Origin of the sequence: Actinomyces johnsonii, assembly GCF_006546835.1 — a bacterium.
GTDB lineage: Bacteria > Actinomycetota > Actinomycetes > Actinomycetales > Actinomycetaceae > Actinomyces > Actinomyces johnsonii.
This window is the reverse complement of record NZ_VICB01000024.1, coordinates 1-52855: the sequence shown is the minus strand read 5'-3', so window position 1 is coordinate 52855 and position 52855 is coordinate 1. Positions and strand designations below refer to the sequence as shown.

The following is a 52855-nucleotide window of genomic DNA, read 5'->3' as shown; positions in this document are numbered from 1 at the left end:
CATCCACCACCAGACCCCACCCTTCAAACCCGCGCAGGATGGCTCGGCCTCCGCCAAGGACTTCCCCGGCAATCCCATTGGGACCAAGAGACCGGAACGGACCTGTACCGGTAAGGACGGCAAGGACTATCGGGCGACTCGAAGAGCGACCGCGGCACCGGCCCTCAGCTGTGCGCCGGGACGGCCATCCACAGCGGACCGTTCCGGGAGGCTCCCGTAGAATCCCGCCCATGGTTGTCTCCTCGGCCGACGGTCCCGACTCTCTGACCCGGGTCTTCGACTCCCTGACTCCGCAGCAGATGCGCGAGCGGGGATCGCTTAAATGGTCCCAGTATCCCGGCGATGTCATCGGGGCGTGGGTCGCCGAGATGGACCTAGGGACAGCTCCCGCGGTCGAGAGGGCCATTTTCGGGGCGGTGCGCGACGGCCTGCTGGGTTACATGCCTCCCTCGGTCTCCCAGGCGGTCCGCGAGGAGACGGCCCGCTACCAGCATGAGACCTTCGGCTGGCGGGTGGAGGCCGAGCAGGTGAGTCTGCTGCCCGATGTGCTCTCGTCACTGAGCGCGGTCATCGCCTCTCACACTCGTGAGGACTCGCCTGTCATCGTCCCCACCCCGGCTTACATGCCCTTCCTCGAGATTCCCGGCCACAACGGTCGCGCCTGCATCGAGGTTCCCTCTCCGAGGCGGCGTTCCCAGAACGGTTTGCCGCACTGGGAACTGGACCTTGACGGCATCGAGTCCGCCATGGCCGCGGGGGCCGGACTGCTCGTCCTATGCAACCCGTGGAACCCGGTGGGGCAGGTGCTCAGCGCCACCCAGCTCGACGCCGTCGCAGCATTGTCATCCTCCTACGGGGTTGCGGTCTTCGCCGATGAGATCCACGCTCCCCTGGTGCTCGACGACGGACTGGTTCATATCCCCTACGCCTCCCGTCCGGGCGCAGACCCGGATCTGACGTTCACGGCGACGGCCGCGTCCAAGGGGTGGAACATCCCGGGCCTGAAGTGTGCGCAGCTCATCGCCTCCGGCCGGGCCCGCGCGCAGTGGCAGAGCGATGCGCGCAGTGCCCACCTCGAGGCCAAGGCCTCCGTCGTCGGCGCTCTGGCCACCGTTGCGGCGCTGCGCGACGGGCGGGACTGGTTAGGCGAGGTATGCGCCTACATCCGCGCCAACCGCGACATGGCGGGCGAGGCCCTGGCCGGCATCGAGGGGATGGAGCTGACCCTCCCACAGGCGACCTATTTGTCCTGGCTGGACTGCCGGGGCTTGGGCCTGGAGCAGCCAGCGCGCTTCTTCCGCAAGGAGGCCGGAGTCGCGATGAGCGAGGGCGCGACCTTCGGGAAGGCGTGGTCGGGGTTCTGCCGACTCAACCTGGCCACGGGCCGGCACATCGCGCAGGAGGCGATGCACCGCATCAGCGACGCGGTCCGCCGCCTGCCACGTACCGTCCCCTCCTGATCCCGAGGATTCCCCTTCGCGGCCGACGCCGTCGGCTCAGCGTCGCACTACCGGGTTGGAGAACGAGCCGATTCCCTCGACCTCGACCTCGACGCGCTGACCGGCCCGGATCTCGCCGACCCCCGCCGACGTGCCGGTGAGGATGACGTCACCGGGCAGGAGGGTGAAGATCGTCGAGATGTAGGAGACCAGCTCGGGGACCGCGCGGATCATGTCCGCCGTGCGCCCCTCCTGGACGAGACGACCGTCGACCCGAGCACGTACTACGGCATCGTCGGGAGAGAAGACGGGTGCGCGGCCGGGCTCGGGAACCTCGATCCAGGGCCCCAGGGGGCAGGAGGTGTCAAAGGCCTTGGCCCGCACCCACTGCGGCTCGGCGCGCTGGCGGTCGCGGGCCGAGACATCGTTGGCGACCGTGTAACCCAAGATGACGTCGTCGACGTGGTCGGCGGGGACGTCCTTGGCGAGGGTCTTGATGACAACGGCCAGTTCGGCCTCGTAGTGGACCTCGTCGCTCCAAGCAGGAAGGACGATCGGGGCATCCGGACCGATGACGGAGGTGTTGGGCTTGAGGAAGACGACCGGGGCCCGAGGCGGCTCGGCCTCCCCCATCTCGGCGATGTGGTCCGCGTAGTTCTTCCCGATGCCCACGACCTTGGAGCGGGGGATGACCGGGGACAGGAGGCGGGCGTCGCGCAGCTCGACGACCTCTCCGGTAGCCTCGGGCAGGGAGTAGAGGGGGTCGCCTCTGAGGACCAGAAGGTGCCCCTCGGACTCGCCCGAGGCGACCTCGTCGTCAGGCAGGCCCTGGACGATTCCGTAGCGGGGCTCGTCGCCGGTGGAGAATCGTGCGATCTTCATGGGTGCCAGCCTAGCCCGTCGAGATCAGTCGCCCGACGCCTCCTCCAGCGCGGCGCGACGCTCCAGGATGGCGGCGTGGGCGGGACCGTCGACGGCCCAGATCTCCCCAGGGAGATCGCCGGGCAGGTAGGGGTTGTCAGTGGCGATGAAGCGGATCTCCTCCTTCTGCCCGGCCTGGACGGCTCGGCGCTGCACCTCCCAGTCGCGCAGGGCTCCGAAGGCCCAGCCTCCCAGCGCGAGGATGGAGACCATGTTGATAACGGTCATCGCGCCCATGACCAGATCGGAGAGGTTCCACACGAAGGTGAGGGTGGACAAGGAGCCGACGGCGGTGGCCACGATGATCATGGCCCGCAGGGCGTAGTGCTTGTGCTGCCTGCCCTGGAGGAAGTCCATGTTGACCTGGGCGTAGGTGTAGTTGCCCAGGAGCGAGGAGTAGGCGAAGACGAAGATGATGATGGCCATGAGGTACTGCGCCCAGCCGCCGAGCACGTGGGTGACGGAGGCGGAGGTCAGGGTGTTGGCGGCAGCGTTCGCGGTGCCCGGATCGGCTTTGGCGGCCATCGGATCGTAGACGCCGGAGAGCAAGACGATGAGGGCGGTGACGGTGCACACCACGATCGTGTCGACGAAGACACCCAGGGACTGCACGAATCCCTGCTGCACGGGGTGGGGGACGGTCGCCGTGGCGGCGATGTTGGGGACCGATCCCTCACCGGCCTCGTTGGAGAACAGGCCTCGCTTGACCCCGTTGAGCGCGGCGGCGAAGAGTCCGCCGGCGGTGCCGGCGAAGGCCTGATTGAGTCCGAAGGCCCCCTCGAAGATGGAGACGATGGCTCTCGGGATCGCGCCGACGTGCAGCACCAGGATAGTCAGGGCGATGAGGGCGTAGACCACTGTCATGATCGGTACGAGCCACTCGGAGACGGCGGCCACCGACTTGATGCCCTTGAAGATGATCGGCGTGGTGATGACGACCAGGCCGACGGCGGTCATCCACGGCTCGATATGGAAGGTGCTCTTCATGGTGGCCGCGATGGTGTTGGCCTGAGTCGCCTCGTAGGCGAAGCCGAAGACAAAGGTGATGACCACGGCGAAGACCCGAGCGGCCGTCTTGGATCCCAGGCCGCGCTGGATGTAGTAGGCGGGGCCTCCGCGGAAGGAGCCGTCGGGATGGGTGACCTTGTACATCTGGGCCAAAGTGGCCTCGATGAATCCAGTCGCCATACCCACCAGGGCCACGATCCACATCCAGAAGATCGCGCCGGGGCCGCCCATGGTGATAGCGATGGCCACGCCCACGATGTTACCGGTACCGACCCGGGAGGCCAGGCCGACGGCGAAGGCCTGGAAGGAGGAGATACCTCCCTCGTTGCTACCTCGGGAGGAGGTGATGGCCCGCACCATGTGGGGGAAAAGTCGGAACTGCACCGCACCAGTTCGTACCGTGAAGTAGAGGCCTCCCAGAACAAGGAGCCAGGCGAGCAGGTAGAGGAACAAGTAGCCGGAGGCCTTGTCCAGAATGTCCGCACCAGCGGTGAAGAAGGACTCCAGAGAGTCGATCCAGCCGTTGCCTCCGCTGGATGCGGCACTGTTCAGGGGAGCCAGAACCGGTTGCACGTGAGAACCTCCATGGAGTGGGATGACGATGCAGGTAAGGCGGGCGATAGGCGCAGTCAGTGCGGCGACGCGCTTCATTGCCCGATCAGCCCCTCTTGTGAGGGGACGGATGGTGCACCGTAGTCCCGAAGGCTACGGACACAGTGTTTCGATTCGGTGACGCCTTTGGTCTACCGACTGACCGGACTCTCCCATGCTCCTGCCGGCAAGGCGGCCGGCAGGTGCTCGGAGTCTCCCCGGAAGACGGCCCGTTCCTCATTCGGCGTCGAGGAGCCTCGCAGCGCCTCCCAATCCTTCAGGGCGCCAGCGACCCATCGACTCAACGCCACGAGTGCGATGAGGTTGATAATGGCGCCGGCGCCCAAGAGCACATCCGCCAAGGTCCACACGGTGGTCAGCTGTTGCACGCTTCCCACCCCGGCGCAGACGACGGCGCCGATCTGGAGGGCTCGGGATACCCAGGGGCGGTCGGTGAGGTAATCCAGGCAGACCTGGGCGTAAGAGAAGGCCCCGATGATGGTGGTGTAGGCCAGCACCACGACGAGCAGGGCCATGGGCCAACGGCTCCACTCCCCCACGAGGTGAGCGATGGCGTCCTGGGTGAGGGTGCCCGCGGTCTCCTTGGCCGTCGTCCCGGGCCGGAAGACGCCGGCTCCGGCGACCAGGATCGCCAGCGCCGTCGCCGTGCACACGAACAGAGTGTCCACCACGACCCCGAAGGCCTGGATGAATCCCTGCTGGACCGGGTGCCTCACGGTGGCCGAGCCCGCGGCGCAGGCGGCGCCTCCCAACCCCGCCTCATTGGAGAACAGGCCGCGGCGCACGCCGTTGAGCAGCGCCGCCGTCACTCCCCCGGCCAAGCCACCCAATCCCTGGCGCATGCCGAAGGCGCCCTCGATGATGGAGCGCAGCGCCTCCCAGGCTTGAACCGGGTGGGTGACAAGGATGGCCAGGACCAGCACCAGGTAGGCCAGCGCCATGAGCGGGGCCAGGTACTCGGCCACCCGGGCCATGGCGCGCAGGCCCCCGAGGAGAACCGGAGCGGTGAGGGCCACGACGAGGACGGCCCCCAGACTCGGCGACAGGCCACCGGCGCCCTGCAGGGAGGCGGTGATGGCGTTGGCCTGCACCATGGGCATGACCAGGCCGTTGGCGATGAGGAAGAGGACGGCGAACACCGCGCCCAGAATCGGCAGCCGCAGTCCGCGGGAGATGTAGTAGGCGGGACCGCCGCGGAAGGTGTCGTCCGAACGGCGCACCTTGAACAGCTGGGCGAGCGTCGCCTCGCTGAAGGCGGTAGCGGTCCCCAGGATCGCCACGAGCCACATCCACAGCACGGCACCGGGCCCGCCCATGATGAGCGCCAGGGCGACTCCGACGATATTGCCGGTTCCCACCCGGCAGGCAAGTCCGACGGCGAAGGCCTGGAAGGAGGTGATCCCGCCGTGGCGCCCGTCGCGGGAGCCCGCCACCGAGGCCGCAATGGCTCCGGTGTGCCGCAGCTGGACGCCCCGGGTTCTGATGGTGAAGAAGATGCCGGCTCCCACCAGCAGCCACATGAGGACCCAGGAGTAGAGCAGGTCGGAGACAGTGGCCAGAGCGGAGTCGAGCTGGTCCAGCCACGAGGCGTGTGCCAATGCAGTCATCGTGATCAACCCCGCTTCGCCACGTCGTCGGGCTCCCAGACCCCGGGAACCACGTCTCCGGGCAGGAGGGAGTTGCCGTGACCGACGAAGGTCGGCTCGGTAAGGCCCTGGGCGCGCTGGTTCTCGAAGTCCCGCAGCGCCCCGTTGACCCAGGGTGCCAGACGGATGATGACGACGAGGTTGAGCACGCCCAGGAGCCCCAGGGCGATGTCGGACAGGGCCCACACGACGGGCAGGGTCAGGACGGTGCCACCGAAGGCCGCAGCGGTCAGGAGGATCCCGAAGACCTGCTCGGCCCGGCGCTCTCCGCCCAGGAAGTTGACGTTGACCTGCGCGTAGGAGTAGCAGCCTAGAACCGTGGAGAAGACCAGGACGAAGATGAGCACCACCATGGGCCAGGTGGTCCAGGACCCCAGATGCTCGACGACGGCCTGCTGGGTGAGGATCGCTCCCTCCAAGGAATCGTCCCCGGGACGGTAGGTGTCGGTGGTCAACAGGATGAGCAGGCCGGTGGCTGTGCACACGAGGATCGTGTCGACGAACACGCCGAAGGACTGGATGAGTCCCTGGCGCACAGGATGGGCGACGGTGGCGGTACCGGCGGCGTTGGGGACGGTTCCAAGACCGGCCTCGTTGGAGAACAAGCCACGGCGCACGCCGTTGAGCAGTGCCGCGAGGACTCCTCCGGCGGTGCCGAAGAAGGCCTGATCGAGACCGAAGGCCCCAATGAGGATGCTGCAGAAGACATCGTAGAGCCGGCTCACGTTGAGGAGGATGACCACCACCGCCATGAGCACGTAGGCCAGTGCCATGATCGGGGCCAACCACTCCGCGACACGGGCCACGAGGCGCACCCCGCCCAGGACCACGGGAGCGGTCAGCAGGACGAGGAAGACTCCGACCATCCAGCCCGAAAGGCTGGGGACGGTGGCCGTCATAACCTGGGCAAGTGAGTTCGTCTGCACCATGACCACGGTGACACCCACCGAGACAATGCACAGGGCGGCGAAGACCTTGCCCCACAGGGCCGATCCCAGACCGTTCTTGATGTAGTAGGCGGGGCCTCCACGGAAGGTGAAGTCTCGTCCTCGCTCTTTGAAGATCTGTGCGAGTGTGGACTCCACGAAGCTGGTGGCCATGCCGATGAGGGCGACGACCCACATCCAGAACAGGGCGCCGGGGCCACCGGCCACGACGGCCAGGGCGACTCCGGCGATGTTGCCGATGCCGACTCGGGCGGCCAGCCCCACGGCGAAGGCCTGGAAGGAGGAGATGCCTCCGTGCGCACCCGAGCGCGACCCGGATAGTGAGTTGACCATGGTGCCGAAGTGGCGCAGCTGCACCCCGAAGGTGCGCATTGTCAGGTAGATGCCGGCCAGGATGAGAAGAGCGGCGAGGAGGTAGGTGTAGAAGAAGTCGTCAACGGAGTTGAGCAGGTTCTCGATACTGGTGAGGTTCATGCGTCGGCTCCTGTCGAGGCGGCCGGCTGACTGCTGGCCGGGGTGGCTGCGGGAACGTCGGCGGCGGTTCCGTCCGCCTCGGCCAGGCTGGCTCTCTCACCGGTCCAGACGTCGCCGGGCAGGTCCCCGGGAAGGTGCGGGTTACCGATGCCGTTGAACAGGGGGGCGGTTCGTCCCGCCGCGCGCTGGGCGTCCCAGTCCCTGAGGGCTCCCACGCCCCAGCGGGCGAGCCAGATGAGGGCCACCAGGTTGGTCAGTGTCATGACGGCCATGGTGATGTCGACGGTGTTCCACACGACGGTCAGGGTGGCCAGCGCGCCCAGGCCGGTGGAGGCCACCGAGACCAGTCGGGGCAGCCATCGCCATGCGGGCCGCTCGGAGATGAAGGTCATGGAGACCTCGGAATAGGTGGCCGCTGCGATGATGGAGGAGAAGGCCAGGACGAAGATGACGATGGTCATGGGCACGGCGGTCCAGCCGCCGAGGGTGGCGGCGACGGCGTCGGAGGTCAAGGTTCCCGCGGCGTCGGGTGTCAGAGTGCCGGCCTCGACGAGGGCGGGGCTGTAGACGCCGGAGACCAGGATGATGAAGGCGGTTGCGGTGCACACGATGATGGTGTCAACGAACACGCCGAGGGACTGAATGAGCCCCTGCTGGACCGGGTGAGCGACGGTCGCGGTGGCGGCCGCGAAGGGCGCGGTACCCTGTCCGGCCTCATTGGAGAACAGGCCGCGGCGGGTTCCGTTGGTCAGGGCTGCGATAATGCCTCCGGTCACCCCTCCGGCGAAGGGGTAGGGGCCGAAGGCCGAGCCCACGATGGTGGCCAGGATGCCTGGGAGCCGGCTGATGTGGAGGCCGACGATGATGATGGCCATGACCACGTAGACCAGGGCCATGATCGGCGCCATCCACTCGGTGACGCGGGCGACCCGGCGCACCCCTCCGAGGATGACGAGGGCGGCCAGCCCCACCAGGACCGCGGCGGCGACGCTCGGGGGCAGGTTGAGCGGAGACCCCGGGCCGATGACACCGGCGACGGCGTTGGACTGGACCATGATGATGGAGAAGCCGCAGGTGAAGATCGTCAGCCCCGCGAAGACGACGCCCAGGGCCCGGCTGCGCATCCCCCTGGCCATGTAGTAGGCGGGGCCGCCGCGGAAGGAGCCGTCGGTGTGGCGGACCTTGAACATCTGGGCCAGGGTCGCCTCGAAGAAGGCGGTGGCCATGCCGACCAAGGCCACGATCCACATCCAGAAGATCGCACCAGGGCCGCCCAAGATGAGGGCCGCGGCCACGCCGAAGACGTTGCCGATACCCACGCGGGCGGCCAAGGAGATCGTGAAGGCTTGGAAGGAGGAGATGCCTCCCTGTGCACCGGAACGCGATCCGGCCACCTGGTGGAGCATGTCCGGCAGACGGCGCAGCTGGACGGCGCCGGTACGGATGGTCAGCAGGATCCCGGTACCGACAAGCACCCACATGGTGATGTGGAGCGTGATCCAGTCCGAGACCGCCTCAAGCTGAGCGGCGAGGGCTTCCATGGGAGATTCGGCCTTTCACGGTGTCGCAGCAGGAGGGGACGGCCCGCATGCTCTCACGAATCATCCCCTTCGTCATAGCGAATCCCTCGACCGTCGTCTTGCTGAGCCGCCCTCTGCTCGGCCCGGTCAGGGAAGGATATCCTCGTAATACGTGCCTCGCAGGAAGCGGTTCAGAACCTTCTCGCCGGGGAGCTTGCCATCGTTCATCGTTTTCGCAGCCGCCAGCAGCGCACGGACGTCGTACTGGGCAGGCCAGATCGGGGGAACGTCTCGGTCGAGGTCGAGCAGCCCGTAGACGGCCATCATCGCCGTGCGCGCCGATCCCTCGGTTGTGAAGACGCAGTCATCGGGCGTCTCAACAAACTGCCCGAGAAGGCCGAGATTGACGCAGCCATCCGGAATCACCTCAGGCCTGTCCCCGGCGCGTCGAGGCATGAAGAAGGAGGTGATGTAGGGCATCGTCGCCAGGCGAACCTTGGTGCGCTTTTTGATCTCCTCGAACTGACCGATAAGGCCGAAGTGGTAGCAGTATTCCTTCAGGACCTCCTCACCAGTGCACTCGATCATCGGCTTGCGCACACAGTTCCCCAGGGCGTGTGGATAGAGACCATAGGCCCAGGCCACGCCCCAGTCCTTCGGCTGAGCCCGGAACTGGGGCTGACGATTCATGGTCAGAGACAGGCACCAGCCTGAGTCCTCCGCGGTGATGATACCGCCGGTAACCGTGCGGCCCGACAGAGGGTCATTGCCGGTGAGCTCATAGATCTTCTTCAAGAAGGGATGGTCGGCCCCGATGAAGTTGAAAGAGGCGGATTCCCACACGGTCTTGTGGGGATCGGAGCAGAACACGTCAGGGCGGCCGAAGACCGCTGATTTCTTCGCAAGGTTGCGCCACAGTGTCCAGGCTCCTCCGGGCTGGTCAGTGAGGAAGGGAGGGACGGTGTCCATGTCGCCGTAGCCGGTAGACTCGGTACACGAACCGATGGTGGCCAGGACAAGGTCCTTTTCGGCGACGTCGATAGTTCCCTCCTGTCCATCAGCACGATGGAAACGAATACCGGTTACCACCTTGCGCCCGGAGGTGATGACCATCTTCAGGTCGTCGACACAGGTGTCGTACTGAAAGACCACGCCCTTGTCCTTCAGCCAACGGGTCAACGGCAGGATGAAGGACTCGAACTGGTTGTAGCGGGAGAAGCGCAAACAGGACAGATCGGAGAACCCGGGGAAGTACTGAAGGAAGCGGTGCATGTACCGCTTCATCTCGGTGAGGGACTCGTACTGCTGGAAGGCGAACATCGTCTTGAACAGCGTGTAGAAGTTCGAGGCGAGGAAATCGGAGTCGAACCAGTCCTCGATGGTTTTTCCGTAGGTCACTTCCTCCTTGGCCATCAGAAGCTTGATGACTGCGTGCTTCCCCTTCTTGTTCAGCCCCATCTTGTAGGTGTCCCGACAATGCCCACGGCGGTGGATCACCCGGCAGGGATCGATGTTGGGATCGTTCTCGTTAACAGTGCGGAACTCGTCAAGGACGGTGTAGGGCTCGGGCATCTCCAGCGCCGGGATCTCACGCATGATGTCCCAGAAGCACTCGAAGTGCTGGCCCATCTCCCTGCCCCCACGAGCAATGAAGCCCTTGTCGGTGTCCCCGGCGCCGTCAAATGAGCCGCCGGGGACGGCGAGCTGTTCCAGGACGGTGATGTTGCACCCCGGCATACGCCCATCGCGGATGAGGAAGGCCGCGGCCAGCAGAGCGCCGATGCCCGAACCCACGAGGTAGGCCCTGCGTTCGGCGATATCGGCCGGCGGCACGGGGTGGTTCTGGGTGTAGAGGCCAAGATTGTTGTGGACGAACGGGTTCCCGTCTGGTGAGACGGGGTAGGTCCGCTGGTAGGTGCGCTCGGTTCTTGTCATGGTCTCCTCCTGGGAGCAGCCGGATGTCATGTGTCGACGTGTCCGTGAACGCCAGCGCGGCGACGGTCGGCAGGTACGGGCACTCACACTGTAGGCCTGCCTCCTGGTTCTCGACCCGCCGCCGCAGCGCCTCCGTGAGACCATGTCGCCATGACGGCCCCCGCACTGAACGCGATGCTCGACGCCCTCATCCCGGCTGACGATCCCGAGCGCGTCCCCGAGCCCGAGGAGGTCTACCTGGCCTTCTCCCAGTGGGCGGAGACGACCGGCCGCCCCCTCTACCCGCACCAGGATGAGGCCCTGTCAGAGATCCTTCAGGACCGCCACGTCATTGCCGCCACCCCGACCGGTTCAGGCAAGTCGATGATCGCGCTGGCCGCCCATACCGCATCTCTGGCCCGCGGGGGCCGCTCCTACTACACGGCCCCCCTCAAGGCCCTGGTCAGTGAGAAGTTCTTTGAGCTGGTGCGCCTGTTCGGGGCGGACAACGTGGGCATGGTCACCGGGGACACCTCCATCAACGCCGCCGCCCCGATCATCTGCTGCACCGCGGAGATCCTGGCCAACCAGTCCCTGCGCGAGGGCGAGGACATGGATGTGGACTGCGTCGTCATGGACGAGTTCCACTACTACGCCGACCCTCAGCGCGGCTGGGCCTGGCAGGTGCCCCTCCTGGAGCTGCCCCAGGCGCAGATGGTGCTGCTGTCGGCCACGCTGGGCGACGTCTCCTTCTTCGTGCGGGACCTGCGCGAGCGCACGGGTCGCGAGGTGGCCGTCGTCGACGACGCCGTGAGGCCGGTTCCCCTGGAGATGGAGTACGTCGTCGAGCCGATCGGCGAGCTCCTTCAGCGCCTGGTGGGTCAGGACAAGGCTCCGGTCTACGTCGTCCACTTCTCCCAGAAGGAGGCGGTCGAGCGCGCCACCTCCCTGCTGAGCGTGGACCTGGTGTCCAAGTCCCGCAAGGCGGATGTGGCGCGGGCTCTGGGCGACTTCCGCTTCGGCGGCGGTTTCGGAGCCACGCTCTCGCGGCTGCTGCGCGCCGGTATCGGCGTGCACCACGCGGGCATGCTGCCGCGCTACCGGCGGCTGGTGGAGCGCCTGGCCCGCGAGGGCCTGCTGTCCGTCATCTGCGGCACGGACACGCTCGGGGTGGGGATCAATGTACCGATCCGCTCGGTGGTCATGACCTCGCTGGTGAAGTTCGACGGCTCCAAGGAGCGTCACCTCACCGCTCGTGAGTTCCACCAGATCGCCGGGCGGGCGGGTCGTGCCGGTTTCGACACCCGCGGCTACGTCATCGTCCAGGCCCCTGAGCACGTCATCGAGAACGCCAAGGCACTGGCCAAGGCCGGCGACGACGAGCGCAAGCGCCGCAAGATCGTGCGCAAGAAGGCCCCCGAGGGGCGCGTCAACTGGACGGACAAGACCTTCGAGCGACTGCGCGACGCGGCCCCGGAGACACTGACCAGCCAGTTCCAGGTCACCACCACGATGGTGCTGAACCTCATGGAGCGCGCCGGCGACCCGGTGGCGGCGATGGCGGGCCTCCTGGAGCGCGCGCACGAGCCCGAGGGCCAGCGGCGCCGGCACGTGCGCCGCGCCTTGGAGATCTACCTGTCCCTGCGCACGGCGGGCGTTGTCACGCACGTCTCCAGCGCCGAAGCCGCCGCCGACGGGCGCCCCCGGTTGCGCCTGGCCGTGGACCTGCCGGCCGACTTCGCCCTCAACCAGCCCCTGGCGCCCTTCGCCCTGGCGGCCATGGACCTGCTGAACGTGGAGGCCCCGGAGCACACGGTCGATGTCGTCAGCATCGTCGAAGCGACCCTGGACGACCCGCGCCCGCTGCTCTACGCCCAGCAGCGCGCCGCCCGAGGGGAGGCGATCGCCGCGATGAAGGCCGAGGGGATGGACTACGAGGAGCGCATGGCCGCTCTGGAGGAGGTGACTTGGCCCCAGCCCCTGGCCGAGCTGCTCACTCCCGCCCTGGAGATGTACAAGCAGGCCAACCCATGGATCGCCGAGCACGAGCTGGCGCCCAAGTCGGTGGTGCGCGAGATGGTGGAGAACGCAATGACCTTCTCCGACCTCATCTCCCGCTACGAGCTGGGGCGCAGCGAGGGCGTGGTGCTGCGCTACCTCACCGACGCCTACCGGGCACTGCGCCAGGTCGTGCCCGAGGAGCACCGCACGCCCGAGGTCGTCGAGCTCATCGATTGGCTGGGGGCCCTCGTGCGCGCCGTCGACTCCTCCCTGCTCGATGAGTGGGAGGCGCTCGGCCAGGCCCAGACGGGCAAGGCGGGCGAAGTCGCCGGCCTGCTGGAGGGAGACCGTCCCGGTTCGGACGACTCGACCGGGGTGGAGCGGGCCTTCGGCGCGGGCGAGGACGGGACGGTGGCCTTCACCCGCAACCGTCACGCCTTCCGGGTCGCGGTACGACGGGAGATGTTCCGGCGCGTGGAGCTCATGGCGCGCGACGACGTCGAGGCCCTGGGGCGCCTGGACGCCTCCTCCGGCTGGGGCGAGGACCGCTGGGACGAGGCGCTGGGGCGCTACTGGGACGAGTACGACTGGATCGGCACGGACACCTCGGCCCGGGCGATCTCGCTGGCACCGCTCGACGAGGCCCCCGATGAGACGGCTCTGGCCGCCGCCGGGGTCAGTGAGCGCCTGCGCGAGGCCCTGGCGACCTCCGGCAGGCAGGTGTGGCTGGCCACGCAGGTCCTGGAGGACCCCGACGGCGACCATGACTGGCGGCTGACCGCGCTAGTGGACCTGGCCGAGTGCGACCGGGACGAGCGCGCGGTCGTCCACCTGCTGTCCGTGGGCCCGCAGCAGGGCTAGCCCGCCTCCTCGGCGGCGGTTTCGGACCTGACCGGCTGACGCAGGACGGTCTTCATCTTCTCCGGCGCCACGCGCCTGGGGTCGCTGAGGTAGATCTCGTGGTGCGGGCCGTTCCAGGTGAGCCCGAGTCTCGGCATGACCTCGTCGTGCAGGCGCGCCAGAGTGGGGGCCTCATCGTCGTAGGTGCCCACGTGGAGGATCTGCAGCGACCTGCCCTCGGCAAACCGGAGTTCTCGGAGCTCACCGATCGGCAATTCGGGCTTCTTGCGCGAGGCCTGATAAAGGCCCTCGTCGACGTCCTGCGACAAGACCGCGTCAGGCAGCGGGATCATCATGGTCCAGTCCCATTCTCCCTTGTCGCGGGCGACGAAGGCGGAGTTGTCGGCGCTCGTCCACAACCCCTCGAGGGGCCCGACAACGAAGTCGTCACCGGTGCGCTTCTTGAGGGCGGAGCGGATCGCGTAGGCGCCCGCGTACAGTGCTTGGATCGCGGCGGCGTAGGCGGGCGAGGTGTTGGGGTCGCCGTGGCCGTCGATGGCCAGGTAGGTCATGGCCGGTACGTCCACCTCCGTGAAGTCGGCCGCTGCCGGCTGATATAGGTCCTTGCGGTCTTTCTTGATGTCAGTCCTCATCACTGTCTGCTTTCTTCAGAAGGGTGCGGGTCCAGGTGAGATCCGCTTCCTGACGCAGGATCTCGTAGTCGAAGATGGCCAGAGCGTGCTCCTCATCGACCTGAGAGCGCAGCCCGCGCAGCTCATCGAGCCTCTCGAGGAGTGCCTCGGCACGCTGGGCGAGGGCGGCCACGAGCTCGGGTTCATCGAGCCGGGCATAGGCATTGAGCGCCGGGAGCACACCGGCGGTGGGTGGAGCCGGGGCGAGAACACGCTCATCGGCAGCCTTGCTCAGCTCACTGTGCCCGGTGCCGGTCACACGGAAGACGGTGCGGCGCCCCGTGGACCCCTCGTCGGGCTCGACGAGCCCCCGTTCCGCCAGGCGTTTGAGGACGAAGTAGACGGATGAGAAGGCCAAGGAGGTCCACTGACGGTAACCGCGCTGCTCGATGACCCGGTCGAGGTCGTAGCCATGGCGCGGCTGCTCGGCAAGGAGCGAGAGGACAACGATGTCGGCGTTGGAGAGCATGCCGTTACTCTAGCACTAGAGTAACGGCATGCAAGACAGCCGCCGAGCTGATTCACCGGACCGGCGACGCCGGAGGGCTCGCGGCTACGTACAGACCGCGTGGGCGAGCTCGCGGATCTGAGCCGGACAGGTACGGCAGCAGCCGCCGACGAGCCGGGCTCCGGCGGCGATCCAGGAGGGTGCCAGCTCCACGAGCCCGCCCTCCTCGCCCGCTGACCGCCAGCTCTTGGTCACCGGGTCGTAGAGCTCACCGGCATTGGGGTAGGCCACCAGCGGTTTGTCCGTCGCCGCACGCAGCACCGGCAGCGCTCGGCCGACGACGTCGGGGGCCACGCAGTTGATGCCGATAGCGACAACCATCCCCTCCTGCGCCGCCCAGGCCGCCGCCTCGGCCAGCGGCATACCATCAGCCAGACGGGTGCCGTCGGACCGCACCTGGAAGGAGATCCAGCACTCGGCCTGCGGAGCGAGGCCCTTCACCATGGCGAGGAGCGCCTGCGCCTCATCCAGACGCGGAAGCGTCTCCAGGGCGAACAGGTCGACTCCCTCCCCCACCAGCACCTCGATACGGGGCAGGTGCACGTCCCGGAATACCGGGGCGTCAAGGGCTCCGACATCGTAGACGCCGGTGTACTCGCTGCCGTCGGCCAGGTAGGCGCCGTAGGGCCCGAGTCCCCCGGCGATGAGCACCTGCGCCTCGGGGTGCTCCGCCCCAAAGCGACGAGTGGCTTCCCCGGCGAGACGGGCCCCGGCCGCGATGACCTCCCGGGCGCGGTGAGCGTCATGCCCCGCCCGCAGCAGGGCCGGAAGCGTTGCCTGGTAGGTGTTGGTGGTGATGACGCGGGCACCGGCCTCCAGGTAGTCGGTATGAACCTGGCGCACGGCCTCGGGGGCAGTGGTGAGGGCAAGGGCAGACCACAGTGGGTCACGGGTGTCGACGCCGCGGGAGTCCAGCTCTGTGCCCATCGCCCCATCCAGGACGACTGGGCCGCGAGACAGAAGATCGGACAGCCGGACCGGACTGCGCCCCAAGGACGTGGTGGATGCCGAGGACGTTCGCATTGCGACACGGTATCGGATGGTTCCCGGAGGTACCGGTAGCGTCCCGATCATGGCTCCCGTAGAAGAATCTCGTGAGGCGGCCAGCACGTCGGCCGCCTCGCCAGCCGGCGCCCCCGACAGACAAGGCCATATCACGGCGTTGGAGCGCCGCATGAATCAGCGTCATCTCATGATGATCAGCTTTGGCGGAGTCATCGGTACGGGGCTGTTCCTGTCCACCGGTTACACGATCAATCAGGCCGGTCCGCTGGGAACTGTGCTGGCCTATTCCATCGGCGCCGTCATCGTTTACCTGGTCATGATGTGCCTGGGGGAATTGAGCGTGGCGATGCCCTTCACCGGAGCCTTTCACGTCTATGCCCGTCAGTACCTGGGGCCCGCCACCGGGTTCGTGACCGCCGTGCTGTACTGGCTCACGTGGACGGTGGCCCTGGGAAGCGAGTTCACCGGCGCCGCCATGATCATGTACGGCTGGTTCCCGGACGTTCCCGTATGGGTGTGGGCTGCCGCCTTCATCACCCTGGTCCTGGTGCTCAACATGGTCTCTGTCAAGGTCTTCGCTGAGGCGGAGACCCTGCTGTCGGGGATCAAGGTGGTTGCGATCATCCTGTTCATCGTTCTGGGCACGGCCGCGATCATCGGCCTGCTGCCCTACGAGGGCCATCGCGCAGCGCTGGGACTGACGAATCTGTACAGGGACGGACTCTTCCCCAACAGCTTCGGCACCGTTTTCACCACGATCCTGGCGGTCAACTTCGCCTTCTCCGGGACCGAGCTTATCGGCATCACGGCGGGAGAGGTGGAGGACCCGGGCACCACCATCCCCCGGGCGATCCGTGCGACGCTCGCCCGCCTGGTCATCTTCTTCATCGGCTCGATCGTCATCATCGCGGCGTTGATCCCCTGGAAGGAGGCCGGAGTTGAGGAGAGTCCCTTCGTGACGGTCCTATCCAGGATCGGCGTGCCCTACGCCGGGGACCTCATGAACGTCGTCATCCTGGCCGCCATCCTGTCCGCGGCGAACTCGGGTCTCTATGCCTCGACCCGCATGCTGTGGTCGCTGGCCAACGAGGGCACTCTGCCCGCGGTTCTGGCCCGTACCAACCGCTTCGGGGTGCCGGCACTGGCGATGGGGCTGTCCATGGTCGGCGGGCTCGCAGCCCTGCTGACCTCGACCTACGCGGCATCCACGGTCTATCTGGTCCTGGTGTCCGTCTCGGGGCTCGCCGTCGTCCTGGTGTGGGTGGTCATCGCCGCCTGCCACCTGTCCTTCCGACGGCGCTGGGTCGCCGGGGGCCGCAGCCTTGACGACCTGGCCTACCGGGCTCCCGGGTACCCTTGGGTGTCGATCGCGGCGCTCACGCTGTCGGCGGCATCCTGCCTTCTCATCGTCTTCGACTCCGAGCAACGGCCGGCCTTGGGAATCACCGCCGCATTCCTGGTGGTCTGCTACGTCGGTTACTGGGGGGCCAACCGTCGGATCGGCCTTTGAGGGCGGGGCCGGATGCGCCGCCGTTCTGGAAGGCCTTAGCTGGACTCGACGATCTGTTTGCCGAAGGGGAAGCAAGTGACCGGGATGAGCTTGATGTTGGCCACGGCTAGCGGTATCCCGATGATGGTGACGGCCTGTAAGGCTGCGGTGGTGACGTGGCCGATGGCCAGCCAGAGCCCGGCGACGAGGAACCAGATGACGTTGCTGATCGCGCTCATGGCGCCTGCCCCGGGCGCGGGCACCACCTCGCGCCCGAAGGGCCACAGCACGTAGGAGGCGATGCGGAAGGAGGCGACGCCCGCGGGGATCGTGACGATGAGCAGGCAGGCGATCAGGCCGAAGAGGAGGTAGCCGAGGAAGAGCCACAGCCCGCCGAAGACGACCCAGATGATGTTGAGCAGTGTGCGCATGATCCGGCTCCCTTCACCGTGCCCGGTCGCCGGGGCGGCGACCCGCCAGAAGGATACCCGGACCTGGCGAGCATGGTGCCGGGCGGCTCACCACAGGACGCGCTGGGCGATGGCATCGGCGAAGTTGTCCAGCGCCTCCGGGGCAGCCCCCAAATAGAGGCCCGCGTCGATCAGTGAGACCTCCATGAGGTAGAAGCCGCCCCTACCGTCTCCGACGACGTCGACGCGGTTGAACAGCAACTGTATGTCGCGCCCAGAGACCTCCTTGATAAGCGCATGGATGGCCTTGCGCACCCGCTCACCCCAGAGCCACTCCTGCTCGCTGGGCTCCCGCGCGGTGACGATCTCCTCATGGATCTCATCTGTCGACTTGAAGGACGGGTGGAGCATCGGAGCCTTCTCCACCGCATGGGAGAGCACCCCGTTGAAGTAGACCAGGGAAACCTCGCCCTTGCGGTCCACCTCCTCCAGGTACCGCTGGACCATAACGGTCCGCCCACGACGCAGGTGGTGCATGGCATCGTTGATCGCGGCGGACCGAGAGGAGGCGTCGGTGGCGGTGTAGCGCCCCGTTCCACGCCCGCCCGAGGAGATGGCCGGCTTGACGACGAAGTCGCCGTGAGCGGGGAAGCGCGTGTGGACCTGGTGCTTGGAGTAGCCCGCCTCCGGCTCCAGCCAGGTCGTCGGAATCATGGGTACCTCCCACTCGCCCAGGCGAGTGAGGTAGTGCTTGTCCGAGTTCCAGGCGACGACGTCGGGATGGTTGGTCAGCCTGGGCACCGAGCGAGCCCACTGGAGGAAGTTGGAGTAGTTGCCCTTGGCGGCGTAGTCGCGGACGCTGCGCAGCACGACCGTGCCGGACTGGCCCCAGTCGACGTCGGGATCATTCCATACAGCGATCCTCGGTTCGATGCCGCGCGCACGCAGAGCATCGGGCAGGCCGCGGTCGTCGTCGTCAAGCTCTGGGAAGTCGGCGCAAGTCGCCAGCGTCACGATCGGGTCGCTCATGTGGCCCACGCTACCGTGCAAGACGGCTCGGTGAGAGCCGCCGGCATGTGACGCCCAACCGCACCCGTGCCCACACGAAGCAGAGACCCTGATCGGGCCGATCGGGGGAACACACACGAGCGGGTGCCACAATGTTGGGATGACCGCCGCCCCCCGCAAGCCGCTCGGAACCGCCAACCAGCGCTACTGGGCGTCGATGGCCTCCATCGTCGTCGTGACCATCATCGTTGCGGGTCTGCTCGCGGGGACGGTCTCCAAGCTCACCGGCGCTGGTGCGGGTCGCAGCAGCGTTTGGGGCGGGATAGTGGTCGTTCTGGTGATGCTGGCGGGCTGGACCCTCGGCACTCGCGTGCGCGATCGCAAGAAACTCGATCTGCCCCTGTGGCGCCGCCTCGATGAGGAACAGACGGTCACCTTGAACCAGTACCGACAGTGGTCGCGTACCGGCCGTATCGAGGATACGACGGCGAACGGGAGCTCTATGAGCGGCAAGGACGAGCGAGCCGGGAAAGCGGGCCGAGGCCGGTCGGCCAAGGCGCCGCCGAAGACGCGCCCGCAATCCACGGCGTCGAAACGGGACCGCATCCGCGCCGCCGATGTCCGCCGTCGCCGACAGGATCGAGAGAACCGCCCGCCGAGCTGAACGAGGCAGCCCCCCGGAAGACTCGAAGCTAACTGCACCCGTCCGAGAGCCCCTGAGACTTGCCACACAATAGGCTGGTTTCGTGGATTCCGGCTGGACGAGTCCCTCCTCCATCCGTAAAGTATTCCTCCGTCGCCCGGCGAAGCACGTCAAATGACATCGTTGTGGTGAAGCACCGCTAGCTCAATTGGCAGAGCAGCTGACTCTTAATCAGCGGGTTCAGGGTTCAAGTCCCTGGCGGTGTACGGCTCTTCCGCCTCATCAGGACGGGAAGCATCGGCCGTCACAGGCCGAGCACCGCTAGCTCAATTGGCAGAGCAGCTGACTCTTAATCAGCGGGTTCAGGGTTCAAGTCCCTGGCGGTGTACCACGAGGGGCGACTGCGTACTCGGAATGGTTCCGAGGCGCTACAGCACAAGCACGCAGGCGATCAGTCCGCGCCCGCCTGCGGCATGGGTCTGAGATACGCTCGAAATCCGCTGTCTCGTCGACTCCCGCTCCCCTCGCGAACACAGTGCGGCCGTCCGAATCGGCCGCGCCGCCAGAAGTCTTTGCCCGCAGAACATCGGTGTACAGGTATGCCTGATCGCACCGCCCGCTGCGGCCAGGCCCTCATGGGCCGACGACGTCGAAGGAAGTCGAGGGAATACGTATGACACACAGCATTCACACCACTACCGCACTGACCGCCGAGCCAGCGGCCGGCGCCCCCGAGGCCCATGACGGTGCCGATCGCGAGCTCTTCGCCGCGCGCGCCGAGCTAGCCTCGCTGGGAGCAACCGCTTCACCATCCCGGCTTGAGCGTGCGCTGGAACGTCTGGACGCAGCTCAGAGGGCATCCCGGCAGTCGCTCTCCCGGGCCGCCTGATCGGGGCGCAGCACACAAGATAGTTGATTCGATGAGGTCGGGGCTCGCTGTGGCGCGCCCCGACCTCATCATTCGGTTCGCCACCATCGTCCTCGCGATGATGCCGAACCGGGCTGCCGGAGGTTCCGGACAATGCGATGGCACTGAGAACAACGTTCGCCAGATCACGAAAGTAACTCGCCGAATCCACTGCCGAAGGCACCGGGAACGATGCGAGGATGAGAGCATCCGCCCAGGCTCCCAAGGAGGACCTATGACCCAGCTCGCCGTCGGTGACCACGCCCCGGAATTCTCCCTGCTCGACCAGGACGGCCGCTCCGTGGCCCTCAACGACCTTCTCGCCGACACGGACAAGGGCGTCATCGTCTATTTCTACCCCAAGGCCAGTACTCCGGGCTGCACCAAGGAGGCCTGCGACTTCAGGGACTCCATGGAGGGGCTCAAGGCGGCCGGCTACGCCGTCGTCGGCATCTCCCCTGACCCGGTGAGCGCTCAGGTCAAGTTCGCCAGCCGCCACGACCTACCCTTCCCCCTGCTGTCGGACGCCGACCACGTTGTGATAAAGGCCTGGGGCGTATGGGGCGAGAAGAAGAACTACGGCAAGGTCTACACGGGCGTCATCCGTTCGACCGTGGTGGTGGCGCCCGACGGAACCGTGACGCTGGCCCAGTACAACGTCCGGGCGACAGGGCATGTCAAGCGTCTACGGGCTGCGCTCGGCGTTGATTGAAGAGCCGGTCACCCGGCAGGCCCCATGGCCCCGGAGACGCTGAACTCGACTCCCTTCAGTACGGGCGCGGCGGCCGCCGTATTCGGAAGTTCGCGCTGGAGTCGGTAGAGTGGATGCGTTGCAGCGCGAGTGGCGGAATTGGTAGACGCCCCAGGTTTAGGTCCTGGTGCCTTCGGGCGTGAGGGTTCGAATCCCTTCTCGCGCACAAATATATGGACCCGACGTCGTTATGCCGTCGTCGCGGCACACACGGCCCTGATGGTTGTGGGACTATCGCCCCGGTCCGTTCCAGCCGTCGCTTGCCCGACTACCGCTGTAGTACCGGTGCGCCTGTTGGAGCACGGCGAGCAGCTCTCCCCTTCCGCCCTCCAACATCGCCGGAAGGTACACGCGCCCCTCTCGCAGGGTTCCCCGGTCCACCAGCTCGTTGGCCCGCTGACTCAGCTGGGGCGCGGCAGCATCGTGGCTGCGCGCCCGCTGCCCCTGCGGCGTCAGGACGTAGCCGGTCACCAACTGCGCCCTGGTGCCGCCTCCGGAACTGATCTGCTCCCCGAAGAACTCGGCGATGTCCGTCCAACGCGCGGACTCGTTGACAACGTAGGACTGACCGGAGCGCCGTTCCAGACGCAGCCCTTCGGGAGTGACGACCAGCCGGCTGCGACGGAGGATCTTCCTCATCACGGCGGAGATTCCGACGACACCGAAGAAGACGACACCCACAATCCCGCCCACCATGAACTGAAGCGAGGAGTCCGACTGGTTGGCGAGTGCGAGCAGACCGATACTCAGCACGGTAAAGACGACACATCCCAGGAGCATTCCCCACTGGCGGGAGGGGGACTCTGGAACTACCAGCACGCCGGTACTGCGCAGCTGCTCGGTCTGTCGGCTTACTAGGTCAGCATCGATACCCATGACTCGTCCACACCTCCTGTGACGCGAGATCATCTACATGCAACTTCACCCTACGATGAGCACGCGTCTGGGCACAAGGGAACAACTCCCCAGCCCTATCGATACCGCGATGCCACTAGAAACAAAAGGCCGCATCGAACAAGGAGGCTTAATCCTTCTAGACCCATTCCGGATCTGACAGACTCTACAGAATCTACAAAGAGGTTGAATAGGTTACTCAGCCAGGAACTCCGCTTCGATCGATGCACTCATGCGAACATCCTCCGGCGTAAACTGGTAGGCGTCAGAAGAGGCCTTTCCATATCCCGCCCCTCCGCCACCCCGACTGGCCACAACACTTGACATTCCACCAGCCGTATTTTTCTGCAGAAAACCCTCATCCGCAACAGTCTTGACGGAACTGACGTGCAGACCAAGAGCAGAAGCATACTGTTCCGCCTTGTCTTTTGCTGAGCGCACCGCCTTTTGACGCAACCAGGTCTCGAGCTCCTTCTTGCGATGCTCAGTCACCGACCACTCTATCACCCAAACGCGCACTCCTTTAAACGCCAGCACGGAATTCATCCACGCTCCCATGCGGGAGAAATCGCAGAATTTCACCTTCACGCCGACCTCTTCGGAGAATTTGACGCCGTCATCATCCTTCCATGACCACGTGCGTGCTTTCGATACGGCGAACCATGTGACAGGGCCCTCTTGCTTATCATGCAATGATTCTATCTGCGCCCGCACCTGGTGCAGCACGTCAGACACTTGAGCCCGCACATGTTCGCGGTTCAGCCCTGTGCCCCTCACATCCAAGTGGACTGTGGCCCGCTGGGGCGGTTCGTAGTGATCGACACTTTCCCTGACGAAGATGTTTGTCACCATGCTCAGCTTCTTCCGATCAAGAACGATGATTTCAAGAGGCGTCGGTCTGTCGAAAGCCCTACTGCTCGTGCTGGACGACCTCGAAGCCGAGGACCTCCACGCTCATGCCCCGGCGCTTGTCGTCCTCGTGCCCGCCGGTAGGCCGTGCTGCCTGCCAGCGCTCGTAGTCCTCTCGCGTCCGCCATCTGGTCACCACGAAGTAGCGGTCCTCGCCAACGACTGGGCGCAGCAGCTCGAAGCTCTGGAAGCCCTGCGAGGCATCAACACCGCGCTTGCGCGCGGCGAAGCGCCTCTCGATCTCCTCCTGGGCGCCCTCGGGGAAGGTCAGCGCAGTGATGTTGACATAGGTCATGGTGTTCTCCTCGTTCTTCAACTCGGCTCCGTGTTGGAACAGATGGTGCAACGAACGCTACCGGCCAACCGCCGCCTCGCACCATGGCCGCCGGTACCCCACAAGACGCAGAGGCTGCTCCGGAACCGAGACACGGCCGGGTAGCCTGGGCCCATGACAACCGCCCCGTTGACCCGCAAGGACGGCCGCGCCGTCGACGAGCTTCGTCCCGTGACCATGACCCGCCACTGGCTGGACCACGCTGAGGGATCGGTTCTGGTGACATTCGGACGCACCCGCGTCCTGTGCGCCGCATCCTTCACCGAGGGCGTTCCGCGCTGGCGCAAAGGCAGTGGTGAGGGGTGGGTGACCGCCGAGTACGCGATGCTGCCCCGGGCCGGATCGGAGCGCTCGGGCCGTGAGTCCGTGCGCGGCAAGGTCGGTGGCCGCACCCATGAGATCTCCCGTCTCATCGGCCGCAGCCTGCGCGGCATCATCGACGTGTCCGCACTGGGCGAGAACACGATCGCGCTGGACTGCGATGTCCTGCAGGCCGACGGCGGCACCCGCACCGCAGCCATTACCGGCGCCTATGTGGCCCTGGCCGATGCCGTCGCCTGGGGCACCGAGCGGGGGCTCATCAAGGCCCGCTCCGGTAGGCCGGTGCTGTCCGACTCCCTGTCCGCCATCTCGGTGGGGATCGTCGACGGCGTGCCCTGCCTCGACCTGCCCTATGAGGAGGACGTCCGCGCCGAGACCGACATGAACGTCGTCCAGACCGGGGACGGCCGGTTCATCGAGGTCCAGGGCACCGCCGAGCACGCCCCCTTCGACCGCTCCGAACTGGGAGCGCTGCTCGACCTGGCCGCCTCCGGCAACGCCCAGCTCTCCGTGCTCCAGCGTCGAGCTCTGGCCGGCCCCAGTGGGGAGCCCTTCACCGTGTCCTCCTCGGAGTCCTCCACGGACCCGAACACCCCTGAACCTCACTGATCACGGGGGCATGCTCCATGAACACATATTCCTCCGCCGATGCCCTTCCAGTTATGGACGAAGGCGGGGTACCCACCGGGGCCCGGCTCGTCCTGGCAACCCATAACGCCGGAAAACTGGCCGAGCTGAGGCAGATCCTTGAACCGCTCGTACCGGGCCTGGATCCCGGCGCCGTCATCTCGGCAGCCTCACTCAAGGTTCCAGAACCGGTGGAGGACGGGCTGTCCTTCACCGACAATGCTCTTGTCAAGGCCCGGGCACTTGCCCTGGCCACCGGCCTGCCGGCGGTCGCCGATGACTCGGGGCTGTGTGTGGATGTGCTGGGCGGAGCGCCGGGGATCTTCTCGGCCCGCTGGAGCGGGCGGCACGGTGACGATGCGGCCAACCTCCGCCTGCTTCTGGATCAGCTCGCCGATGTTGTCGATCCGCATCGGACGGCGCGGTTCACGTGCGCCGCGGTCCTGGTCCAGCCCGGCTCCGACGGACTATCGGAGCAGGTCACCACGATCGAGGGTTCCATGGAGGGACGGCTCGCGCGTTCCCCCCGGGGCGATGGGGGCTTCGGATACGACCCGATCTTCGTGCCCGTCCAAGAGGACGGGCCGGCGGGTCGGGGCCGCACCACCGCCCAAATGGCTCCTGAGGAGAAGCACGCCATCTCCCACCGGGGCCAGGCATTCCGCGACCTTGCGCCGATCCTGGCGGAGATCCTGAGCCGGTGAGTTCGGGCATACTGTCAGTAGTGCGTCACCACAGTGGTGCCGATCTCGGACCACTGCCAGATCGCCTGAGCGTCCGCCACCGGGATGTTGATGCATCCGTGTGAGGACTCGTCCGTACCGATGCCGAACTCCTTGACCCAGGGAGCACCGTGGAGGGCGTAGCTCTTGTGCCAGTAGCTCACCCAAGGAACGCCTCGTTCGCAGTAGGGCCATTCGGGAGTGCACCCCATGTCCTGCGCCCGGTGGCGCAGGTAGATCTTGTAGGTGCCGGTCACGGTCTCGTGCCCAACGCCACCGTGGTTGATGAGGATCGGCCCGTAGACGACCTTCTGCCCCTCATAGGCGGTCAGCGTTGAGTCGGTCAGGTTGACGTCGATCCACTTCTCCCCCTCCTTGGCCTGGTAGGCGAAGCGCTCCGGCCCGCTGGGCACCACCCGGTTCTCGGTGGAGTGGGGAACCTCGTTCCAACTGATCTCCTGGCTAAGGCTCCTGCCCTGACCGAGCCCCTGGGCGAGCGCCGCCGTCACCTCCTCGATATTGCCCGCCCGTCTTCCGGCCTTGCCAGGGCGGGCGAGCTGGAGCACTGTCCCGGATGAGTCGACGTCGTTGATGGCGTTGACCGGACTGCGCTCCGCCTCCGCGGTCAGTGAGGAAACCCAGGCCTTGACTCTGTCCTGCGAGACCATGGGCACAATGCGGTCCTCCTTGATGGGGAAATCGATCCAAGAGGCCTTTTGAGCCCTGGTGGCCGTGTGCGCGGCGGCATCGACCGTTACCGAGAGCTCGGCGTCCAGCAGTGCGGTTGCCGATCGTGCCACCGCGCTCGCCTCCTCGGCGCTCACCGTGGGCTCGGTCCGGCGGATCGACAGCGGCGCCGTGTGATCGGAGAGCTTGCGCACGGCGGCATCGAGGACCGAGTCAAGGTCATCGGGGTCGATGCCGTCACCTGATCTTCCGGGTGAGGCGATGAAACCACCGCCGTCTTCATCCCAAGCCACTGTCGGCTCGACGGCATGATCGTGCAGCGTGCTGCTCAGCTGGGATACCAGCGCGGCACGGGCTTCCTCGTCGATCGTGTACCGCACCGTCACCTCCCGCTTCCTGACGATGCCGCGTAGGTGGGCCATCGGCGATCCGGCTCCGGACACGGCGGCCTCCACGGTCGCCTGGGCGTCGACCCGGGCGATCTGGGAGATCGGAACGGTGGTAGAGGTTCCTTTGACGTTCAGCGTCAGTGAGGCTGATGCGGCCCTCTGGGAGACGAGCGCGATCAGGGTCTGCCGGTCGATTCCGGACACGTCCTGTCCCATGAGCATGGTGCCTCGTGGAGCCCGCCCCTCGTGCCGGTGCGCATAAGTGAGGAATCCGCCCACTCCTCCCATGAGGAGGGCGACGGCAACCAGAGCGCCGATCCACCGATGTGATCGACGCTGCTTGGAGGAGTGGTGCATGGCGTCAAGGTATGAACGGCCGGGTTGCCACCCCGTAAAGAGAGCGCCCCGGAGTCGGAAGGAGTCGAGGGGCTGCCCTTGGCAGAGACTAACGCCCGTCCTGCTCCTGCTCGGCGAGGCGCCGTTCCAACGGTTTGGGGATCAGAGAATCGTGGGCGCGCACGTAGCCGTAGAGCCATCGCCATCCTCCCAGGAACACCAGGAGGAAAGTCCCTGTCATCACCGCCCAGGAAGCCACGGCCGCGCCGTCGTCGAACGCTGCTGTCAGGTAGCGCAGCGCGGTCCAGGTCACCCAGACGAGTCCCACGACGATGAGCCCCTCGGGTAGCGCCATCTCCAGATGATCGGGGTGACCACGTCGGAGGAACCAGGTAGCGCCCCAGGCGATGACCACCGCCACAGCCACCTGCCACAGCGCGGTGACGACCTGCCCCATCGTGTGCGTCGAGGCGGCGCCGAACAGGGCCACGAGCGCCACGGCCACGAAATCCGCGGGAATCACCAGCCACCAGCGAGTCCGCCGGTCTCGGATCCAAGGACAGTCCGTCCCGTCGGGCAGAGCCGGGGTGAAGGAGATCATCCGCTGCTTTGGGGGGCGGTCCTGCCCGCCGGGGCTCACAGCTCCCAGACGGCGTCCGCCGTCGCCGCCTCCAACGGGCCCGAGTAGACGGATGCGGCCTCCTTGAGGGGCACGGCCGGATCGGTCCAAGGCTGGATGTGGGTGAGGACCAGGTGACCCGCACCGGCCTGGGCGGCCAGCTCCCCGGCGCGACGACCGGTCATGTGCATTCCGCCCACCGTGTCACGGCCCTCGACGAAGGCCGCCTCAGCCAGGAGGAGGTCCACACCCCGGGCCATGTCGCTCATGCTCTGACACGAGTCGGTGTCGCCGGTGAAGGCCAGGTCGACCCGCTGTGAGGGATCCTCCTCGCTCGGCCCCTCGATCCGGTAACCGTAGGCTTCCACCGGATGGAGCGCCTCGAAGGGTGAGATCACCATGGGCCCCACGCTGTAGGACCTGCCGGGCACGGCGGTGACGAAACCGAACTCGGTGGCGTAGCGCTCGGTCGGCGGCACGCCGTCAACACCCTGAAGACGCTCCAGCAGCTCCGAGGGCCCCAGGCAGGCGACCGGCCCCAGCGCCCCGGTCGGCAACCAGCGCCGGTAGACGTGCATTCCCACCAGGTCGACCATGTGATCGGCGTGGCAGTGGGAGATCGCGATGGCGTCGAGCTCGGCGGGATCGAGGTGCCGCAGCAGCTGCCCCATCGATCCCGGCCCGAGGTCCAGCACGATCGAGTAGGTGCGCAGCGCGCCGTCGGCATTGACTCCGTCGGCCTGTACCAGGTAGCAGGACGCCGGGGACTGAGGACCCGACATGGAGCCGGAGCATCCGATAATCGTGAGTCTCATGCAGATCCTTGGAGGGTGGCGGGAAGGGGGGAAACGTCGGACGGCACGGCGCGGGCGCCCGATTCGGAAGAGGCGAAGGCGATGCGCTCGACGGCGGCGACCTCGGGCCCGAGGAAGCGCCGGGCCAGCACCGAGAAGGCCTCCGGGTCACCGGTGGAGCGGAAGTCATGGCGCGGTTCAGGAGCGTCTGATCCGCGAAGGAGGTTCTTGCGGGCCAGTGCCCGGTAGACATCCTTGGCGGTCTCGTCGGAGGAGGTCACCAAGGGCACGTCCTCCCCCATCACGTAGGATATCGGCCCCACCAGCAGAGGGTAGTGGGTGCATCCCAGGATGAGCGTGTCGACACCGGCCGCCTTGATGGGGGCGAGGTACTCCTCGGCGACGTCGAGAACCTCGGCGCCGGTGGTCACGCCCCGCTCGGCGAGCTCGACGAAACGCGGGCAGGCCTGGGAGAAGAGCTCGACGCCGGGGACGGCTTGAAGCGCATCGTCATAGGCGCGCGAGTCGACCGTCCCCCGGGTGGCGATCAAACCAACCCTGCCGTTGCGGGTCACCCGGGCAGCCGTACGCGCGGCAGGGTGGATCACCTCGATGACCGGGACGCCCCGACCCAGGGTGTAGCGCTCGCGAGCATCGTGCAGGACGGCTGCGGAAGCAGTGTTGCAGGCGATGACGAGCAGCTTGACCCCGCGGTCCACGAGCTCGTCCATGATGCTCAGGGCCAGGGAGCGGACCTCGGCGATGTCTCGGGGGCCGTAGGGGCCGTTGGCGGTGTCCCCGATGTAGAGCACCTGCTCGTGGGGCAGCTGGTCGAGGACGGAACGGGCGACGGTGAGGCCACCGACCCCAGAGTCGAACATCCCGATCGGAGCATCATTCACACAGCGAGACTATGCGGGCCCTGTGCCCCCGAACAGCGCGGATACCAGTGATTCCTGCCACCAGGTGACCATGTCGTAAACGAGCGCTGTACCGCGGTACCACTGCTCGTGAGAAGTCTCGCTCTCAGGGGCCTCCTGGAAGGCGATGTCGTGGACGTGCCCGGCGTCCTGCGCCGACTCGATCCCCAGGCGCTGAGCCAGCACGAGGCGGATGTCGTTGATCGCACCGAGCCAGTCGGCCTCCTGTCCCAGCGGCACCAGCACCGTCGCCTCGGGGCCCGATGGCACCCGTAGCTCGGCAACCAGCCGCACCAGGCGGGCGACCTTGTCGCCCCGCAGCCGTGCGCGGGTCAGACTGCTCACCTCCATCGCGGTGATGGGATCCTCGGATGCCTTCGGCAGCAGGACGCCGACGACGGGATCCGTAGTCGGCCGGCCGGCGTGAACGTGATTGGCGGGCGGATCAACGTCGAAGTCGAGAGCCGCCAGGACCTCGCGATCCCGCTCGCTCTCCCCCGGGCGCCCCGGATCGGCACGGGACGACGGCGAAGCGGCGACCGAGTCGTCCGCGTCCTCGTGAACGGAGTCATCCGCTTGGAGGAGGGCCCTGACCTCAAGGGCCAACCGGGCCAAGATCTCTCGCTCCCAGTCATCGAGACCGCAGGCCAGTCCCTGGGAGACCCGACGAAAGGCTCGCATCACTGTCCTCCTGCAGCATCGCTCGCGGAGCCCTCGCCGTCGTCGCCTAAAGGCTCGATCGTGGCGCGCAGACCATAGCCGTGCATCGCGGTCACGTCGATCTCCATGCGCTCGCGGGCGCCCCGGGAGACGACGGCGCGGCCGGTGGTGTGCACCTGCATCATGCGAGCCTCAGCCACGGGCAGAGAGAAGCCGAAGTAGGAGTGGAAGACCCAAGTCACATAACTCATCGTGTTGACCGGATCGTCATGAACCACGGTGCACCACAGGCGCTGAGCGCGGGCACAAGACTCCTCCAGGATCTCCGGTTCGGCGACGGGCAGCGAGGCGCTCATGCCACCAGGGTAACGGCGCCCCGGCAATATGAGGTCGGTGATCCGCCAGTCACCTTCCCAAAAACCACCGATGATTGACCAACGGCGGACCGACGACAGGTGGCCTCCGCTCCGTGCCGCGATAGGTTGTTCCCGTGAACGACTACACGCCCACCGCCAGATCCACTGTTGCTTCTACAGCCCCTGTCGACGTGTCCGCGGCTTCCGCAGCCTCGACATCGTTGCTGACCGATATGTATGAGCTCACCATGCTTCAGGGAGCACTGGAGTCCGGCACTGCCCTGAGACGCAGCGTCTTCGAGCTCTTCGGCCGCAGGCTTCCCGCATCACGACGTTTCGGAGTCGTTGCCGGCACCGGTCGATTGCTGGACGCCATCGAAGCCTTCACCTTCACTCCCGGCCAGATCGATTTCCTGCACCACACCGGGGTCGTCAATGACGAGACTCTGGACTTCCTGCGCAACTACCGCTTCACCGGAACGATCCGAGGCTACGCCGAGGGCGAGTGCTACTTCGCCGGTTCCCCGCTGCTGACCGTCGAGGGCACCTTCGCCGAGGCATGCATCCTGGAGACCCTGGCCCTGTCAATCTACAACTACGACTGCGCCGTCGCCGCAGCCGCATCCCGTATGACGATCGCCGCCCACGGGCGCCCTTGCGTGGATTTCGGCGCCCGCCGCGCCCACGAACTGGCGGCCGTCGCCGCGGCCCGGGCCTCGGTGGTCGGCGGCTTCGTGGGAACGAGCAACCTGGAGGCGGGGCTGCTCTACGGAATCCCCACGGTAGGAACCTCGGCGCACTCTTTCACCCTTCTGCACGACACAGAGGAGGAGGCCTTCGCCGCGCAGGTGGCCAGTCTCGGCCCGGGCACCACGATCCTGGTGGACACCTACGACATCGCCACCGGCGTGGAGCGGGCCGTCAAGGCGGCCAGGGCGGCCGGCGGAGAGCTCGGGGCGGTGCGGTTGGACTCCGGAGACCTGGTGGCCGAGGCCTTCAAGGTGCGCGCCCAGCTCGATTCCCTGGGCGCGACGAGGACGAAGATCACCGTGACCAACGACCTGGACGAACACGCCATCGCCGCGCTGGGAGCGGCCCCCGTGGACTCCTACGGCGTGGGCACCAAACTCGTCACCGGATCGGGGCGTCCGACTGCCGCGCTCGTCTACAAGTTGGTGGAGCGCGAGGGCGCCGACGGCACCATGGAGGAGGTCGCCAAGTTCTCCTCGGGCGGCAAGTCCACTGTAGGAGGCCGTAAGTGGGCCGGTCGCGCCCTCGCCGCTGGGGGCACGGCGGCCGAGGAGCTGGTGGTCTCCAGCAGCTCGCGCGAGCAGGGACTGGCGGCGCTGGATGAGGCCGGAGCCAGGCCGCTCCAGGTGCTCCTGGTTGATGAGGGCAGGATCATTGAAGAGCATCGCGGCAAGGAGGCTCTGAACGCGGCAGCGGAGCGGCACAGAGCGTCCCGTGCTGAACTGCCCTATGACGCCTGGCGACTGAGCGACGGCGAGTCGGCGCTGTCGACCCGCCACGTCGACCTCAACGGGCGAGGCGCTACCCGGCGCTGAGCCGTCCGAGAGGACACCAGGGCGGATCCACGTCCGCACCTGGCCACCTCAGGTGGGTCAGCGCTTGCCGACGAACCAGCGCCGCAGAGTCTGGATGCGCTTCTCGATCTCCTCGGTGGAGGCGGCCGCCACTTCGGGTCCCCCGCACACGCGCCGAAGCTCGTTGTGGACGACGCCGTGCGGCTGGCTCGAGCGGCGGGCCCAGGCGGCCACCAGCTGGGAGAGCTCCTTACGGGCCGCCGCCCGGCGCCTGGCGTCGTCGACACCCGAGTTCTTCCGTCTCTGAGCCGCAGCGGCATCCTGCTTCTTCTGGGAAGCGATCTGCTTGTCCTGGCGCTGGCGCAGCAGAGCGGTCACCTGCTCGGGCTCCAGCAGCCCCGGCAGCCCCAGGTACTCCTGCTCCTCGATGCTGCCGACCATGGCGCCGGTCCCGAACTCGCCGCCGTCGAAGAGGACACGGTCGAACTCGGCCTGGCTGTCCATGGCCTCGAAGCCGGGCAGCAGATCGGCCGAGGCGCTCTCAGTCTTGTTGGCCTCGGCGAGCAGCTTGTCCTCGGGGCTGAACAGGGCATCCTCCTGCGCCGCCGAGTCGGGACGGCGCAGGATGTGGTCGCGGGCCACCTCCATCTCACCGGCCAGAGCCAGCAGGGGCGTGACCGAGGGGAGGAAGACCGAGGCGGTCTCGCCGCGGGCCCGCGAGCGCACGAAGCGCCCCACAGCCTGGGCGAAGAACAGCGGGGTGGAGGTTGAGGTGGCGTAGACGCCCACGGCGAGCCGGGGGACGTCCACCCCTTCGGAGACCATGCGCACGGCCACCAGCCAGCGGTCGGTGGAGGCGGAGAAGGCCTCGATACGGCTGGAGGCGCCGTTGTCGTCGGAGAGGACCACGGTGGGGGCCTGGCCGGTGATGGCGCGCAGTTGCTTGGCATAGGCCCGGGCTTTGGCCTGGTCGGAGGCGATGACGAGGGCTCCGGCATCGGGTACCTGGCGACGCACCTCGGTCAGGCGCTGGTCGGCGGCGGCCAGGACCGCGGGGATCCACTCCCCCGCAGGGTCGAGCGCGGTGCGCCAGGCCTGAGCCTCCATGTCCTTGGTGAGGGGCTCGCCCAGACGGGCCGCGACCTCATCGCCCGCCTTGGTGCGCCACCGCATCTGGCCCGAGTAGGACATGAACATCACCGGGCGCACGACGCCGTCTCGCAGCGCGTCGGAGTAGCCGTAGGAGTAATCCGCCTGGGAGCGCTTCGAACCGGAGGCGTCCTCCTGGTAGCGCACGAATGGAATCGGGGAGGTATCGGAGCGGAAGGGCGTCCCAGTCAGGGCGAGCCGCCGACGCGCCGGGGTGAAGGCCTCGCGGATCGCGTCCCCCCAGCTCAGGGCGTCCCCGCCGTGGTGGATCTCGTCGAGGATGACGAGGGTACGGGCCTGGTCGGTGCGGGCGCGGTGCAGGTTGGCGTTGGCGGCCACCTGCGCGTAGGTCAGGGCGACGCCGTCGAAGCGCGATCCAAGCGCCCCCTGGGAGTTGGAGTAGGAGGGGTCGATGTGGATACCGACACGGGCGGCCGCCTCGGCCCACTGGTACTTGAGGTGCTCGGTGGGGCAGACGATCGTCACCTTGTGGACGTCGCAGGAGCTGAGCAGCTCGGTGGCCACCCGCAGCGCGAAGGTCGTCTTTCCCGCTCCGGGTGTGGCCACGGCCAGGAAGTCCTGGGGCATCGCCTCCAGGTACTGCCCCAGGGCCGCGGCCTGCCAGGCGCGCAGTGACCCGGCCGTTCCCCAGGCGGCGCGACGCGGGTAGGCCGGAGGGAGGTTCTGGGCCGCCGACGTCGAGACTCGCGTCGGGGCGGGGTGGGTCGCCTGGCCGCCGCGGGCGGCGTTCACCGACCGCCTCGCCCGAACGGGAAGCGGGGGAAACGGGGGCCCTTGCCACCGTCGGAGTCGCCCCCACTGCGCATCTCCTCGTAGATGGACTTGCAGGTGGGACACACCGGGTACTTCGACGGGTCGCGCCCGGGCGTCCATACCTTGCCGCACAGGGCGACGACGGGGCGCCCGGTGACGGCGGCCGCAGCGATCTTGTCCTTGCGGACGTAGTGGGCGAAGCGGTCCGCATCGCCGTCGTCGGTCGACTGGAGCTCCTCGCGCTCCAGGACGGCCGTACCGACGCCCTGCGTGGGCTCGGAGGCCGGGTCGGTCGGAGCTCCGGGCGATCCTGGATCAGCACTGGCGAGGACGTCTGTCATGCCGCCCAGTGTAGGTCGGACGGGGTACAACGGCAGTCGCCCACCCCATTCTGAGTCTGTGGGGAGGCTCTCCCTGAGATACTCGACGACTCTGTCAGTGCTTGGACGTGAGCCTGCTGGCGGCCGCGGGGTCGACCAGCACCAGGGCGTCGTCGTGGCGCTGCATGACGGTGGCCGGCCACTCGGGGCTCACCTCGCCCTCCACGAGCTGGGCAATGGCCTCAGCCTTGCCCTCTCCGGTGGCGATGAGGACGAGCTTGCGGGCCTCCATGATGGTGGCCAGCCCCTGGGTGATGCAGTGGGTGGGGACCGCGTCGACGTCGCCGTCGAAGAAGCGGGCGTTGTCTCGGCGGGTCTGCTCGTGGAGCTCGCCGACGTGCGTGCGCGAGTCGAGGGCGCCACCGGGCTCGTTGAATCCGATGTGCCCGTCGGAGCCGATGCCGAGGATCTGCAAGTCGCAGTAGCCGGCGGCCGCCATCTGCGCCTCGTAGTCCCGGCAGGCCGCCTCAAGATCCTCACTCAGCGCGTCCGGTCCGTGCAGGGCACCGGGACGCATGTCGACGCGGGAGCGCAGGTTGGTCTCCATGAAGGTGGCGTAGCGCTCCGGGTGCCCGGCATGCAGGCCGACGTACTCGTCGAGCATGAAGCCTGTGACCTCGGCGAAGCTGATGCGTCCGGCGGCGCAGCGAGCGGCGAGCTCATCATACAGGGGCAGGGGTGAGGACCCGGTGGCGGTCCCCAGTACGGCTGCCGGTTTGTCCGTCAGCAGCGCCTCGATCTCGTCGGCCGCCCGCTGTGCGAGTGCCTGAGCGGAGTCCAGAATGACAAGCTGCACGGTGATGTCCTCTCTGACATAACGACTAGGTGTTCTGAGTCTACTGACCTCTGTGAGCCGCTACATTCTTGAGCGACTTTACAGCAATCCTATCCCGATTTGTCAGAATCGATCAGCCTATGACGGTGTGACTGCCATGATCACACCGGCTGAGCGTGCCCCGACCACGTGTGGATCACTGCAAGAACCTGGGGACCGCGCCGGTCCAGCAGCCGCCCCCCGAAGACAATGCCTCCCCAGAGCGTCAGAGCGCACCAGACGATCCCCAGGCCGAGCGCGCCCCACCCCCACCACTGCGAGTCCCAGACGACGCCGTAGATCGCCGCCCCCAGGACGGGTGAGCAGACGGCCAGGAGAACCAGGATCGCCACCATCTGGATGATCGCAGCGAGAAAAGCCGTTCCCGAAGTCCGCGAGCGCATGGGGCTGTCTCCGGGAGCCACTGTCTCATAGGGCAAGAGGACACTGGTGAGGCAGGACCACGCCAGCGCACAGCCGTAGAGGGCCAGACAGGCGCCGGTGACGGCCGGAAGCGTCTCCCAGCGGCCGGTCCACAGACTCATGAGCGCCTCGACGGCGAGCAGCATGGGGACCTGCCACAGAGCCGCTCCGACAACCCGTCCCAGGCGGTCGTGCGCTCCATTGATCCCGGCGCTGATATGACTCCACAGCGCGGTGGAGTCCATACCCAGGTCGTCATGGATCGCCCAGCCCACGAACACGGCCAGAGAGGGCGCCATGAACAGCAGCATGGCCGGGGCGTGGCCGATGGCGAAGCCGGTCTCCATCCGATGCCCGTCGATGGTGAAGACGAGTCGACTGGAGTTGAGAGCGGGAACCAGGACGAGGACCACCGGCATGAGCAGGACGGCCAGGAACTGGACCAGATACCTGGGATCGGTGCGCCAGTAGCGCAGACTGCGGGCCGCCACGGCGGCTGCGGGCCGCGGTATCAGGGAGCCGAGTCTACGGGCCCAGGGGAGGACGTCGATCTGGTCTTCGGCCTGCGGATCGCAGTGCCCGTCTGCGCTATGCGAGGAGTAGGCGCGCGTGCGAGTCTGCGATGTCCCCGGAGAGGTCATCACCCTGCCCACCACGCGTTGCCACAGGGGAAGCAGGGCCACGGGAATGATCCAGGACCCGACCGTCAGAGCCAGAGCAGGCAGCACCGAACCGGTGGCCATGAGCCCGGGAGCGGCGAAGGCCCAGCCGAAGGGGGTCAGTCCCAGTGCTCGGGCAACGGCTTGGAGCCGCTCGAGGGAGCCGGCGATGTCGTCCCCGATGAGCCTGGGAAGGAGGTTGGGAAGCTGCGTGGCCGCCAGGAAGGTCAGGAAGGCGATGATCGCCGTCGTCTCTCGTCCGCGACGGGAGGAGGAGATGCCCGCGGCCGTCACTACGATGCGGGAGACGATGACGCAGGTGGCCAGAGCAGCCGGAGCGCACAGCAGCGCCAGAAGCGCCGCTAAGAACCGGCCCGCCACCAGCCAGGTGAGAACCGGGACGAGACAGACGACTGCCGTCAGGCAGCCGGGGATGCCAAGGATTCCTGCGGCCAGCAGCCCGGCGGCCAGCCCTCGGGACGGAGCGGTCCAGGCGGCCATGGCTCGGGGATCCAGGGTTGAGTCGACCCCGGTGACGAGCAGCGGCACCAGCGCCCAGCCGACCACCAGCAGCGCCCCGAGGGAGCCGAGCACCAGCGCAGCCACACGGGGATCGGCGCTCAGCCCCAGCCCGACGGCGCCGGCCAGCACCATGGCGAGGGCTCCCAGCCCGTACAGGACTCCCAACACGGTTCCGACGATGGCCCAGACGTTCTTGGTCAAGGCGTTGAGGGTCAGACGCCATTTCAGCTTGATGAGGGTCGCAACCATGACAGCCCCTCCGTTCGCACCTGGGCCCCCACCAGCTCGGTGAAGCGCTGCTCGAGGTCGGCCCCGGCGGCGACCTGCTCCGTCGTCCCCGCAACGACGACTCGGCCGGCGTTGATAATGGCCACGTGGTCGCACAGGCGCTGCACAGTGGCCATGACGTGGCTGGAAATAACCACGGTTCCTCCGGCAGCGGCGTAGTCCCGCAGAATCGCCTGAATCGTCTGCGCCGAAATCGGGTCAACGGCCTCGAAGGGCTCATCCAGGACCAGGATGGAGGGCGAGTGCACCATGGCGCAGGCCAGGTGAACCTTCTTTCGCATACCCGCCGAGTAGTCGGCCACCAGTGTGGTGCCGGCCTCCCACAGCCCCAGAACCTTGACCAGCTCGGTTGCCCGGGGCACGACGACGTCGCGCTCGAGCCCGCGCAGGAGGCCGGAGTAGGTGACGAGCTCAAGACCGTTGAGACGGTCGAAGGTTCGCAGGCCGTCGGGCAGAACTCCCAGAAGAGCCTTGGCCCGTAGCGGTTCGGCCCATACGTCGACGCCGTGGACCAGTGCCCGACCGGCATCGGGACGCAGCAGGCCGGTGGCCATCGACAGGCTGGTTGTCTTCCCGGCCCCGTTGGGGCCGACGATGCCGTAGAAGCTGGAGACGGGGATGTCGAGGCTCAGCCGATCCACCGCGACTTTGCGATCGAAGGTCTTGACCAGTTCCACCAGCTGGAGCGCCGGTACGGAGGCGGGACTGGGCGGGGCCCCGGCCAGCGCGCCGACTGTGGGAGAGCCGTCGGGCTGATTCTCTGCGGACGTGAAAGCAGACATGTTTCCACTGTAAGAACGTCCGCTTGTTCAGACCTCCATCGACAGGAGGAGATCGGAGATTCCCGCCTCCTCCCGCGGCACCGTCCCCTGAGCATCATCAGTGGCATACCGGCCATGGCATCCTGCGCGAGGATCGAGCACCAGGGCATATCAGAAGCACTTAGAACGATTCCGGTCCGCCACTGCGCGTCTGGGCAGCGACGGACCGGAATCAGGACATCAGGGGCACGGCCCCACGTATCACTCGGCGACAGCCTTCTTCAGCGAGGAGCCGACGGTGACCTTGACACCGTAGCCGGCGGGGATCTGGATCTCCTCACCGGTGCGGGGGTTACGGCCGGTGCGTGCGGCACGCTCGACGCGCTCGATACCCATGAGGCCGGTGATCTTCACGGCCTCACCCTTGGCGACGTTCTCAACGAGGACATCCTGGAAGGCTCCCAGGAAGGCGTCGGCGTCGGTCTTGGTCAGGCCGGCCTTCTCGGCGATGGCGGCGATGAGCTCGGTGCGGTTGACGGACATGTCTTCCCTCTCGATCGTGGACGGACACCCTTGTGTGGTGCCACTTCTGGCAACGCTACGCATAAAACCTTGGGTTTGTCAGGTCAGACCGGAGTGTCGCGCTGGATAGCGAGTAACAATTCGCACATTCGCACCCCATCAGTCACATCCGTCACATACGGAGCAAGCCGCGGAACGACGCCGTTCTGCGGGCCCTTCCGGTCACCCCTTCCTCAGAGCGCCGGGCAGGGCACCTGCGAACCACGACGTGATAGTGGTCGGGTGAGTGATCGCGGTACCGACGACGACGGCGAAGGCACCATGCTCCATGGCGGCCGCCGCCTGCGCGGGGGTGTGGACCCGCCCTTCGACGACGAGCGGAATCTCCGCAATACCGGCGACCTGGTCGACGAGCTCGAGGTCGGGGCCCTCGGTCTTGGGTCGCTCCCCGGTGTAGCCCGCCAGGGTGGTCCCCAGGACGTCGACCCCTGCGTCCTGTGCGGCCTTGGCATCGTCCAGGGACCCGCAGTCGGCCATGATGAGGACCTCGGGGCGGGCCTGTCGGAGGCCCTCAACGGTCTGGGCGAGGCTCAGTCCGTCGGGACGGGGTCGCCGAGTGCCGTCCAGCGCCACGATCTGGCTCCCAGTGGCGGCCACGGCGATGGCGTGGGTGAGGGTGGGGGTGATGAAGACTCCTTCGTGCCCCTCCTTCCACAAGCCGATAACGGGCACGTCGACGTGCTGGCAGATGAGGGCCAGATCCGCCAGTCCCTGTGCGCGGATGCCGACGGCGCCGCCTGCCACGCAGGCCTGGGCCACTTCGTCCATAGTGCGGGGGTCGCGCATTGGCTCCCCCGGATAGGCCTGGGCGGAGGCGATAAGTCCTCCCCGCAGGCGCTCCAGAACGGGATGGAGACCCGCGGAGGCGGCCTGCTCGTCGGTGAACGAGTGCGATGGTGACTGATCGGTCATTAGTCTGTCCTGTCTGATGTCGCCTTAGGGCGATGGTTGTCGTTAGTTCTCGGCCAGGGCGAGGGCCCCACGGGCCGCGCCGACGATCGGCGCGGTGGTCCCCAGGGTGGCGGGAATGATCTTGATGGACGCCAGGGGGTCGATGATCTCTGCGGCGAAAGTCCGTCTCAGGGGCCCCCACCACAGGTCGCCAGCTCGGGCCAGACCGCCGGAGACGACCACGACGTCGGGGTCGATGACGGTGACCAGGCCCGCCAGAGCCCTGCCCAGGCAGACCGCCGAGTCGCGGTAGACCCCCTGGGCGATGCGGTCTCCCGCGGCTGCGCGCCTCTCCACCTCGCGGGCGTCGGGGACATCCGGGTCTCCCCCTTTGGCCAGGTATCGGCGGTGGATCTGCGGGCCGGCGGCGACGCCCTCGAGATGTCCCGGCCTGCCGCAGGTGCAGGGCTCGCCCTGCGCGCCAGGAACGGGCACGTGACCGATCTCGCCGGCGACGTGGTGAGCGCCTCTGCGGGTTCGCCCCTCGATGACGAGGGCCCCGCCGACGCCGGTGCCCACCGCCACCATGAGGACGACCTCGGCCCCGGCGCCGGCACCGAGCCACGCCTCTCCGGCGGCGTAGGCATCGACGTCGTTCTCGACGTGGACCGGCAGCTCTCCCAGACCCGCGGCGGCAAGCCTTTCCCGCACACCTGCGGCGACGCTCGTTCCGGCCCAACCGGTGATGGCGTCGGTGGCGGACAGGATCGTTCCGCGCTCGACGTCGACGACGCCGGCGGTGCCGATGCCGACCGCCGTGATCGGCACGGCTCTGGCTGGAGCCCGGCGGGCGCCCGCCGCGACGACCTCCTGCACGAGGACGCTGATGGAGTCGAGCATGGCGGCCGGGCCGTCGTGGGCCGGGGTCGGGCAGGAAGCCACCGGCCCTTGCAGAGCCCCATCGGCGCCCACCAGGGCCGCGGCCATCTTGGTGCCGCCGAGATCGAGTCCGACCACGAGCGGAACCGCATCGGGGGGCGCGGGGTTCAAGGGGGTGGATGAGAGGACATCCTGGCTCATGGGGCTCTCCAAAATGGTGTGCGGCACGGGTGCACTGATTCTTAAGGAAGGGGACCGATGGTCCGCGGGGCGAATGCTGCTCGAGGCCGCCGGAGCGCGCCCGGCCGCATGCCGGCCGTGGCAGCCGGCGGCTGTGCGCCGCCCCTCGTCGTGGCGAGGGGCGGCGGGCACGTATCCGCCGGGGCTCCAGGGCCGGGATTTCAGATCAGACCCTGTGCCCTGACGATCTCAAGGACCGCGTCCTTGGTCTCGCCCTCGAGCGCCTTGACCGGGAACGCCATCTCGTTGGTGGCGATGATTCCGATCGCCTCCATCGCGGTCTTGAAGGCGCCAATGCCGGTGGCGTCGGCGGAGCGTCCCTGGGGCACGAAGACGATCTCGAAGCCCGCGCAGATCTCGTCCTGGATACGACGCACCTTCTCCCACTCGCCTTCGCGAGAGGCCCTCCACATCTCGGCGTAGCGGACCGGGTCCACATTGCCGTAGCCGGGGACGAGTCCGTCGGCGCCCAGGAGGAGCATGCCGTCGACGACGCACTCGTGGCCGGTCAGGAGCGCCAGCGGGTGCCCTGCGGCCTCGTTGGCTGCGACGAGCCTGCGGAAGGCGACGTCGTTGCCGGAGGAGTCCTTGACACCGGCGATGACGCCCTCCTTGCCCAGTTCGACAAGCAGGTCCCGGCCGAGCTTGGCGCCGCCCAGACGCACGGGCACGTCGTATGCGAAGACGGGGACGTCGATGGCCGCGGCAATGGCGCGGAAGTGGGCCTTGATCTCTTCGGCGTCGTTGAGCGCGTAGAAGGGGCAGGTGGCCACGATGGCTTGGGCCCCGAGCGCAACGGCGCGCCGTGCCTGGTCGATGACGCGGTGGGCGGTGGTGTCAATGGCCCCTGCGAGCACCGGTACCCGGCCCGCGGCCTTCTTGACGACGCGCTCAATGACGGCGTCGCGCTGGGAATCGGTGAGGTAGGCGACCTCTCCTGAGGACCCCAGGGCGAACAGGCCATCGACACCCCCGACGATGAGGTGCTCAACGACCTTGTCCAGGCTGTCGAGATCGACCTCGCCCTCGGCGGTGAAAGGGGTGACAACCGGCGGGATGACGCCGGTGAAACGGTTGTCCATGTGGTGTCTCTCTTCATTGAAAGGTTATCGGACGTCTGACATCTGACGTCGATGGATATTGTTGCAGATGTCCCCGCTCCGCGCCACCCCGGTGCGTACGACGCGCGATCACCTGCGTCGTAGGCATCGGGGCGGCAAGAGGCGGGACTGGGGGGCGGGCCGCAGGAGGGGCTACTTGACAGAGCCTTCCGAGAGTCCGCCCGAGATGTGCCTCTGAATGACCATGAAGAAAACGACCGAGGGGACGATCACGATCACGGAAGCAGCCATCATGGCTCCCCAGTCGAGAACCTCCGACCCCTGGAGAGAGTAGAGGCCGACTGCGACGGGCATCCTGTCCGACTCGGTGATGAACAGGAGCGCATAGAGGAACTCGTTGAAGGTATTGATGAAGGTGTACACAGCAGTTGCCACGATCCCTGGGAGGATGATGGGCACCGAGATCTGCCAGAACACCCTGAAGCGACTTGCCCCATCAACGGCGGCCGCCTCCTCCACCCCGATGGGAACCGTCTGGAAGAACCCGATGAGCATCCAGATCGCATAGGGGATCGAGAACGAGAGATAGGCGATGATCAGACCGATATAACTGTTCATGAGCCCGAGCTTGACCATGGTGATGGTGTATGGGATGGCGAGCAGAATCGGCGGGAACATATAGGTTCCAATGAGGATCTTGGTCAGCTGCCTGCCGACGCGCGGGAAGAATCTCACGATCCCGTAAGCGCCAAGCATGGAGACCACGACAGCGATGACTGTCGAGCAGCCCGCGATCAACAGCGAGTTCTTCAGATTCGTCAGGAACCCGATCTCCTGAATTACCTTGCGGTAGTGCTCGAGCGTCGGCGAGCTCGAGAACAGCTGCAGCGGGTTCTGCGCGAGCTCATGAGAGGTCTTGAAAGATGAGGAGATGACCCACACGAGTGGGAACACCGCAATGAAGGCAGCGACGATGAGGAGGAGGTACACGCATACCGTACCCCACGGACTACGACCAGCGCGTCGCATGATTCAGCCCCTTTCCTTTTCCCAGCGGTTGAGCATCCTGAAGGCGGCGAAGGCCAGAACCAGCAGGAAGATGAGCAGCAGGATCGTCACCGTGGAGGCGACACCGAGCTGGCGCAGGTTCCAGCCCTCCTGGTAGGCGAAGATCGGCAGTGTCGTGGTCCTCTCCCCCGGGCCTCCTCCCGTCAAGAGGAAGAGCATGTCGAAGTTGTTGAAGATCCAGATGGTGCGCAGGATGACCAGCAGCCCGATGACCTCGCGAATATGTGTCAGCGTGATGAATCTGAATCTCTGCCATCCGGAGGCGCCGTCCACCATCGCGGCCTCATACTGCTCCTGGGGAATGGTCTTGAGGGCGGAGAGAATATTCACCATGAACATCGGCGCGCCGAACCAGATGTTGATGAACAGTGCGATCCAGAAGGTCGTCGTGGGGTTGCCCAGCAATGCCGTGTTTTTATCGGTCAGACCGAGAGACGTCAGGAGATTGGGAAGGAATCCATAGACGTCATTGAGGATCCACTTCCAGGCGAATGCAGTGATAATGGCCGGAAACGCCCAGGGGACAATGAGGAGCGTTCGGAACAGCCCTGATCCACGTGGGACCCGGTCCAGCGCGAGAGCCAGTATCATGCCCACTGCGAGCTGACCGGCGATCGAGGCGGCGGTCCATTTAATCGACACTCCGAATGCGTTCCAGAAGCTGGAGGATCCGAGCAGGTCGGTGTAGTTGGAGAGTCCCACCACATGGTAGCTGGTGCGTAAGAGGTTCTTGTCCGTGAAGGAATACCAGATGCTTGAGAGGACCGGGTATATCAGCAGGGCAAGAACGACGATCATCGACGGTGCTACGAAGCAGACGCCCGTCCAATTCATTCGTTTGATACGTGTCATGAGTTCACCTTTCGGACTGGGTGGCGGGGACGAGATCCCGGCCCCGCCACTGCACCGACTCACTTGATGCTGGCTCCTGCGGCCTTGAACGCCTCATTGAGCTTCTTCTCGCAGTCCTTGGCGGCGGTCTCGACGTCGCTCCCGTCGATGATGATCGAGTGGTACATCTTCTCGATGAGGCCCTGGCCGGTGAGTACACCGGCCTGGACGAGCGGCCCCTTCTCCATCCCGATCGCGCTGCCGACGTCGACCTGATCCTGGATCACTTTGATCGAGTCCGAGTACTTCTGGATAGTCTCATTACCCAGGTAAGTGGAGTCCTGCGAGATATCGCTGAGAACGGGCAGCATCCCGCCGGGAACCGAGTGGAGGAACTCAATGTACTTGTCCTTGGTGAATAGGAACTCCAGGAAGGCCTTGGCCTCCCGCTTGACCTTGGATGCCTCCCACACCACCAGGGGCACGTTCGACACCTCGGCCGGGTAGTTGACCGGGTCGGTGGCCTTTATCCTGGGAAGCGGCGCCGCGGCGATGGAGTCGACCAGATCGGGGCGGTTGGTGGCCACCCCGGAGATATGGAATCCGGAGTTGAAGTCGAAGGCGGTCTTGCCCTGGTAGAAGAGCGTCGCCTGATCGAGGACCGCGTAGTCGAGCGACCCCTCCGGGGAGACCGACTTGTACAGGTCCGTCCAGTACTTGATGCCGTTCAGGGCCGGCTCGGAGGTCAGGTTCGCCGTACCGTCGTCCTTGAGCAGTCTCTGGCCCGCGGAACGGACGTAGAAGTTGAGGTAGCGGGCCCCCAGCATGTCTCCCGTTCCCAGGGGCACGGAGAGCCCGTAGAGGTCATCAGATTTTCCGATCGCCTTGGCCGCAGTGGCCAGCTCATCCCAGGTCGTCGGAACCGACAGCCCCTTGGACTGCAGGACATCCGTGCGGTACCACATGACCTGAGCGTGGGAGTAGATGGGTACCGAGTAGGACTTTCCGTCCGATTGCCCCTCGGCGAGCGCCGGCTTGGGGAAGCGGTCGCGGCCGATGGAGTCGATGACCTTGTCGAGCGGAACCAGGGCCTCGGAGTTGATCATCTCCACGACGTTGTTGGGCAGCGCGGTGGAGATGTCCGGCACCTGTCCGGCGGTCAATCCGGTGGTCCACTTGGTGTTGAACTCGGACCAGGAGAACTGCTCGATCTTGACGGTGACATCCGGGTTCTTGGTGTGGAACTCCTCGGCCATCTTCTTCATCCAGTCGGCACGCGGTCCCTGGGTGAAGGACGACCACATGGTGACCGTTCCGCGCAGCGGTCCGGTCTCCTCATCCTCCGAGGAGCTCTGGCCGCCGCATGCGGCGAGCGCCCCGCAGATTCCGACGCCTCCAAGGATCATGAAGCTGCGACGGTTGAAGGCTGGCGATGGGTGGGACGGGACGGGGGTGGACGGGGTCATGACGGTTCTCCTTTGAACGGGCGATGGAATGGGGATGGTTGAGCGGTGTGAGACGGATCGAGGCGTTGGCTTCATAAGCGCCCGTCCTGATCCGCGGTGGTGTGCGGCTCGATGGATTCGACATCGGCGTCGAACCAGCTCAGGGGAATGCGCGAGAAGTAGAGGCCCTGGCACTCGTTCTCCCAGAGGATCCCGATTCTTCCGTCGGGCAGCGCGCACATGCACTGGTAGACGTAGTGACCGGGGTTGAAGGTCCGTGAGCGCCTCCAGGTGCGTCCTCCGTCAAGGCTGAGTCGAATGACACCGCACCCTCGAAACGGGAGCATGAGCGAGGCGTTGGCGAAGACGATGCGGTCCTCCCCCTCGGCCGAGGGCAGGCAGATGGCGTTGGGTTGGCACCAGATCTCGGGAAGATCCTCATCGAAGTCGATCGGCCCCCAGGTCTGCCCCGCGTCATGGGACTCGGAGACGGCGACACGGCCGCACGGATGCTGGTTGCGCATGTACAGCACGAGCGTTCCGTCCCGACGCTCCACGACTGCGGCCTCGTGCAGGGACCAGGTCTCATCGACGAAGGTCCGCGGGTCGAGCTCTCCATCGGGAGTCCGCCTGCCGTCGTTGGGGCCGTGTCCCAGGTTCCAGGTCTCGCCGTGGTCGTCGGAGTAGGCCACGGTGGCGCACATCGCCAACCAGTTGCCGTCATTGTTGAAGTAGAGGGGTACTACGAGGCGTCCGGGACGGGGACCGTGGCGTAGGGCGATGCCGTTGCCCGGGCAGGTGCCCAGGAATCTCATCCACGGCTGCTTCAGCTGGGGGTTGAGATCCCGCGGTTTGCTCCATGTGACACCGTCATCGTCGGAATGGGCGATCTGCAAGTAGCTGGTGGGGATGGCCAGGAGGCTCTCGGCCGGGTCCGCACCGGGGGCCAGCTCGAAGTTCCCGGCCGGGTGGCCGTCGCGGAGCACGGTTCCGTCATCCTCGATCCGGAACTCGGTGGCCTGCCCGTCGATCGTCGTCACCTTCCCGTCCGCCTCAACGACGTAGCGTCCGTCGTCAAGGTCCCGCAGGAGCCTTCGCCCCTGCTCATCGAATCCGGTCGATGCCCAGCAGTTGGGCTGCCCTATCCCGCCGGGGAAGTGATCGATGAGAACGTGGATCCTCCCCGTGTGCGGATCCTGAACCATGCAGGAGTCGATCACCGACGAGGCGTCCTCTCCGCTTCCCGGGCAGTCGATCACGGTGCGCACCGGTTCCCAGCTCCGCCCTCCGTCGAGGGATCGGCGCACGACGAAGTTGATGTCGTTGGGAGAGTCGTTGGCACTGGAGACGCGCTGGTCCGCCCCGGCCAGGATGGTGCCTGAGGTCAGGGTCAGGAGGGACGGGATCCGGTAGGACGCAGAGCCGCGGTAGCCCCGGTCGAAGAGCGCATCGGTCTCGATCGGCTCGATCTCGCACAGACGCTTGATCTGGGCGTCGCTGAGGGCGTAGTCGTAGAGACCCGCACGCTGCACCTCTCCGGACAGGCGCACGCCATCGCAGTCCTGGCCGACGACGATCTCGTCGAGCCCTTCGACCTCGCCGAGGAAGAACTCGCCGGGAGCGTGCTTCTCGCGGAATCCATCGACGTAGAGGTCGACGGCACCGTGCCCCACGGTGACCACGACCTCGTGCCAATCGCCATCACTCCACGCACCGTCGGCTTGGACCTCCCTGCGTTCGCCCGTCGCGCTCACGCAGGTGTAAGTGATCCCCTCCGGCCCCACCGTCACGGAGAGCTGCTCTCGCCCGAGCCCGCTGGCCGCGAGTAGGGCTCCTTGCTGCATGCGACCACGCACCCGGAAGCGCAACCAGACCGAGCCGTGCCGGGCGTGGCAAAAGCGGGTGACGTCGTAGGGGCTCAGACGGTTGGCGGCGAACTCGACCAGTGGCTGCACGCGCCGTGACAGGGCCAGGACCTCCCGCGAGGTCAGCACCTCTGGGCGCACCCTGAACGCGGTGATCTCTGGACTGTCGCCCTGGCCCAGTATCGCCTGCGTCAATCCGGGGAGGTCCTTGAGGAAGGCCGTGGTGGTACCGCAGAAGACCTGGTAGCCATCGACGTAGAGCCGAGTCCCGGCGGAGTCGACGGTCACGACGGCACTGTGCCAGCGTCCGTCGTCGAGTGAGCGTATATCCTCGGCCTCCAGCTTATTCCACTTGCTCGGAACCGCCGCCTCGTACACGAGCGACGACCCGACGATGCGCATCTCGAGAGAGCGCGCATCGGACCCGCGCAATAAGAACAGGTTCCCGTCGGACCTCGACCTGAACTCAAAGGAAATGCTCCCCGTCTCAGCCTCGAGAATTTCTTCATCAAGCCGCATCGCGGCACACACCGATCCCATGACACTTCACCTTTTACTCTAAATAAGACACAGAGGTCCCCATCACTCATCGATCTGCTCGAAAGACCCGCCGGCCAACACCGTAATGAGCCGGATGGATACATCGAGAATGCACCCGACAAAACATATCGATCTTTTATGATCGAGCACATATCGGGGCGCGCATCACCTCATGGACAACAATGAGGCGGGCCGCAGGCAGCGGTTCCTTCCGTCTTTCAGGCGGGCACCGGCTTCAACCGGCCATCAAGAGCGAATTAAAGAGGGCCCCCGACCCTCGCGCACGACGGACTGACGACGTGCAGTCGTGGTCACACGCCATGGCGCTGCGACATACATAGGACCCTCCTTCACATGCAACATCTTTGTTGACGGCCGTACCGGCACGACCGGCTCCTCACTGAACCGATATAAGTAATCTACTCGACATGTGACCTGGAAGTCAATCCCCGAGGGTGCCGAATTCACACCATCATAACGATCTGTTTTTCTCATAGTCACCAATTCCCATATTCCCTGTCCACCATATGAGTGCCTATCGCACACGTGAGGGGCGGACCCAATCGGGTCCGCCCCTCACGAAGAGGCCAATGCATCAAGAAGCACTCGAGCGATGGCTACTCACACGTCGAGCAGCGAGGGCACCGCCGCCAGGAGGGTGCGCGTGTACTCCTCCTGGGGGTTGTTGAAGATCTCCTCGGTGGTGTTGAGCTCGAGGATCTTGCCGAAGTACATAACGGCGATCCGATCGGAGACGTAGCGCACCGTATTGATGTCGTGGCTGATGAACACCAGTCCCAGTCCCAGGGATGCTTTGAGGTCCTGGAGGAGGTTGAGCACCTGGGCTCGCACGGAGACGTCCAGAGCGGAGGTCGGCTCATCGGCCACGATGATGTCCGGGTCCAGCGCCAGCGCTCGGGCGATGGCGACGCGCTGGCGCTGACCGCCGGAGATCTGCCGGGGCAGCACATTGAGGGCGCTGGGAGGCAGCCCCACCAGGTGGAGCAGGTCGCGCACGCGCGCCTCGCGTTCCTTGGGCGCTCCGATTCCGTGAACGTTGAGCGGGTCGATAAGCGTATCGTGCACGATCATGCGCGGGTTGAGAGCAGTCGCCGGGTCCTGGAAAACCACCGAGATACTGCGGCCCAGCTCGCGACGGTCCGAGGCGGAGTGCCCCAGCGGGCGTCCCTTGAAGACGACTTCGCCGGAGGTGACCGGCTGCAGCCCCACCATGACCCTGGCGGTGGTGGACTTGCCGCAACCGGACTCCCCTACCAGCCCCAGCGTCTCCCCGCGCTTGACCGACAACGAGACGTTGTTGACCGCGTGGACCGTATCCGGGTTGAACAGGCCGCCGGTGCGGGACTTGTGGATGACATTGACGTCCTTGAGCTCAACGACCGGCTGGTCCTGGCTCCAAGAGGTCGATGCAGAGGTGTTGGACGGCATCAGTGCTTCTCCTTCGCGAGCAGAGCCTCGAGCTCAGGGGTGATGGCGTAGCTGTGCTCGGTCGTGCCAGGTACGGGCTTGAGCACGGGACGGGTGTCCAGGCCGACCGTCGGGTGAGCCGATCGAGGCGCGAAGCGGTCGCCCTTGACGAACTCGCTGGGCGAGGGGACCACGCCGCGTACCTGGTGGAGCCGCTTGGAACCGGCTTCGATAGAGAGCACGGCACCCAGAAGGCCCCGGGTGTACTCGTGAACGGGGTTGGACAGCAGCTCACTGGTGGGGGCCTGCTCGACCACCTGACCGGCATACATGACGGTGATGCGGTGAGCCAGCTTGGCCACCAGCGCCAGGTCGTGTGAGACGAAGACCATCGCGAAGCCCAGTTTCTCGCGCAACTCGTTGAGCAGGTCGATAACCTGCTTCTGAACGGTCACATCCAGCGCCGTCGTCGGCTCGTCGGCAAGGACCAGCGAGGGGTCGCGCGTCAGGGCCATGGCGATGAGGACACGCTGGCGCTGACCGCCGGAGAGCTCGTGCGGGTAGCTGCGCAGCGTGCGCTTGGGGTCGAGCCCCACCAGCTCGAGGAGCTCCTCCGCGCTGCGGGTACCCCCGCGAGAGGTCAGCTGAGCCATCTGGGTGCGGATGAGCATGGAGGGGTTCAGCGAGGACAGGGCGTCCTGGTAGACCATACTCATCTCGTGGCCGCGCAGGGCGTTGTGCTCGGTCGGCGTCATCTCGAGAATGTTGCGTCCCTTGAACAGAATCTCGCCGGAGAGCCGTGCCGACGGGGGCAGCAGCCCCATGACAGCCATCGAGCTGATGGACTTGCCGCATCCAGACTCCCCGACCAGGCCCATGGTCTCGCCGGGACGCACGGAGAAGGACACGCCGTCGACGATGTTGACATCGCCGTGCTGTTCGGGGAAGGCGATCGAGAGGTTCTTGACCTCCAGGACAGGGTCCTCACCAGTGTCCTCGTAAACCAGGCGGTCGCGACGGGCCAGCTCGGCCGTCCGCAGGGAGCTGAGCCGGTCGGCCAGAGGAACGTCCTCGGCGGCCGGAGCAACAACACCGGTCAGGGAGCTCACGTTCGTGGTGTCGCCCTCCTTGGCGACGGTGGCGTTAGCGGTCACCGCCTCGGCAGCGTCGTCCCAAGCGTCCAGGGTGTCCTGAGCCTCCATGGCCTCTTCGTCGGCCTGGACATCGGGTTTGGCCTTGATGCGGGGAGAGGCCATCGCATCGGTCAATCCCTCGGACAGCACGTTGAGGCACAGGGTGGTGATAAGGATGAGCAAGCCGGGGAAGAAGGTCGGCCACCAGTGACCCGACAGGAGCAGCTCCTTGCCCTCGGAGAGCATGTTGCCCCAGGTCGGCGTGTTAACGGACTTGATGCCCGCACCGATGAAGGACAGCGAGGCCTCGAAGACGATCGCGTCGGCCACCAGGACAGTCGCGAACACCATGATCGGGGCGATGCAGTTGCGGGCCACGTGCTTGAGGAGGATCCACGGCACCGGAGCCCCCATCACCTTGGAGGCGGCCACGTAGTCCTCTCCAAACTGGGAGAGGATATTGGCGCGCACCACGCGGGTGAGTTGGGGAATATAGAGGATGGCGATCGAGATGATGATGACCGGCAGCATCGGCAGACGGGTCGACATCGCCGAAACGAGTACGGCGGCCAGAGCGATCCCGGGAAAGGACATGACGACGTCGAGCACACGCATGAGGGTCTCCGCCACCCACTTGCGGGAAGTGGCCGCCACGGCTCCGAGGACGGAGGCCACCAGGAGCGCCAGTCCGGTAGCGGTCAGCCCCACGACCAGGGAGACCCTGGCACCGTACACGGCGCGGGAGAAAATGTCGCGTCCGGTACCGTCGGTACCGAACAGGTGCGACATCGAGGGAGCCACCACGGGGTCGCTGGCGGTGACCTCGCCGACGCCCTCGATGTAGGAGGTCGTCTTGGTCTCGGCAAGGCCAGTGGCGCCGGGCGAGTACGGGGCGACGACGGGGGCCAGGATGGCGATCAGGGCAATGAGGCCGAGCACGACGATGGCGATCTTGGATCCGAGGGGCAGAGCCTTCCAGCCCTGGAAGCGCAGCCCGGGCCGCGAGGCCTTATCCAGTGTGGAACGGTGCAGCATCAGATGCTCCTGATTCGTGGGTTGACGAGGACGTAGAGCAGGTCGACAACGATGTTGATGAGGATGAAGGCCAGTGCAACCGTGATGGACACTCCCTGGACGATGTTGACGTCGTTACGGGTGATGCCTTGGAAGATGAGCTGTCCCATCCCCTTGATGTTGAAGATCATCTCGATGACGACGGCGCCCCCCATGGCGTAGCCGATGCGCAGTCCCAGCACGGTCAGCGGAGTGATGAGCGCGTTGCGCAGCACGTTGCGGGCCACCACGATGTTCTTGGGGATACCACCACCGATGGCGGTACGAACGTAGTCGCGATCGAGCTCCTCGACCATGGCGGTGCGCACCACGCGGGTCAGCGAACCGGCATTGGGAACCGCGATGGCCAGCGCCGGCAGGAAGATCTGATTGAGGTAGGTTGCGGGGTCCTCGCTGAAAGGCACCCACTCGGACACCAGAGCCGGGAAGGCTCCCGTTCCGCCTGGAATATCGGAGAACCACTGGATGAGCAGCAGGGCGAGCCAGAAGGAAGGCGTGGCCAGGCAGGCGATGGAGACGACGCGGATGACCTGGTCCTGCCACTTGTCTCGGTACAGGGCGGCCACGATGCCCAGGATCGTGGCGAAGATGACGGCCACGAAGATTCCGATGAAGGTCAGCTGGAGCGTGATCGGGAAGGCCGCGGCCACCATGTCGGAGATCTTGACTCCGGTGAAGGAGGTGCCGAGGTCGCCGTGGGCCAGGCCCAGGAGGTAGTCCCAGAACCGCTTGAGGAGGGGATCGTTGAGGTGATGGGCGACTCGGTACTGCTCGAGGGCGTCTGCCGTTGCCGACTCGCCCAGCGCCAGACGCGCCGGGTCTGCCGAGGAGAACGACATGACGATGAAGACGAGCAGCGTCACGCCCAGCACCATGACCGGTAGCGCAACCAGGCGCCGTCCGATCAGGCGGATGAGGTTGGACACTGAAATGCTCCTTTGCGTTAGCGTCCTGCCGCCGAGGCGGGCGGCTGGGTGGCTCGGCAGCTGCGATGCCAGCTGCCACTCCAATTGTCTGATGTCTGACGTCAGATGGCAAGTCCGCGACGTTTGCTCCGCAGAAGCTCCGGCGGCTCGGAAGGCTTGAAAATGGCGCGGGCGGAACGGCCAACCGTCATCGGCTTGCCGCACCGCCCGCGCACAGATCTCAGGACTTGGATGATCCCGTCCCCACGAAGGACAGACCAGTCAGGGAGATCGGCTTGAAGTTCTCCAGCGTCGCAGAGTCGTAGGCCGTCGGGGTCTTGCGGTGGAAGATCGGGTACAGCGGGACTTCCTCGGAGATCTTGTCGAAGGTCTCCTGCCACTTGGCGATCTGCTTGTCACCCTCCAGCTTGACCGCATCATCGAGCAGGGCCTGGATCGCGGCATGGCTCTCCGAACCCTTCCAGTGCATGCGGGTCTCGGTCCACACATCACCACCGTACCACCAGCGCATGAGCAGGTCCGCATCGTTGCCGAAGACCGAGGGGTCGCCGGGCGCAATGAGGACGTCCCACGCACCCTGAGCGGAGTCGATGAAGGAGTAGGCGTCGGCGGACTTCTTCTCGTCGTAGTTGACCGTCACCCCCAGGGCCTCGAGGTTCTCACGGATAACGGGCCGCACCGCCGAGAACCAGCCATGGTCCGTACACAGAACGTTGATGGCCGTGATGCCGGCCTCCGCCAAGAGCGACTTCGCCTTGGCCGCGTCCATGGAGTAGACCGTCTTGGCCTTCTTGTAGGCGGGGTGGTTCTCCTGGACGAAGCAGGTCGCCGGCGTCGCCAGCCCGGCCATGCTGCTGTCGCAGATCTTGGCGTAGTCCAGCGCGTAGAGCACGGCCTGGCGCGCCTTGACGTTGGAGAAGGTCGTGTTGTTGAACATGGCGAAGAGCAGGCCGAAGCCCTGCTGAGCCGCCACCTTGACCGGATCCTTGAGCGTCGTGAGGTTCGCGGCCGGAACGGCGTCGATGGCCTGCACGGAGCTGGAGCTCATCGCGTTGGTGCGGGTGGTGTCGTCGGGCAGAACCTGCCAGGTCATGGACTTGGCCAGCGCCGGGCGGGGACCGTTGTAGTTGTCATTGCGCTCGAAGACGACCTTCTGGCTGGCTGCGCCATTGTCGGTCATCTTGAAGGGGCCAGACCCGGTGGGGTTCATGTCGAAGGCCTTGGCATCGGCCTCGACGATCGCCTTGGGAACGATCTTAACGACGCTCAGACGCTCGGCCACGAGCGAGAAGGCGTACTTGAGCTTGATCGTCACCGTGCTCGCATCCTTGGCCTCGACTTTGTCGACGAAGGGCAGGAACTGGGAGTACAGCGACTTGTTAGCCGGATCGAGCACGCGCGTGAAGGAGAAGACAACATCGTCCGCAGTCACGGCCGAGCCATCGGAGAACTTCGCATCCTTGCGCAGCATGACCTCGTAGGTGGTGTCGTCTACCTTCTTGGGCATCTCGGCGGCCAGTGCCGCATAAACCTCTCGGGTTGCCGGGTGAAGCTCGGTGAGTCCCTCCAGAGTGTGCCAGTTGGCGGCGACCGTAAGAGCCGACGACGTCGTCATCGGGTCGTAGCCATTGGTGCCCAGCTCATAGGAGATGCCCGCAGTGATGACACCGTCCTTGTGGGTGACCTCCTGATCGGTGGCCATGGCACTGCCCTTCGCACCACCCGCAGTCTTGGCCTTACCACCGCAGGCCGCCAGGCTGACAGCCAGACCGGCAGCCATTCCGAGGGTACCGGTCAGCCTGATGAAATCCCGGCGGCTAGAGCCGGCCGGAGTTGTGATCGCCATTGATTCTCTCCTGAAGTCTGACGTCTTATGTCTGACGTTGGTAGGATGACTGTAGCAGAGGTCGGGACGTCCAGACCACTCACAACCTCGCAGGTCAGGACGCTCGACTATCGAAGTTCAACCAGAGGGCGAGGGCGTCCAACGAGCAGATTCACACCGCAGTGATCACAATGATTGACAGGGCAAGAACCGTGGCCGACACCGAGAAGAGCAGCACCGTGAGCAGATCACCCGCATCGAGGGCAGCAGGGACTCCACCCAGAAACGAGACGAGCATCACAACAAGCGTGAATGAGGTCGTGATTCCGCACGGCACCTACTCGACACTGACGGCTTCCCCGGTCACCCAGGCGGAGGCCACGATTACCGCGATCAAAGACTTCATCCTGGGAGCCGGCCTTCAGGTGGGGGATGCTTTGCCGACCGAGT

Annotated in this window: 47 protein-coding genes and 3 tRNA genes; 12 read left to right on the top strand and 38 right to left on the bottom strand. The window is 66.2% G+C overall.

Annotated elements, in window-relative coordinates:
* The first annotated feature begins 230 nt into the window (after window positions 1-230).
* Window positions 231-1460 (top strand): MalY/PatB family protein, encoded by a 1230-nt coding sequence (locus FK256_RS13095; protein WP_141425043.1) that lies wholly within the window; start codon window positions 231-233, stop codon window positions 1458-1460.
* A gap of 36 nt (window positions 1461-1496) precedes the next feature.
* Here FK256_RS13095 and FK256_RS13090 read toward each other — a convergent pair whose 3' ends face one another.
* The 6 genes from FK256_RS13090 to FK256_RS13065 all read right to left on the bottom strand — a co-directional run bounded on the left by FK256_RS13090 (window position 1497) and on the right by FK256_RS13065 (window position 10502).
* A complete protein-coding gene (locus FK256_RS13090) occupies window positions 1497-2321 on the bottom strand; it encodes a fumarylacetoacetate hydrolase family protein (protein ID WP_141425042.1) in 825 nt (274 codons plus the stop codon).
* Window positions 2322-2345: 24 nt separating this feature from the next.
* The gene (locus tag FK256_RS13085; protein ID WP_141425041.1) at window positions 2346-3941 is read right to left on the bottom strand and encodes an alanine/glycine:cation symporter family protein; all 1596 of its coding nucleotides are present in this window, start codon (window positions 3939-3941) and stop codon (window positions 2346-2348) included.
* Window positions 3942-4111: 170 nt separating this feature from the next.
* A complete protein-coding gene (locus FK256_RS13080; protein ID WP_141425040.1) occupies window positions 4112-5587 on the bottom strand; it encodes an alanine/glycine:cation symporter family protein in 1476 nt (491 codons plus the stop codon).
* 5 nt (window positions 5588-5592) lie between these two features.
* Window positions 5593-7047 (bottom strand): alanine/glycine:cation symporter family protein, encoded by a 1455-nt coding sequence (locus FK256_RS13075; RefSeq protein ID WP_021609051.1) that lies wholly within the window; start codon window positions 7045-7047, stop codon window positions 5593-5595.
* Window positions 7044-8588 carry an alanine/glycine:cation symporter family protein gene (locus tag FK256_RS13070; protein ID WP_009233689.1) on the bottom strand — a complete coding sequence of 515 codons (1545 nt, stop codon included), beginning with the start codon at window positions 8586-8588 and terminating at the stop codon, window positions 7044-7046. Before FK256_RS13070 ends, FK256_RS13075 begins: the two co-directional genes overlap by 4 nt.
* Before the next feature lie 126 nt (window positions 8589-8714).
* Window positions 8715-10502, bottom strand: a complete 1788-nt coding sequence (locus FK256_RS13065; protein ID WP_141425039.1) for an oleate hydratase — start codon at window positions 10500-10502, stop codon at window positions 8715-8717.
* A 150-nt stretch (window positions 10503-10652) separates the two neighbouring features.
* On the opposite strand from FK256_RS13065, the gene FK256_RS13060 reads away from it, so the two are divergent.
* Window positions 10653-13343 carry a DEAD/DEAH box helicase gene (locus FK256_RS13060; RefSeq protein ID WP_141425038.1) on the top strand — a complete coding sequence of 897 codons (2691 nt, stop codon included), beginning with the start codon at window positions 10653-10655 and terminating at the stop codon, window positions 13341-13343.
* Here FK256_RS13060 and FK256_RS13055 read toward each other — a convergent pair.
* From FK256_RS13055 to mmuM, 3 genes are all read right to left on the bottom strand, one after another.
* On the bottom strand, window positions 13340-13975 hold the full coding sequence (locus tag FK256_RS13055) for a GyrI-like domain-containing protein (RefSeq protein WP_141425037.1): 636 nt from the start codon (window positions 13973-13975) through the stop codon (window positions 13340-13342). The two genes, FK256_RS13060 and FK256_RS13055, sit on opposite strands and share 4 nt — an antisense overlap.
* Window positions 13965-14483: a PadR family transcriptional regulator gene (locus FK256_RS13050; RefSeq protein WP_141425036.1), complete on the bottom strand. Its 519-nt coding sequence runs from the start codon at window positions 14481-14483 to the stop codon at window positions 13965-13967. The genes FK256_RS13055 and FK256_RS13050 overlap by 11 nt, the downstream gene beginning before the upstream one ends.
* A gap of 84 nt (window positions 14484-14567) precedes the next feature.
* Window positions 14568-15545: a homocysteine S-methyltransferase gene (gene mmuM, locus FK256_RS13045; protein ID WP_141425035.1), complete on the bottom strand. Its 978-nt coding sequence runs from the start codon at window positions 15543-15545 to the stop codon at window positions 14568-14570.
* A gap of 151 nt (window positions 15546-15696) precedes the next feature.
* Between mmuM and FK256_RS13040 the strand changes: the two genes are divergently transcribed.
* Window positions 15697-17037, top strand: a complete 1341-nt coding sequence (locus FK256_RS13040) for an amino acid permease (RefSeq protein ID WP_141425034.1) — start codon at window positions 15697-15699, stop codon at window positions 17035-17037.
* A gap of 35 nt (window positions 17038-17072) precedes the next feature.
* On the opposite strand, the gene FK256_RS13035 is transcribed toward FK256_RS13040, so the two are convergent.
* Window positions 17073-17447 carry a YccF domain-containing protein gene (locus tag FK256_RS13035; RefSeq protein ID WP_141425033.1) on the bottom strand — a complete coding sequence of 125 codons (375 nt, stop codon included), beginning with the start codon at window positions 17445-17447 and terminating at the stop codon, window positions 17073-17075.
* Between the two features lie 87 nt (window positions 17448-17534).
* Complete coding sequence (locus FK256_RS13030) at window positions 17535-18455, bottom strand: ATP-grasp domain-containing protein (RefSeq protein ID WP_021607184.1); 921 nt, start codon at window positions 18453-18455, stop codon at window positions 17535-17537.
* Window positions 18456-18594: 139 nt separating this feature from the next.
* Between FK256_RS13030 and FK256_RS13025 the strand changes: the two genes are divergently transcribed.
* The 6 genes from FK256_RS13025 (at window position 18595) to FK256_RS13000 (ending at window position 20901) form a co-directional block, all read left to right on the top strand.
* Complete coding sequence (locus FK256_RS13025) at window positions 18595-19098, top strand: hypothetical protein (protein WP_141425032.1); 504 nt, start codon at window positions 18595-18597, stop codon at window positions 19096-19098.
* Window positions 19099-19270: 172 nt separating this feature from the next.
* Window positions 19271-19343, top strand: a tRNA-Lys gene (locus tag FK256_RS13020).
* Window positions 19344-19392: 49 nt separating this feature from the next.
* Window positions 19393-19468: transfer RNA gene (locus tag FK256_RS13015), tRNA-Lys, on the top strand.
* 282 nt (window positions 19469-19750) lie between these two features.
* On the top strand, window positions 19751-19966 hold the full coding sequence (locus FK256_RS13010; RefSeq protein ID WP_021607186.1) for a hypothetical protein: 216 nt from the start codon (window positions 19751-19753) through the stop codon (window positions 19964-19966).
* Between the two features lie 253 nt (window positions 19967-20219).
* On the top strand, window positions 20220-20696 hold the full coding sequence (gene bcp / locus FK256_RS13005) for a thioredoxin-dependent thiol peroxidase (RefSeq protein WP_021607187.1): 477 nt from the start codon (window positions 20220-20222) through the stop codon (window positions 20694-20696).
* A 123-nt stretch (window positions 20697-20819) separates the two neighbouring features.
* Window positions 20820-20901: transfer RNA gene (locus tag FK256_RS13000), tRNA-Leu, on the top strand.
* 65 nt (window positions 20902-20966) lie between these two features.
* Here FK256_RS13000 and FK256_RS12995 read toward each other — a convergent pair.
* From FK256_RS12995 to FK256_RS12985, 3 genes are all read right to left on the bottom strand, one after another.
* Window positions 20967-21611, bottom strand: coding sequence for an STM3941 family protein (locus FK256_RS12995; protein WP_141425031.1), 645 nt, complete (start codon window positions 21609-21611; stop codon window positions 20967-20969).
* 213 nt (window positions 21612-21824) lie between these two features.
* Window positions 21825-22481, bottom strand: a complete 657-nt coding sequence (locus FK256_RS12990) for an SIMPL domain-containing protein (protein WP_021607189.1) — start codon at window positions 22479-22481, stop codon at window positions 21825-21827.
* A gap of 58 nt (window positions 22482-22539) precedes the next feature.
* Window positions 22540-22833: an antibiotic biosynthesis monooxygenase family protein gene (locus tag FK256_RS12985; protein ID WP_141425030.1), complete on the bottom strand. Its 294-nt coding sequence runs from the start codon at window positions 22831-22833 to the stop codon at window positions 22540-22542.
* A gap of 153 nt (window positions 22834-22986) precedes the next feature.
* Here FK256_RS12985 and rph point away from each other — a divergent pair, with 153 nt between their 5' ends.
* Both rph and rdgB read left to right on the top strand, forming a co-directional pair.
* A complete protein-coding gene (gene rph, locus FK256_RS12980) occupies window positions 22987-23802 on the top strand; it encodes a ribonuclease PH (protein WP_021607191.1) in 816 nt (271 codons plus the stop codon).
* 17 nt (window positions 23803-23819) lie between these two features.
* Complete coding sequence (gene rdgB / locus FK256_RS12975; RefSeq protein WP_141425029.1) at window positions 23820-24524, top strand: RdgB/HAM1 family non-canonical purine NTP pyrophosphatase; 705 nt, start codon at window positions 23820-23822, stop codon at window positions 24522-24524.
* A gap of 14 nt (window positions 24525-24538) precedes the next feature.
* Here the strand turns inward: rdgB and FK256_RS12970 are convergent, their stop codons facing one another.
* From FK256_RS12970 to clpS, 6 genes are all read right to left on the bottom strand, one after another.
* Entirely contained in the window at window positions 24539-25975 is a 1437-nt protein-coding gene (locus tag FK256_RS12970) for a L,D-transpeptidase family protein (protein WP_141425028.1), read from the bottom strand.
* A gap of 88 nt (window positions 25976-26063) precedes the next feature.
* Window positions 26064-26555 carry a DUF3054 domain-containing protein gene (locus FK256_RS12965; RefSeq protein ID WP_309314101.1) on the bottom strand — a complete coding sequence of 164 codons (492 nt, stop codon included), beginning with the start codon at window positions 26553-26555 and terminating at the stop codon, window positions 26064-26066.
* Window positions 26556-26590: 35 nt separating this feature from the next.
* Window positions 26591-27388, bottom strand: a complete 798-nt coding sequence (locus FK256_RS12960) for an MBL fold metallo-hydrolase (protein ID WP_021607195.1) — start codon at window positions 27386-27388, stop codon at window positions 26591-26593.
* Window positions 27385-28248, bottom strand: coding sequence for a glutamate racemase (murI, locus tag FK256_RS12955; RefSeq protein WP_021607196.1), 864 nt, complete (start codon window positions 28246-28248; stop codon window positions 27385-27387). Before murI ends, FK256_RS12960 begins: the two co-directional genes overlap by 4 nt.
* Window positions 28249-28278: 30 nt before the next feature.
* On the bottom strand, window positions 28279-28968 hold the full coding sequence (locus FK256_RS12950) for a DUF2017 family protein (protein ID WP_141425026.1): 690 nt from the start codon (window positions 28966-28968) through the stop codon (window positions 28279-28281).
* Entirely contained in the window at window positions 28968-29303 is a 336-nt protein-coding gene (gene clpS / locus FK256_RS12945; RefSeq protein ID WP_021608874.1) for an ATP-dependent Clp protease adapter ClpS, read from the bottom strand. Before clpS ends, FK256_RS12950 begins: the two co-directional genes overlap by 1 nt.
* A 134-nt stretch (window positions 29304-29437) precedes the next feature.
* Between clpS and FK256_RS12940 the strand changes: the two genes are divergently transcribed.
* Complete coding sequence (locus FK256_RS12940; protein WP_141425025.1) at window positions 29438-30868, top strand: nicotinate phosphoribosyltransferase; 1431 nt, start codon at window positions 29438-29440, stop codon at window positions 30866-30868.
* 57 nt (window positions 30869-30925) lie between these two features.
* On the opposite strand, the gene FK256_RS12935 is transcribed toward FK256_RS12940, so the two are convergent.
* From FK256_RS12935 to FK256_RS14790, 18 genes are all read right to left on the bottom strand, one after another.
* Window positions 30926-32749: a DEAD/DEAH box helicase gene (locus FK256_RS12935; protein WP_141425024.1), complete on the bottom strand. Its 1824-nt coding sequence runs from the start codon at window positions 32747-32749 to the stop codon at window positions 30926-30928.
* Window positions 32746-33111, bottom strand: a complete 366-nt coding sequence (locus tag FK256_RS12930) for a DUF3039 domain-containing protein (protein ID WP_021607200.1) — start codon at window positions 33109-33111, stop codon at window positions 32746-32748. Before FK256_RS12930 ends, FK256_RS12935 begins: the two co-directional genes overlap by 4 nt.
* 94 nt (window positions 33112-33205) lie before the next feature.
* The gene (nagB, locus tag FK256_RS12925; RefSeq protein ID WP_141425023.1) at window positions 33206-33946 is read right to left on the bottom strand and encodes a glucosamine-6-phosphate deaminase; all 741 of its coding nucleotides are present in this window, start codon (window positions 33944-33946) and stop codon (window positions 33206-33208) included.
* 140 nt (window positions 33947-34086) lie between these two features.
* Complete coding sequence (locus FK256_RS12920; RefSeq protein ID WP_141425022.1) at window positions 34087-35817, bottom strand: transporter; 1731 nt, start codon at window positions 35815-35817, stop codon at window positions 34087-34089.
* Window positions 35793-36638 (bottom strand): ABC transporter ATP-binding protein, encoded by an 846-nt coding sequence (locus FK256_RS12915; RefSeq protein WP_009233716.1) that lies wholly within the window; start codon window positions 36636-36638, stop codon window positions 35793-35795. The genes FK256_RS12920 and FK256_RS12915 overlap by 25 nt, the downstream gene beginning before the upstream one ends.
* Window positions 36639-36878: 240 nt before the next feature.
* Window positions 36879-37160 (bottom strand): HU family DNA-binding protein, encoded by a 282-nt coding sequence (locus tag FK256_RS12910; protein WP_003783064.1) that lies wholly within the window; start codon window positions 37158-37160, stop codon window positions 36879-36881.
* A gap of 201 nt (window positions 37161-37361) precedes the next feature.
* Entirely contained in the window at window positions 37362-38111 is a 750-nt protein-coding gene (locus FK256_RS12905) for an N-acetylmannosamine-6-phosphate 2-epimerase (RefSeq protein WP_211343581.1), read from the bottom strand.
* 42 nt (window positions 38112-38153) lie between these two features.
* Window positions 38154-39170, bottom strand: a complete 1017-nt coding sequence (locus FK256_RS12900; protein ID WP_211343580.1) for an ROK family protein — start codon at window positions 39168-39170, stop codon at window positions 38154-38156.
* A gap of 200 nt (window positions 39171-39370) precedes the next feature.
* Window positions 39371-40291, bottom strand: coding sequence for a dihydrodipicolinate synthase family protein (locus FK256_RS12895; RefSeq protein ID WP_141425021.1), 921 nt, complete (start codon window positions 40289-40291; stop codon window positions 39371-39373).
* 171 nt (window positions 40292-40462) lie between these two features.
* Window positions 40463-41260: a carbohydrate ABC transporter permease gene (locus FK256_RS12890; RefSeq protein WP_021605134.1), complete on the bottom strand. Its 798-nt coding sequence runs from the start codon at window positions 41258-41260 to the stop codon at window positions 40463-40465.
* A gap of 42 nt (window positions 41261-41302) precedes the next feature.
* A complete protein-coding gene (locus FK256_RS12885; protein ID WP_211343579.1) occupies window positions 41303-42190 on the bottom strand; it encodes a carbohydrate ABC transporter permease in 888 nt (295 codons plus the stop codon).
* Window positions 42191-42249: 59 nt separating this feature from the next.
* The gene (locus tag FK256_RS12880) at window positions 42250-43635 is read right to left on the bottom strand and encodes an ABC transporter substrate-binding protein (protein ID WP_141425020.1); all 1386 of its coding nucleotides are present in this window, start codon (window positions 43633-43635) and stop codon (window positions 42250-42252) included.
* Between the two features lie 71 nt (window positions 43636-43706).
* Window positions 43707-46019, bottom strand: coding sequence for an exo-alpha-sialidase (locus tag FK256_RS12875; RefSeq protein WP_141425019.1), 2313 nt, complete (start codon window positions 46017-46019; stop codon window positions 43707-43709).
* Window positions 46020-46640: 621 nt separating this feature from the next.
* Entirely contained in the window at window positions 46641-47468 is an 828-nt protein-coding gene (locus tag FK256_RS12870; RefSeq protein WP_141425018.1) for an ATP-binding cassette domain-containing protein, read from the bottom strand.
* Complete coding sequence (locus FK256_RS12865) at window positions 47468-49615, bottom strand: dipeptide/oligopeptide/nickel ABC transporter permease/ATP-binding protein (RefSeq protein WP_021605130.1); 2148 nt, start codon at window positions 49613-49615, stop codon at window positions 47468-47470. Before FK256_RS12865 ends, FK256_RS12870 begins: the two co-directional genes overlap by 1 nt.
* Entirely contained in the window at window positions 49615-50580 is a 966-nt protein-coding gene (locus FK256_RS12860; protein WP_009233726.1) for an ABC transporter permease, read from the bottom strand. Before FK256_RS12860 ends, FK256_RS12865 begins: the two co-directional genes overlap by 1 nt.
* Before the next feature lie 220 nt (window positions 50581-50800).
* Window positions 50801-52426, bottom strand: coding sequence for an ABC transporter substrate-binding protein (locus FK256_RS12855; RefSeq protein WP_141425017.1), 1626 nt, complete (start codon window positions 52424-52426; stop codon window positions 50801-50803).
* Between the two features lie 151 nt (window positions 52427-52577).
* Window positions 52578-52703 carry a hypothetical protein gene (locus FK256_RS14790; RefSeq protein WP_021605127.1) on the bottom strand — a complete coding sequence of 42 codons (126 nt, stop codon included), beginning with the start codon at window positions 52701-52703 and terminating at the stop codon, window positions 52578-52580.
* Window positions 52704-52855 lie beyond the last annotated feature (152 nt).

Coding starts and splice junctions, on each gene's coding strand:
- FK256_RS12985 (WP_141425030.1), bottom strand. CDS start 22,833: ATGACCTATGTCAACATCACTGCGCTGACCTTCCCCGAGGGCGCCCAG.
- FK256_RS13090 (WP_141425042.1), bottom strand. CDS start 2,321: ATGAAGATCGCACGATTCTCCACCGGCGACGAGCCCCGCTACGGAATC.
- FK256_RS13080 (WP_141425040.1), bottom strand. CDS start 5,587: ATGACTGCATTGGCACACGCCTCGTGGCTGGACCAGCTCGACTCCGCT.
- FK256_RS12895 (WP_141425021.1), bottom strand. CDS start 40,291: ATGGACAACCGTTTCACCGGCGTCATCCCGCCGGTTGTCACCCCTTTC.
- FK256_RS12885 (WP_211343579.1), bottom strand. CDS start 42,190: ATGACACGTATCAAACGAATGAATTGGACGGGCGTCTGCTTCGTAGCA.
- FK256_RS13070 (WP_009233689.1), bottom strand. CDS start 8,588: ATGGAAGCCCTCGCCGCTCAGCTTGAGGCGGTCTCGGACTGGATCACG.
- FK256_RS12930 (WP_021607200.1), bottom strand. CDS start 33,111: ATGACAGACGTCCTCGCCAGTGCTGATCCAGGATCGCCCGGAGCTCCG.
- FK256_RS13030 (WP_021607184.1), bottom strand. CDS start 18,455: ATGAGCGACCCGATCGTGACGCTGGCGACTTGCGCCGACTTCCCAGAG.
- FK256_RS12870 (WP_141425018.1), bottom strand. CDS start 47,468: ATGCCGTCCAACACCTCTGCATCGACCTCTTGGAGCCAGGACCAGCCG.
- FK256_RS13060 (WP_141425038.1), top strand. CDS start 10,653: ATGACGGCCCCCGCACTGAACGCGATGCTCGACGCCCTCATCCCGGCT.
- FK256_RS13075 (WP_021609051.1), bottom strand. CDS start 7,047: ATGAACCTCACCAGTATCGAGAACCTGCTCAACTCCGTTGACGACTTC.
- FK256_RS12970 (WP_141425028.1), bottom strand. CDS start 25,975: ATGCACCACTCCTCCAAGCAGCGTCGATCACATCGGTGGATCGGCGCT.
- clpS (WP_021608874.1), bottom strand. CDS start 29,303: ATGAGCGCCTCGCTGCCCGTCGCCGAACCGGAGATCCTGGAGGAGTCT.
- FK256_RS13040 (WP_141425034.1), top strand. CDS start 15,697: ATGAATCAGCGTCATCTCATGATGATCAGCTTTGGCGGAGTCATCGGT.
- FK256_RS13095 (WP_141425043.1), top strand. CDS start 231: ATGGTTGTCTCCTCGGCCGACGGTCCCGACTCTCTGACCCGGGTCTTC.
- FK256_RS12855 (WP_141425017.1), bottom strand. CDS start 52,426: ATGGCGATCACAACTCCGGCCGGCTCTAGCCGCCGGGATTTCATCAGG.
- FK256_RS13065 (WP_141425039.1), bottom strand. CDS start 10,502: ATGACAAGAACCGAGCGCACCTACCAGCGGACCTACCCCGTCTCACCA.
- rdgB (WP_141425029.1), top strand. CDS start 23,820: ATGAACACATATTCCTCCGCCGATGCCCTTCCAGTTATGGACGAAGGC.
- FK256_RS14790 (WP_021605127.1), bottom strand. CDS start 52,703: ATGCTCGTCTCGTTTCTGGGTGGAGTCCCTGCTGCCCTCGATGCGGGT.
- FK256_RS13055 (WP_141425037.1), bottom strand. CDS start 13,975: ATGAGGACTGACATCAAGAAAGACCGCAAGGACCTATATCAGCCGGCA.
- FK256_RS12990 (WP_021607189.1), bottom strand. CDS start 22,481: ATGGTGACAAACATCTTCGTCAGGGAAAGTGTCGATCACTACGAACCG.
- FK256_RS13010 (WP_021607186.1), top strand. CDS start 19,751: ATGACACACAGCATTCACACCACTACCGCACTGACCGCCGAGCCAGCG.
- FK256_RS12865 (WP_021605130.1), bottom strand. CDS start 49,615: ATGCTGCACCGTTCCACACTGGATAAGGCCTCGCGGCCCGGGCTGCGC.
- rph (WP_021607191.1), top strand. CDS start 22,987: ATGACAACCGCCCCGTTGACCCGCAAGGACGGCCGCGCCGTCGACGAG.
- bcp (WP_021607187.1), top strand. CDS start 20,220: ATGACCCAGCTCGCCGTCGGTGACCACGCCCCGGAATTCTCCCTGCTC.
- murI (WP_021607196.1), bottom strand. CDS start 28,248: ATGTTCGACTCTGGGGTCGGTGGCCTCACCGTCGCCCGTTCCGTCCTC.
- FK256_RS12905 (WP_211343581.1), bottom strand. CDS start 38,111: ATGACCGATCAGTCACCATCGCACTCGTTCACCGACGAGCAGGCCGCC.
- FK256_RS12880 (WP_141425020.1), bottom strand. CDS start 43,635: ATGACCCCGTCCACCCCCGTCCCGTCCCACCCATCGCCAGCCTTCAAC.
- FK256_RS12965 (WP_309314101.1), bottom strand. CDS start 26,555: ATGATCTCCTTCACCCCGGCTCTGCCCGACGGGACGGACTGTCCTTGG.
- FK256_RS13025 (WP_141425032.1), top strand. CDS start 18,595: ATGACCGCCGCCCCCCGCAAGCCGCTCGGAACCGCCAACCAGCGCTAC.
- FK256_RS12900 (WP_211343580.1), bottom strand. CDS start 39,170: ATGAGCCAGGATGTCCTCTCATCCACCCCCTTGAACCCCGCGCCCCCC.
- FK256_RS12950 (WP_141425026.1), bottom strand. CDS start 28,968: ATGCGAGCCTTTCGTCGGGTCTCCCAGGGACTGGCCTGCGGTCTCGAT.
- FK256_RS12875 (WP_141425019.1), bottom strand. CDS start 46,019: ATGGGATCGGTGTGTGCCGCGATGCGGCTTGATGAAGAAATTCTCGAG.
- FK256_RS12915 (WP_009233716.1), bottom strand. CDS start 36,638: ATGTCTGCTTTCACGTCCGCAGAGAATCAGCCCGACGGCTCTCCCACA.
- FK256_RS12995 (WP_141425031.1), bottom strand. CDS start 21,611: ATGGGTATCGATGCTGACCTAGTAAGCCGACAGACCGAGCAGCTGCGC.
- FK256_RS12920 (WP_141425022.1), bottom strand. CDS start 35,817: ATGGTTGCGACCCTCATCAAGCTGAAATGGCGTCTGACCCTCAACGCC.
- FK256_RS12960 (WP_021607195.1), bottom strand. CDS start 27,388: ATGAGACTCACGATTATCGGATGCTCCGGCTCCATGTCGGGTCCTCAG.
- mmuM (WP_141425035.1), bottom strand. CDS start 15,545: ATGCGAACGTCCTCGGCATCCACCACGTCCTTGGGGCGCAGTCCGGTC.
- FK256_RS12910 (WP_003783064.1), bottom strand. CDS start 37,160: ATGTCCGTCAACCGCACCGAGCTCATCGCCGCCATCGCCGAGAAGGCC.
- FK256_RS13035 (WP_141425033.1), bottom strand. CDS start 17,447: ATGCGCACACTGCTCAACATCATCTGGGTCGTCTTCGGCGGGCTGTGG.
- FK256_RS13050 (WP_141425036.1), bottom strand. CDS start 14,483: ATGCTCTCCAACGCCGACATCGTTGTCCTCTCGCTCCTTGCCGAGCAG.